The organism is Streptomyces sp. NPDC055099 (assembly GCF_053607685.1).
The window spans coordinates 164,159-220,770 of record NZ_JBSGUA010000011.1; the positions used below are offsets into that span (position 1 = coordinate 164,159).

Annotated in this window: 51 protein-coding genes and 1 tRNA gene (1 of these 52 cut by a window edge); 23 read left to right on the forward strand and 29 right to left on the reverse strand. The window is 70.9% G+C overall.

The annotated features are described in order from the left end of the window. The first annotated feature begins 146 nt into the window (after positions 1-146). From ACWFRU_RS26145 to ACWFRU_RS26175, 7 genes are all read left to right on the forward strand, one after another. Positions 147-2,015, forward strand: coding sequence for an alpha/beta fold hydrolase (locus ACWFRU_RS26145; protein ID WP_453690605.1), 1,869 nt, complete (start codon positions 147-149; stop codon positions 2,013-2,015). Continuing rightward, positions 2,012-2,593, forward strand: a complete 582-nt coding sequence (locus ACWFRU_RS26150) for a hypothetical protein (RefSeq protein ID WP_451213847.1) — start codon at positions 2,012-2,014, stop codon at positions 2,591-2,593. Before ACWFRU_RS26145 ends, ACWFRU_RS26150 begins: the two co-directional genes overlap by 4 nt. 50 nt (positions 2,594-2,643) lie before the next feature. Continuing rightward, positions 2,644-3,465 (forward strand): nuclear transport factor 2 family protein, encoded by an 822-nt coding sequence (locus tag ACWFRU_RS26155; protein WP_453690606.1) that lies wholly within the window; start codon positions 2,644-2,646, stop codon positions 3,463-3,465. Positions 3,466-3,530: 65 nt separating this feature from the next. Continuing rightward, the gene (locus tag ACWFRU_RS26160; protein ID WP_453690607.1) at positions 3,531-4,286 is read left to right on the forward strand and encodes a class I SAM-dependent DNA methyltransferase; all 756 of its coding nucleotides are present in this window, start codon (positions 3,531-3,533) and stop codon (positions 4,284-4,286) included. 38 nt (positions 4,287-4,324) lie between these two features. Further along, positions 4,325-4,504: a hypothetical protein gene (locus ACWFRU_RS26165; RefSeq protein WP_453690608.1), complete on the forward strand. Its 180-nt coding sequence runs from the start codon at positions 4,325-4,327 to the stop codon at positions 4,502-4,504. Then, positions 4,501-6,234, forward strand: a complete 1,734-nt coding sequence (locus ACWFRU_RS26170) for an ABC transporter ATP-binding protein (RefSeq protein ID WP_453690609.1) — start codon at positions 4,501-4,503, stop codon at positions 6,232-6,234. The genes ACWFRU_RS26165 and ACWFRU_RS26170 overlap by 4 nt, the downstream gene beginning before the upstream one ends. Positions 6,235-6,316: 82 nt before the next feature. Then, a complete protein-coding gene (locus ACWFRU_RS26175) occupies positions 6,317-7,204 on the forward strand; it encodes a M23 family metallopeptidase (protein ID WP_453690610.1) in 888 nt (295 codons plus the stop codon). 60 nt (positions 7,205-7,264) lie between these two features. On the opposite strand, the gene ACWFRU_RS26180 is transcribed toward ACWFRU_RS26175, so the two are convergent. Further along, positions 7,265-7,352, reverse strand: a tRNA-Leu gene (locus tag ACWFRU_RS26180). Between the two features lie 181 nt (positions 7,353-7,533). Here ACWFRU_RS26180 and ACWFRU_RS26185 point away from each other — a divergent pair. From ACWFRU_RS26185 to ACWFRU_RS26195, 3 genes are all read left to right on the forward strand, one after another. Next, complete coding sequence (locus ACWFRU_RS26185; protein ID WP_363210839.1) at positions 7,534-8,886, forward strand: M20/M25/M40 family metallo-hydrolase; 1,353 nt, start codon at positions 7,534-7,536, stop codon at positions 8,884-8,886. A 149-nt stretch (positions 8,887-9,035) separates the two neighbouring features. Further along, positions 9,036-9,269, forward strand: a complete 234-nt coding sequence (gene chpH / locus ACWFRU_RS26190) for a chaplin ChpH (protein ID WP_363210840.1) — start codon at positions 9,036-9,038, stop codon at positions 9,267-9,269. A gap of 140 nt (positions 9,270-9,409) precedes the next feature. Further along, positions 9,410-10,207 carry a chaplin family protein gene (locus ACWFRU_RS26195; RefSeq protein WP_453690611.1) on the forward strand — a complete coding sequence of 266 codons (798 nt, stop codon included), beginning with the start codon at positions 9,410-9,412 and terminating at the stop codon, positions 10,205-10,207. Between the two features lie 87 nt (positions 10,208-10,294). Here the strand turns inward: ACWFRU_RS26195 and ACWFRU_RS26200 are convergent, their stop codons facing one another. Beyond that, positions 10,295-10,483 carry a DUF5703 family protein gene (locus ACWFRU_RS26200; RefSeq protein WP_363210842.1) on the reverse strand — a complete coding sequence of 63 codons (189 nt, stop codon included), beginning with the start codon at positions 10,481-10,483 and terminating at the stop codon, positions 10,295-10,297. Positions 10,484-10,530: 47 nt separating this feature from the next. On the opposite strand from ACWFRU_RS26200, the gene ACWFRU_RS26205 reads away from it, so the two are divergent. Continuing rightward, on the forward strand, positions 10,531-11,280 hold the full coding sequence (locus ACWFRU_RS26205) for a hypothetical protein (RefSeq protein ID WP_453690612.1): 750 nt from the start codon (positions 10,531-10,533) through the stop codon (positions 11,278-11,280). Between the two features lie 70 nt (positions 11,281-11,350). Here ACWFRU_RS26205 and ACWFRU_RS26210 read toward each other — a convergent pair whose 3' ends face one another. After that, positions 11,351-13,579 (reverse strand): helix-hairpin-helix domain-containing protein, encoded by a 2,229-nt coding sequence (locus ACWFRU_RS26210; protein ID WP_453690613.1) that lies wholly within the window; start codon positions 13,577-13,579, stop codon positions 11,351-11,353. Next, the gene (locus ACWFRU_RS26215; protein WP_453690614.1) at positions 13,576-14,556 is read right to left on the reverse strand and encodes an aldo/keto reductase; all 981 of its coding nucleotides are present in this window, start codon (positions 14,554-14,556) and stop codon (positions 13,576-13,578) included. The genes ACWFRU_RS26210 and ACWFRU_RS26215 overlap by 4 nt, the downstream gene beginning before the upstream one ends. A gap of 187 nt (positions 14,557-14,743) precedes the next feature. Here ACWFRU_RS26215 and ACWFRU_RS26220 point away from each other — a divergent pair, with 187 nt between their 5' ends. Beyond that, positions 14,744-15,793 (forward strand): LLM class F420-dependent oxidoreductase, encoded by a 1,050-nt coding sequence (locus ACWFRU_RS26220; protein ID WP_453690615.1) that lies wholly within the window; start codon positions 14,744-14,746, stop codon positions 15,791-15,793. Positions 15,794-16,016: 223 nt separating this feature from the next. Further along, the gene (locus ACWFRU_RS26225; RefSeq protein WP_453690734.1) at positions 16,017-16,805 is read left to right on the forward strand and encodes a ferritin-like domain-containing protein; all 789 of its coding nucleotides are present in this window, start codon (positions 16,017-16,019) and stop codon (positions 16,803-16,805) included. A 27-nt stretch (positions 16,806-16,832) separates the two neighbouring features. Here ACWFRU_RS26225 and corA read toward each other — a convergent pair whose 3' ends face one another. Further along, on the reverse strand, positions 16,833-17,840 hold the full coding sequence (corA, locus tag ACWFRU_RS26230) for a magnesium/cobalt transporter CorA (RefSeq protein ID WP_453690616.1): 1,008 nt from the start codon (positions 17,838-17,840) through the stop codon (positions 16,833-16,835). A 53-nt stretch (positions 17,841-17,893) separates the two neighbouring features. On the opposite strand from corA, the gene ACWFRU_RS26235 reads away from it, so the two are divergent. The 4 genes from ACWFRU_RS26235 to mshC all read left to right on the forward strand — a co-directional run bounded on the left by ACWFRU_RS26235 (position 17,894) and on the right by mshC (position 21,467). Continuing rightward, the gene (locus ACWFRU_RS26235) at positions 17,894-18,580 is read left to right on the forward strand and encodes a histidine phosphatase family protein (protein WP_453690617.1); all 687 of its coding nucleotides are present in this window, start codon (positions 17,894-17,896) and stop codon (positions 18,578-18,580) included. An 81-nt stretch (positions 18,581-18,661) separates the two neighbouring features. Further along, positions 18,662-19,252 carry a DUF3090 domain-containing protein gene (locus ACWFRU_RS26240; RefSeq protein WP_363210848.1) on the forward strand — a complete coding sequence of 197 codons (591 nt, stop codon included), beginning with the start codon at positions 18,662-18,664 and terminating at the stop codon, positions 19,250-19,252. After that, positions 19,216-20,052 (forward strand): SCO1664 family protein, encoded by an 837-nt coding sequence (locus ACWFRU_RS26245; protein ID WP_453690618.1) that lies wholly within the window; start codon positions 19,216-19,218, stop codon positions 20,050-20,052. Before ACWFRU_RS26240 ends, ACWFRU_RS26245 begins: the two co-directional genes overlap by 37 nt. Before the next feature lie 185 nt (positions 20,053-20,237). After that, entirely contained in the window at positions 20,238-21,467 is a 1,230-nt protein-coding gene (gene mshC / locus ACWFRU_RS26250; protein WP_453690619.1) for a cysteine--1-D-myo-inosityl 2-amino-2-deoxy-alpha-D-glucopyranoside ligase, read from the forward strand. Between the two features lie 98 nt (positions 21,468-21,565). On the opposite strand, the gene ACWFRU_RS26255 is transcribed toward mshC, so the two are convergent. The 4 genes from ACWFRU_RS26255 to ACWFRU_RS26270 all read right to left on the reverse strand — a co-directional run bounded on the left by ACWFRU_RS26255 (position 21,566) and on the right by ACWFRU_RS26270 (position 26,136). Then, the gene (locus ACWFRU_RS26255) at positions 21,566-22,159 is read right to left on the reverse strand and encodes a hypothetical protein (RefSeq protein ID WP_453690620.1); all 594 of its coding nucleotides are present in this window, start codon (positions 22,157-22,159) and stop codon (positions 21,566-21,568) included. A 34-nt stretch (positions 22,160-22,193) separates the two neighbouring features. After that, on the reverse strand, positions 22,194-24,011 hold the full coding sequence (locus ACWFRU_RS26260) for a S8 family peptidase (protein ID WP_453690621.1): 1,818 nt from the start codon (positions 24,009-24,011) through the stop codon (positions 22,194-22,196). Between the two features lie 254 nt (positions 24,012-24,265). Further along, on the reverse strand, positions 24,266-25,324 hold the full coding sequence (locus ACWFRU_RS26265; protein WP_453690622.1) for a PAC2 family protein: 1,059 nt from the start codon (positions 25,322-25,324) through the stop codon (positions 24,266-24,268). 140 nt (positions 25,325-25,464) lie between these two features. Further along, positions 25,465-26,136 carry a FadR/GntR family transcriptional regulator gene (locus ACWFRU_RS26270; RefSeq protein ID WP_453690623.1) on the reverse strand — a complete coding sequence of 224 codons (672 nt, stop codon included), beginning with the start codon at positions 26,134-26,136 and terminating at the stop codon, positions 25,465-25,467. A 173-nt stretch (positions 26,137-26,309) separates the two neighbouring features. Between ACWFRU_RS26270 and ACWFRU_RS26275 the strand changes: the two genes are divergently transcribed. Next, positions 26,310-26,852 (forward strand): MarR family winged helix-turn-helix transcriptional regulator, encoded by a 543-nt coding sequence (locus ACWFRU_RS26275; RefSeq protein ID WP_453690624.1) that lies wholly within the window; start codon positions 26,310-26,312, stop codon positions 26,850-26,852. Here ACWFRU_RS26275 and ACWFRU_RS26280 read toward each other — a convergent pair. From ACWFRU_RS26280 to ACWFRU_RS26330, 11 genes are read right to left on the reverse strand one after another with little or no spacing between them, the layout of a single operon-like run. Further along, positions 26,834-27,853 carry a Rieske 2Fe-2S domain-containing protein gene (locus ACWFRU_RS26280; protein ID WP_453690625.1) on the reverse strand — a complete coding sequence of 340 codons (1,020 nt, stop codon included), beginning with the start codon at positions 27,851-27,853 and terminating at the stop codon, positions 26,834-26,836. The genes ACWFRU_RS26275 and ACWFRU_RS26280 overlap by 19 nt on opposite strands. A 5-nt stretch (positions 27,854-27,858) precedes the next feature. Then, a complete protein-coding gene (locus ACWFRU_RS26285; RefSeq protein ID WP_453690626.1) occupies positions 27,859-28,083 on the reverse strand; it encodes a recombinase-like helix-turn-helix domain-containing protein in 225 nt (74 codons plus the stop codon). Between the two features lie 19 nt (positions 28,084-28,102). Beyond that, on the reverse strand, positions 28,103-29,038 hold the full coding sequence (locus tag ACWFRU_RS26290; protein WP_453690627.1) for a PDR/VanB family oxidoreductase: 936 nt from the start codon (positions 29,036-29,038) through the stop codon (positions 28,103-28,105). A gap of 13 nt (positions 29,039-29,051) precedes the next feature. Continuing rightward, on the reverse strand, positions 29,052-30,704 hold the full coding sequence (locus tag ACWFRU_RS26295) for a thiamine pyrophosphate-binding protein (RefSeq protein ID WP_453690628.1): 1,653 nt from the start codon (positions 30,702-30,704) through the stop codon (positions 29,052-29,054). Positions 30,705-30,715: 11 nt separating this feature from the next. Further along, positions 30,716-31,501: an SDR family oxidoreductase gene (locus tag ACWFRU_RS26300; protein WP_453690629.1), complete on the reverse strand. Its 786-nt coding sequence runs from the start codon at positions 31,499-31,501 to the stop codon at positions 30,716-30,718. Positions 31,502-31,520: 19 nt separating this feature from the next. Continuing rightward, positions 31,521-32,276, reverse strand: coding sequence for an SDR family oxidoreductase (locus ACWFRU_RS26305; protein ID WP_453690630.1), 756 nt, complete (start codon positions 32,274-32,276; stop codon positions 31,521-31,523). After that, positions 32,269-32,790, reverse strand: coding sequence for a cupin domain-containing protein (locus ACWFRU_RS26310; protein WP_344529664.1), 522 nt, complete (start codon positions 32,788-32,790; stop codon positions 32,269-32,271). The genes ACWFRU_RS26305 and ACWFRU_RS26310 overlap by 8 nt, the downstream gene beginning before the upstream one ends. Before the next feature lie 14 nt (positions 32,791-32,804). Further along, a complete protein-coding gene (locus ACWFRU_RS26315; protein WP_453690631.1) occupies positions 32,805-33,614 on the reverse strand; it encodes an alpha/beta fold hydrolase in 810 nt (269 codons plus the stop codon). After that, positions 33,611-34,408, reverse strand: coding sequence for an aspartate dehydrogenase domain-containing protein (locus tag ACWFRU_RS26320; protein WP_453690632.1), 798 nt, complete (start codon positions 34,406-34,408; stop codon positions 33,611-33,613). The genes ACWFRU_RS26315 and ACWFRU_RS26320 overlap by 4 nt, the downstream gene beginning before the upstream one ends. Further along, the gene (locus tag ACWFRU_RS26325; protein WP_453690633.1) at positions 34,405-35,343 is read right to left on the reverse strand and encodes a VOC family protein; all 939 of its coding nucleotides are present in this window, start codon (positions 35,341-35,343) and stop codon (positions 34,405-34,407) included. The genes ACWFRU_RS26320 and ACWFRU_RS26325 overlap by 4 nt, the downstream gene beginning before the upstream one ends. Before the next feature lie 26 nt (positions 35,344-35,369). After that, a complete protein-coding gene (locus tag ACWFRU_RS26330) occupies positions 35,370-36,857 on the reverse strand; it encodes an aldehyde dehydrogenase (protein ID WP_453690634.1) in 1,488 nt (495 codons plus the stop codon). Positions 36,858-37,157: 300 nt separating this feature from the next. Here ACWFRU_RS26330 and ACWFRU_RS26335 point away from each other — a divergent pair, with 300 nt between their 5' ends. Beyond that, entirely contained in the window at positions 37,158-38,537 is a 1,380-nt protein-coding gene (locus ACWFRU_RS26335) for an MFS transporter (RefSeq protein ID WP_453690635.1), read from the forward strand. Positions 38,538-38,739: 202 nt separating this feature from the next. Here ACWFRU_RS26335 and ACWFRU_RS26340 read toward each other — a convergent pair whose 3' ends face one another. The 8 genes from ACWFRU_RS26340 to ACWFRU_RS26375 form a co-directional block, all read right to left on the reverse strand. Further along, positions 38,740-39,486: a ferredoxin reductase gene (locus ACWFRU_RS26340; protein ID WP_453690735.1), complete on the reverse strand. Its 747-nt coding sequence runs from the start codon at positions 39,484-39,486 to the stop codon at positions 38,740-38,742. A gap of 4 nt (positions 39,487-39,490) precedes the next feature. Further along, positions 39,491-40,108 carry a sulfite oxidase-like oxidoreductase gene (locus ACWFRU_RS26345; RefSeq protein WP_453690636.1) on the reverse strand — a complete coding sequence of 206 codons (618 nt, stop codon included), beginning with the start codon at positions 40,106-40,108 and terminating at the stop codon, positions 39,491-39,493. A gap of 31 nt (positions 40,109-40,139) precedes the next feature. Next, on the reverse strand, positions 40,140-41,534 hold the full coding sequence (locus ACWFRU_RS26350; protein WP_453690637.1) for an amidohydrolase: 1,395 nt from the start codon (positions 41,532-41,534) through the stop codon (positions 40,140-40,142). 64 nt (positions 41,535-41,598) lie between these two features. After that, positions 41,599-42,381 carry a phosphorylase family protein gene (locus tag ACWFRU_RS26355; RefSeq protein WP_453690638.1) on the reverse strand — a complete coding sequence of 261 codons (783 nt, stop codon included), beginning with the start codon at positions 42,379-42,381 and terminating at the stop codon, positions 41,599-41,601. A gap of 180 nt (positions 42,382-42,561) precedes the next feature. Then, positions 42,562-44,169, reverse strand: a complete 1,608-nt coding sequence (locus tag ACWFRU_RS26360) for an FAD-dependent oxidoreductase (protein ID WP_453690639.1) — start codon at positions 44,167-44,169, stop codon at positions 42,562-42,564. Positions 44,170-44,174: 5 nt separating this feature from the next. Beyond that, positions 44,175-45,722 carry a glycerol kinase GlpK gene (glpK, locus tag ACWFRU_RS26365; protein ID WP_453690640.1) on the reverse strand — a complete coding sequence of 516 codons (1,548 nt, stop codon included), beginning with the start codon at positions 45,720-45,722 and terminating at the stop codon, positions 44,175-44,177. Between the two features lie 63 nt (positions 45,723-45,785). Beyond that, positions 45,786-46,577, reverse strand: a complete 792-nt coding sequence (locus tag ACWFRU_RS26370; protein WP_453690641.1) for an MIP/aquaporin family protein — start codon at positions 46,575-46,577, stop codon at positions 45,786-45,788. 372 nt (positions 46,578-46,949) lie between these two features. After that, positions 46,950-47,720: an IclR family transcriptional regulator gene (locus ACWFRU_RS26375; RefSeq protein WP_453690642.1), complete on the reverse strand. Its 771-nt coding sequence runs from the start codon at positions 47,718-47,720 to the stop codon at positions 46,950-46,952. Positions 47,721-48,022: 302 nt separating this feature from the next. Between ACWFRU_RS26375 and metH the strand changes: the two genes are divergently transcribed. The 4 genes from metH (at position 48,023) to ACWFRU_RS26395 (ending at position 55,937) form a co-directional block, all read left to right on the forward strand. Further along, positions 48,023-51,550: a methionine synthase gene (metH, locus tag ACWFRU_RS26380; RefSeq protein WP_453690643.1), complete on the forward strand. Its 3,528-nt coding sequence runs from the start codon at positions 48,023-48,025 to the stop codon at positions 51,548-51,550. Between the two features lie 97 nt (positions 51,551-51,647). Continuing rightward, positions 51,648-52,349 (forward strand): HAD-IA family hydrolase, encoded by a 702-nt coding sequence (locus tag ACWFRU_RS26385; protein ID WP_453690644.1) that lies wholly within the window; start codon positions 51,648-51,650, stop codon positions 52,347-52,349. A 321-nt stretch (positions 52,350-52,670) separates the two neighbouring features. Then, positions 52,671-54,278: an ABC transporter substrate-binding protein gene (locus ACWFRU_RS26390; protein ID WP_453690645.1), complete on the forward strand. Its 1,608-nt coding sequence runs from the start codon at positions 52,671-52,673 to the stop codon at positions 54,276-54,278. Between the two features lie 72 nt (positions 54,279-54,350). Then, a complete protein-coding gene (locus ACWFRU_RS26395; RefSeq protein ID WP_453690646.1) occupies positions 54,351-55,937 on the forward strand; it encodes an ABC transporter substrate-binding protein in 1,587 nt (528 codons plus the stop codon). Between the two features lie 76 nt (positions 55,938-56,013). Here ACWFRU_RS26395 and ACWFRU_RS26400 read toward each other — a convergent pair whose 3' ends face one another. Then, positions 56,014-56,612, reverse strand: the 3' portion of a protein-coding gene (locus ACWFRU_RS26400) for a response regulator (protein WP_135332738.1). Its footprint extends 73 nt past the window's final position; the window shows 599 of its 672 coding nt (coding positions 74-672); the start codon falls outside the window, past its right edge; it ends in the stop codon at positions 56,014-56,016.

Below are 56,612 nucleotides of genomic sequence, written 5' to 3' on the forward strand. Positions count from 1 at the left end.
AGCGCCCGGCGGGGGCTTCTGACCCCGCCCGGAGCCCCGTCGGCGACCACCCGGCGTGTTGTCGGGCCGCGCCGAAATCGCGGCCCGACAACTTTCAGATATTAGCTCACCCATGGTTCAGTCGTGAGGAACATCTTGTGAGACGAATGAAGAAGCTTGTCTCGTCGCTTTTCTCTCCGGTGCCCATATCCCGGGACCGTGCCCTGGGTATATCTGAGCGGCTTTCCGCGCTCACCACTCTCTCCTCCTCCCTCGAATATCTTCACCAGCACAAGCAGCTGGACCCCGGTGGGCTGAACGACTGGGAAATCATGAAGGAGGCCCCGGAGACCAAGAACCTGGCCATTCGTAAACTCACCGAGGCCGTCAGCGGCAAAAAGGTGACGGTGGCGATACACGTCGCCCGAGCCGCCGTGAGCGCCGGGCTCCTTCTTCCGGGAAACAGCAGATGGCGCGGGGCCGGAAATCTGTTCCTCACCGCTTCCACCTCCGTCCTGCAGACACGCCACCGCTATGGCACGGACGGTTCGGACCAGGTGGCGAACCTGGTGCAGACCGCCAACGGCCTCGCCCGCCTCTCGAAGAGCTCACAGACCAAGGACGCGCTCCTGTGGTACGTGGCGATGCAGGCGAGCCTCTCGTACGCGGCCTCCGGCTGGGTCAAGCTCATCGGCGAGAAGTGGCGCGACGGCTCGGCACTGCCGGGAGTGATGCGCACCCGCACCTATGGGTTCGAGAGCGCCTACCGCCTCACCCAGCGCTATCCCCGGACCGCGAAGTACCTGCAGCACAGCGTGCTCGCGATGGAATGCCTCTTCCCGGTCGTGTATCTCGCCGGCGGCAAGCTGACCCGCCCGATGATCGCGGCAGCGGGAAGTTTCCACGTGGCCAACGGATTCGTCATGGGACTCGGCCGCTTCATGACGGCTTTCCCGGCCATGCACCCCATGGTCGCCTACACCACGGCCCCCAAGACGCACCCGCTGGTGGCGGGCCGTGACGACCGCGCGGTGAAGGCCGCGGGCCTGCTCCTCGCCGGAGGCGCCGCCGTCGCCGCCGCGGTCGCCGCCCAGCGCCGCGCCGTGGTCCTCGAAGGCTGGCCCACGTCACGGAAGTTCGTCACCCGGCACGGCAACGAGCTCATGTACGAGACGGGCGGCCGGGACGACGAGACCAACGCCCCGGTGCTCGTCTTCTGCGCGGGACTCACCTCGACGTCCGAGCACTTCGCCTGGATCACCGAGCGGTTCGTGAACGACTCGGACCACGCGGTCGTCGCCTACGCGCGCGCCGGATACGCGGGCAGCCTCCGCCGCACCAACGCGCCCTTCGTCCTGGACGAGTCGGTCGACGACCTCGAGGACCTGATCCGCGCCACCGTGCCCGCGCACCGCAAGGCCGTCCTGGTCGGCCACTCCCTGGGCGGAGAGCTGATCCGCCGGGTCTCGGCCCGTATCCCGGACCGGGTGGCGGGCCTCGTCTACCTCGACCCGTCCCACCCCGCCGAACTGCAGCGCTCCGAGCGCCAGAGCGACGGTGCGAAGGACCTCAACGACAACATCACGCACGCCGCCCGCTACCTCTCCCTGGGCACCGGCATCCTCATGAGCCGCCCCGCGTGGCTCGACAGGCTCCCGGCGAACTACCGGGACAAGGTGTTCGCCCAGTACACCGACGCCCGCCTCTGGAAGGCCGGCCGGCGTGAATGGGCCGCGGTCGAGAAGGACTTCAGGTCCTTCGACGGCGACCTGCCGCAGGTGGCCGCGCCCGCGCTGATCATCGCCGCCCAGCAGACCGTGGACCAGGACCCCGAGCAGCTTCTGATGTACAACGAACTCGTCCGCGTACACCAGGGCGGCGAGGTGAAGATCGTCGACGGGGCCGACCACGACTCCCTGCTGACCAACGCGCTGTACGCCCACAAGACGGTGCAGCACATGACCGACTTCCTGAAGCCCGGTGCGGACGAAGCGCCCGGCGAGCCCGCCGTCGAGGGACAAGGAGCACAGAGGTGAAGCCGACAGCCCTGCTCAAGGACACGTTCACCGGTCCCGGGTCCATGGCGCGCGTCGTGGGCGCGGGGATGCTGGTGGCGACCGTCGCCGCACAGCACCCGCACCCGGCGTTCGACCGGGTCCGCTCCAAGGACCTCTTCTCGTTCATCCCGAACTGGAAGTTCTTCGCCCCGAACCCGGCGACGCACGACTTCCACTACGTCTACCGCACCCTCGACCACACGGGCGGCACATCGGAGTGGAGCGAGATCGACATGATCGAACCCCGCAGGATGTACCAGGCGTTCTGGTTCGCCACCCGCCGCCCGGAGAAGTCGGTGTTCGACCTGTGCACCGCCATCCTCCAGCAGGCCACCAAGGCCGGGGCGACGGAGGTGCAGAAGACCTCCTCCTACCGTGTCCTTGCCGAGTTCATCCGCAAGACGATCCGCGAGCAGCAGGGCGAGGCGAACGTCAAGGGCTTCCAGTTCGCGGTCGTACGCGCCGCGGGGCACGACACCAGCGAGGAGCCGGAGCCGCTGTTCATCTCCCCGTACACCCCGATGCGCAGGGTCGGTCCGCACCTGGCCGCGGCCTGAGCACACCGAGAACCACCGCCACACCGAGCACCAGTGTTGGAGAACGCGCCATGACCACCGCTCCGATCCCCGCCGACGACTTCGTCGGCTACCTCCGCACCTACACCGCCGACGCCTTCGCCTCCGAGCGGAGCCTCGAAGACGTCTGGGACCGCTATCACGTCCCGGACGCCGTGCACGTGGTCAACCGGAAGCAGCGCGACCGCGACGGCGCCCTGAAGAACCTCGCGCAGTGGCGGGCGGACCAGACGCCGTACGAGCTGTGGATCCACGAGGCGGTGGTGGACGGCAACCGTGCCGCCGCCCGCTACACCATCAGCAAGCCCCTGGTGATGCAGGTACGGCACAACACCGAAGCGGTGATCTTCGCCGACCTCGCGGACGACGGACGCGTCGCGTCCACCGTCACCACCGCGCGGTCGACCTACGGATGGGGCGGCTCCGACACCGCGACCTGGGACAGCGACGCGGCATCCGCCGGCGAGCCGAGCGGTACGCCGACGGACCCCGCGGCCTACCTCACGACCTTCGCGGAACTGGCCAACGACCCGGCCGTGCCCCTCGAAGAGGCCTACGACCGGTTCCACACCCCGGACTCCGTCCAGTACATCAACGGCACGTCGATGCAGCGCCCCGCGGCCCTGCAGTCCCTCGCCGTAGCCCGCGACAAGGGACCCGACTACACCCTGGACGTCCACACGGCGCTCACCCAGGGCAACCGCTTCGCCGCGCGCTACTCCATGGTGCCCTCGCAAGGCGGGCGCAAGGCGGGCGAGATGGAGGTCTTCACCTTCGGCGAGTTCGCCGACGACGGCCGCGTCCGCCTCCTGCGCTCCGTCATGCAGACCAGGAGCGGCTACTGGCCCACCTGAGCCGCGCCCCACTTCGAGTCGCGCCCCAGCCCCCGGACACCGCCCATGGGAAGTGAAGTCCCGTCATGACCAGCACAGTTGCAGACATCGGCTACGGCGCGCAGTTCGCGAAGTGGTACGACCGGATCTTCCCCAAGGGCGCCGACGCGCAGGCCACCGCGGACGCCCTGGCCCGGCTCCACCCCGACCCCGAAGCCGGGACCATCGAGTTCGGGGTCGGCACCGGACGCGTCGCGATACCGCTCTCCCAGAAAACCGGACAGGTCACGGGGGTCGACTCGTCCCCGGAGATGCTGGCCCAACTCGCCGACGCCCCGGGGAGCGAACACGTCGTCCCCGTGCACGCGGACATCCGTACGTACACCGACACCCGTACCTACGGCCTGGTGTACGTGGTGTGCGGAACGCTGTCGATGCTGCTCAGCCCCGAGGACCAGCAGGAGACGGTGCGCCGGGCCGCCGAACTGCTGTGCCTTGGCGGCCGGTTGGTGGTGGAGACCGGCAACCGGCCCGCGGTGGAGGCACTCCACGAGGGTCAACTGCGCACCACCCTCTTCACGCCCTACCCGGAGCCGGGAACGGGCCTGCAGACCCACTCCACGCTCACGGCCGAACTCTGGCAGTGCTCCCACATCTGGTACGAGTCCGACGGCAGCACCCGTGTCGGCAGCGAAGTGGCGCGCCTCACGACCCCCGACGAGGTCGACGAATACGCCACGGCGGCCGGCCTCACCCCCGAGGGCCGCCACGCCGACTGGAACCTCTCCCCTTACACCGAGCAGTACCCGATGTTCTTGACCACGTACACGAAGAGCGCCTGAGCCACCGCCGGTGCAGCGAGCGGCACAAGGGAGGAACCATGATGACAACAAGCCGTGCGGTGTGGTTCGCGGTCACGTTCGCCTTCGCCGCGCCGGGCATGTCCGCGCTGTTCCGGGAGAACGGACGGCTCACCGGCCGGGCGATGGCCCTCGGCATCGTCTTCGCCGCGAGCATCGCCGTGATCATGGCCATCTCCTGCGGCCGGGACGCGTCGTGAACTTCTCCGCGATCGTCCGGCGCCACCGGGTACTCCTCGCCGTAGGCATCCTCCTCGGCCTCGGCGGCACCGCCGCGACCCTCGTGCAGCCGCTCCTCATCGGTGACCTGATCGAAGCCGTCTCCCTGGACAAGTCCACGACCTGGCCGATCCTGTCCATCGCCGGACTGTTCGTCGCCGACGCCGCGCTCGCCGCCACGCACTTCTACCTGATCGGCAGGGCGGGCGAGAACATAGTCCTCGACATGCGCTCCACCCTCACCGGACGACTGCTCCACTCCCGGATACGGGCCTTCAACAAGCTCGAACACGGTGATGTGTTCACCCGTACCGTCTCCGACACCTCGCTCGCCCGGATCGCCCTGTCCTCGTCCGTCGCCCAGATGATCACGGCCGGATTCACCACGGTCGGCTGCGTCGCCGTCATGGCCTGGATCGACTGGCGGCTGCTCCTGGTCACGGCCGGCTGCCTCGGCGCCGCGTCCACTCTCGCGCTGTTCCTGGCCAGGGCCGTCCGCAAGGCGGCGGTCCAGAACCGCGAGGACACCAGCGACTACGGGTCCGGGCTCCTACGGGTCCTCGGCGCGCTCACCACGGTCAAGGCCTCCGGCGCCGAGCAGCGCGAGGCCGAGCGGATCGACGCGCTCGCCGACGCCGCACGCGGCAGCGGAATCAGGGTGACCCGGCTGTCGGCGATGCTGATGCCCGCGATGAACGTGGGCACGCAGGTCTCGCTCGCGGTGGTGATCACCTGGGGCATGGCCCGCACCACCACGGGAGCCCTCCCGGCCGCGGACCTCACCTCCTTCATCATGTACCTGTTCTATCTCGTCTCGCCGCTGGTCACGCTCTTCATGTCGTTGGGGGAGTTCCAGCAGGGCCGGGCCGCCATCGACCGCGTCGACGACCTAGCCACCATCGACCAGGAGACCGTCGGGGCCCCGGCAGACCCCGTGGCGGCGCGGAACCGGGACCAGGCCGACGCCACCGCCGCCGTCGAGTTCCAGAGCGTCACCTTCAGCTACTCCGACACCGCGCCCCGAGCCCTCGACGACGTCTCGTTCACGCTCCCCGCCACCGGCGTCACCGCGATCGTCGGACCGTCGGGCGCGGGCAAGTCCACCCTGTTCCAGCTGATCGAACGCTTCTATGACCCCGACAAGGGAACGGTCCGGGTCTCGGGCGACGACGTCTCCCTCCTGCCGCTGCGTGAACTCCGCTCCCGTATCGGCCTGGTCGAGCAGGACTCCCCGCTCATGCGGGGCACGGTCCGCGAGAACCTCGTCTACGCCCGGCCCGACGCCACACCGCAGGAGATCGCGCAGGCCGTGGAGGCGGCCCACCTCACCGACGTCGTCGCCGCCCTGCCGGACGGCCTCGACACCCGCCTGGGGGAGGGCGGCGCAGGGCTGTCGGGCGGCCAGCGCCAGCGCCTGGCCATCGCCCGGGCGCTGCTGACCCGCCCCGCGGTCCTGCTCCTCGACGAGGCCACGTCGAACCTGGACTCGGATTCCGAGGGGGCGTTGCGCTCCGCCCTCACCACCATCGGAGCCACCTGCCAGGTGCTCACGATCGCCCACCGCATCTCGACCACGGCAGGCGCCGACGAGATCCTGGTCATCGAACAAGGCCGACTGAGGGCCCGCGGCAGCCACCTGCGGCTGATGGCGGAGGACGCCACCTACCGGCGCCTGGCCGGCCAGCAGTTGGCCCCCGTCGGAGCCTCGTAGAAAGCCGTCCCCACCGTCCCGTCACTTCACCGTGACAGGATGCGGGCGCCGCCCGAACCGACACACCTGCGAAGAGGTGCACATGCTCGTGATGCTGTGGAAGCGCTATGGCCTGGTGTTCGCCGCCGGTGCCTTGTGCATCGTGGTGAACGCCCAAGGGCTCGGCCCGCTCTGGTTCACCGGCGTGGCGCTGCTGATCGTCGGTCAGACCATGCGCGTGACACTGATCCGCACCCAGCGTCCGCCCCTGGACCGCGAGCCGTTGCTCCTGCGCATGCCCGTCGCCGGGCGCTGGACGGCGCTCAACGGCCCGGCCACGAAGGTTCCCAGCCACACCCACAGCCATGCGCAGACCTACGCCATCGACCTGATGCACGTCCCCGAAGCGAGCGGCGACGGCGTCACGCCGCAGGCTCCGCCCTTCCGCTGGCTCTGGCCGCTCGCCCGGCGCCCCCGCCTCTACCCCACCTACGGCATGCCCGTGCTCGCCCCGGCCGACGGAGTCGTCGTCGCGACGGGGCGACGTCAGCGCGACCACCTGTCGCGCATGTCGCTGCCGGCCTTCCTCTACCTCTACCTGGAGGGCTTCATCCGCAGCCTCGGCTGGCCGAGCCACCTCATGGGAAACCACATCATCCTGGACATCGGCGACGGCGTGTACGCGGCCTTCGCGCACCTACGGCGCGGCTCGCTGCGCGTGGCCGTGGGAGACCGGGTGGCGGCGGGCCAGGAAATCGCCGAATGCGGCAACTCCGGCAACTCCTCCGAGCCCCACCTGCACTTCCAGCTCATGGACGGCCCCGACGTGATGACGGCACGCGGTGTCCCGTTCGCCTGGCACTACCGCGACGACGAGGGCGTGGAGCACACCGGCGTACCCGAGGACAGCACGCACTGTGTCCCCGCCGGACCGCTCCCCGTGACGGCCGGGACGGATTCGGCCGAGGACCCGGATTCCCGCCGCCGGTGACCGGCAACGCGAAAGCGCTGGTCGGGATCGCTCCCGACCAGCGCTTCCGTGGTCAATCTCTGGTGTCCGAGGGGGGACTTGAACCCCCACGCCCGATAAAGGGCACTAGCACCTCAAGCTAGCGCGTCTGCCATTCCGCCACCCGGACCGGTGGTCTCTCGCGGTTTCCCGCGGCGACGTGGAAAACCATAGCAAACATTCGGGGGCCTCCGATCACACAGGTCAGGTGCGTGAACGGGGCGTGACGACGGGTGCCCGGTCTTGGGTGTCGGAGGGGGAACGCGGGAGGATGAGGGGGACCACCAGCAGCGATAGCGGGAGGAACCATCGTGAGCGAGCCGAGCAGGGCCGACAGGGCGGGCGACGCGGACCGGTCGCGGACCGTCACCGGTGAGGACGAGGTCGTCGACCTCTGCCGCGATCTCATCCGCATCGACACGAGCAACTACGGCGACCACTCGGGTCCGGGCGAGCGCAAGGCCGCCGAGTACGTCGCGGAGAAGCTCGCCGAGGTGGGTCTGGAGCCGCAGATCTTCGAGTCGCACCCCGGCCGCGCCTCCACGGTGGCCCGCATCGAGGGCGAGGACCGCTCCCGGCCCGCGCTGCTCATCCACGGCCACACCGACGTCGTACCGGCCAACGCACAGGACTGGCGGCACCACCCCTTCTCCGGGGAGATCGCGGACGGCTGTGTGTGGGGCCGCGGCGCGGTCGACATGAAGGACATGGACGCGATGACCCTCGCGGTCGTCCGGGAACGCATGCGCACCGGCCGCAAGCCCCCGCGCGACATCGTGCTGTCCTTCATGGCCGACGAGGAGGCCGGCGGCACGTACGGCGCGCGCTATCTCGTCGACAACCACCCGGAGCTCTTCGAGGGCGTCACGGAGGCCATCAGCGAGGTCGGCGGCTTCTCCTTCCAGGTGAACGAGGACCTGCGGCTCTACCTCATCGAGACTGCCCAGAAGGGCATGCACTGGATGAAGCTGACCGTGGACGGCACCGCGGGCCACGGTTCGATGATCCACAAGGACAACGCCATCACGGAACTCTCCGAGGCCGTGGGCCGGTTGGGGCGCCACAAGTTCCCGGTGCGGGTGACCAAGACGCTGCGGCACTTCCTGGACGAGCTCGGCGACGCGCTCGGCACCGAGCTCGACCCCGAGAACATGGACGAGACGCTCGCCAAGCTCGGCGGCATCGCCAAGCTCATCGGCGCCTCCCTGCAGAACACCGCCAACCCGACCCAGCTGGGCGCGGGTTACAAGGTCAACGTCATCCCGGGCCAGGCGACGGCGCACGTCGACGGCCGCTTCCTGCCGGGTTACGAGGAGGAGTTCCTCGCCGACCTGGACCGGCTCCTCGGCCCGAACGTCAAGCGCACGGACGTGCACGCGGACAAGGCCCTGGAGACCACCTTCGACGGCGCGCTCGTCGACGCCATGCAGACGGCGCTCCAGGCCGAGGACCCGATCGCCCGCGCCGTGCCGTACATGCTCTCGGCGGGCACCGACGCCAAGTCCTTCGACGACCTCGGCATCCGCGGCTTCGGCTTCGCGCCGCTGAAGCTGCCCCCGGAGCTGGACTTCGCGGGCATGTTCCACGGCGTGGACGAGCGGGTGCCGGTGGACGGCCTGAAGTTCGGGGTGCGCGTGCTCGACCGGTTCATCGACGCGTCCTGAGCGCCGGCGAGTTTCTCCAATAATCGTCAGCGCGTGCGTACTTGACTGAAAAGAGTGAAAGCAACCATAGGCTCGTAGCCCCATTACCTCCTGCTCGTTACAGGTGGTGCGGTCCGCGGCTGGGATCGCATTGCCAACAAGGAGGAATAATGCTGAAGAAGATCGTCGCTGCTGCGGCTGCCACTGGTGGTCTCGTGCTCGCTGGTGCGGGTATCGCTGCTGCCGACGCCGGCGCCCAGGGTGCCGCCGTGGGTTCTCCCGGTGTGCTCTCGGGCAACGTCGTCCAGGCGCCCATCCACGTTCCGGTGAACGTCTGTGGCAACACGGTCTCCGTGATCGGGCTCCTGAACCCCGCCTTCGGCAACACCTGCGCCAACGTCTGACGTTGTTGTGCCTCACCCCATGAGGGTCTGAGTCTGTCGGCCCCGGAGTGCGAGCCATGCACTCCGGGGCCTTCCGGCATTCGGTGTGCGCGCCCCGAGGCGCGCACGCATTCCTGAAGGTCATAAGGCAGGGAAAACCTATGCGACAGGTCACTCGTAAAGGCCTGATCACGGTGGCGGCCGCGACGGGCGTGCTCGCCATCAGCGGTGGATACGCGCAAGCCGACTCGGGCGCCCGCGGGGGAGCATCGGATTCTCCGGGCGTCGCGTCCGGCAACTCGGTCCAGCTCCCGGTCCACGTGCCGCTGAACGTCTGCGGCAACAGTGTCAACGTCGTCGGGGTGCTCAACCCCGCGGCGGGCAACAACTGCGTCAACACCTCCGACGAGGGTGGCAGCGGCCACGACAAGCCCTCGGGCGGCGGCTCGTCGGCGGACGGGCACGCCAGTGACTCGCCCGGCGTGGCCTCGGGCAACGACGTCCAGCTGCCGGTCGACGTGCCGGTGAACGTCTGCGGCAACAGCGTCACCATCGTCGGCCTCGGCAACGCGACCGGCGGCAACGACTGCGCCAACGACTCGGGCGAGGGCACCCCGCCGGGCGGCGAGAAGCCGCCCACGAAGCCCGAGCAGCCGCCGGGCGGCCCGGAGAAGCCGGAGACGCCGGGGGAGCCGGGGACGCCGGGGTCGCCGGGAACTCCGGAGAATCCGGGCGGCGGGCAGGAAGAGCCGGGGGGCCCGGGTGGGCCGGGCGAGAAGCCGGTGGACGACCGGGCGATGCCGAACCAGCCGGGGGCGCAGACCATCGCGCAGCCCAAGGGCTCGGAGTCGCTCGCTCAGACGGGCAGCGAGCTGCCGATCGGCGTCGTCCTCCCGGTCGGTGCGGGCATGCTGCTCGCGGGCACGGTGCTGTACCGCAGGACGCGGACGAACGCCTGATCAGGGTGCGCTTCGCCCCCTGATCCGGTGCGCGCGACGGAGGGTGTCCCGCCTGGTCGGGGCACCCTCTCCGCGCGTTCGCTCACCTCACCAGGTGGCCCGCAGCTGGCGGATGATCCGCCGCTTCAGCCGCACCCTGCGGCTGCCGTCCGTACGCAGGCTCAGGCGGTCCAACTCCCAGTGCCCGTACTCCGCGTGGTCCGTCAGCAGGCGCGTCGCTTCCTTGCGGGTGACCCCGCGCGGCACATACACGTCGACAAATTCGTATTCCGGCATCGCATCTATTGTGCAAGTACAGGCCCGGTACGGATAGCGTCTGCACTATGTCTGATGCTGCGCAGCCCACCGCTGCCGAGGTACGCGCCGCCGCCGAGGCGGTCAAGACCGCGCTTGACCGTCACCTTGCCGCGGTCGAACGCAGGTCGGGCGATGACGACCCGGCCGTCTACGAAGCGTTCAACGAGCTGGCCGCCGCGGCCGAGGAGTACGACGAGCTTCTCTACGACCGCCATGACGAGGTCACCCCCTTCGAGATCCCCGGTTCGGACAGCGGAGTGCTGCCGCCGTACCAGGGCCCTGAGGAGGCGAACGCGCTCAGCGTGCTGATCCGCAGGGACTACGCCGTGGCGGAGCCGCAGCGGCTCCTCGCGCAGGCCCAGCGGATCGCGGACCTCGACGAGGGCACCTCGGGCGAGAGCTCCGCGGCCGCCGCGGCCGGCAGCAGTGTGCACGCCGCGCTCGGCATTCTCTTCGGTGAGTTCGAACCGGACGAAATCGCCTCCCGGCACAAGGAGTTCGGCCTGGAGGAGGGCGATTCCACGCTCTGGGTCACCGCGGCGGACGAACCCCCCGAGCCGGGGGAGTGGCTCGACACCCCCTTCGACCAGGCGGACCCGCACCGGGTCCTGTGCCGGTTCGACGTCAGCGCGGTCTTCGACGACGAGCCGGACGACGACGGGCCCGAGGTCGACGCCGTGGCGGTGCTCGAGGAGCTCGACGGGGTCGATGAGGTCGACGAGGTGGACGTGCTCGACATCGACGACGACAGAAGACCCCTGGACGCGGATCGCTGACCCTCGCGCCTGCGGGTGCCGCTGGTCCTGGCGGCCACCGGCACCCGCAGGCGAGGGCAGGGCCCTCGTCTCAGGGCGCGGCGGGTGCTGCGGGCGGCGTGGCGGGCACCTGGGGGCGCAGGAGGGTCTGGAGGCGCGTCGTGCGGGCCTTGGCGGGGATCTCCGCCACCGCGCGCGGCAGTGCCTGCTCGGCGCCCTGGACGACCGACAGGTGACGCTCACCGCGGCTGAAGGCGGTGTAGACCCAGGGCCTGCTCAGGGCCGCGGTCGCGTCGCCGGGCAGCACCACGACCGCCGCGGGCCAGCTCAGGCCCACGGCCTGGTGCGCGGTGAGGGCCCAGGCGTGCCGCACCGTCTGCTCCACCTGCTCCTTCGCCACGACGACGGGCGCGCCGTCACACTCCAGGTGCAGCCCCTCCGCGTCGGCCCGCAGGACCCGGCCAAGGGTCGTGCGGCCGGGCGCCGGGACGTGGGCCACGCGGTCGCCGGGGTCGAACCCGCCGAACTGGCCGGGGCCGGGGTTCAGCCGCTCCTTGAGCGCGGTGTTCAACGCCCGCGTGCCGGCGGCGCCGCCGTGCCCGGGAGTGATCACCTGGGTGTCCTCCGGGGGCACCCCGATCGCCCGCGGCACCGAGTCCGCCACGAGCTGCACCGTGCGGTGGACCGCCTCGCCCGCGTCGCGCACGGGGACGATCACGACTTCCTTGCCCGGCGCCTCGACCTGGTTCAGCTCGCCGATGCCGATGCCGGACACCAGCTCCCCGATGGGGCCCGGGTCCGGGACGCGTGAGACGACCTGCGGGCAGCAGCGCGCCGCGAGGAGGTCCGCGAAGACGCGGCCCGGACCCGCCGACCAGAGCACCCCCGGGTCGCCGCTCAGCAGCAGGCGGGCACCGTCCGGCAGGGACTCCACCAGCATCGCGGCACACTCCACGTCCAGCTGCGGCGCGTCGAGGACCACCAGGAGGTCGAGGGCGAGCGCGCCGTCCCTGTCCCGTCCCGGACCCTCCGCTCCCGACAGGAGCCCGGCCACGGTCGCGGTGCCGCTCTCCCGCGGGCCCGCCTCGTCCTGGCCCGCCTCGTCCGTGCCCGCGAGCCCGGCGACGCGGCGCCGGCCCGCGGAGCTGTGCGTGGCCGCCCAGGCGCGCAGGCCGAGGCCCGCGGCCACCTTCAGCACCGCGGCGGGCTCGGCGCGTGCCGCCTCGCCGCCGGTGTGCAGGACGAGTCCGTGACCGGCCACCGCGCGGATCAGCTCGGCGGTGGAACCCGACGCCTCGCCCGCCGCGGACTCCCAGTCGGCGGCCAGCGGACCCGAACCCTCTTCCTTGGACAAAGAGTTGATCACCCGGGCGAGCCCGTCGGCGAGGCTCTCCTCCGCGAGGGCGTACTGCTCGAGGCCGACCAGGACGCGGACCGGCTGCTCCGCCTCCTCGCCCTCGCCGTCGGCTTCCTCCCGCGCCGGGGCCGGCGCCCCCGGTGTCTCGATCGCGTCCTGGAAGACCAGGATGTCGCCCTCCGCGATGGCGCTCTGCACCGCCGCGTCCGGGTCGGGCACGGCACGCCGGCCCAGCGCCGTGGTGAGCGCCGCCGCGTCCAGGGCCGTGTGACCCGCGACGGCCGCCTGCTCCAGGAGCCAGGCGGTGATCGCGCGTCCCCTGCGCTCGTCGTCGGGCCCGCACTCCGCGCCGAGCAGCGCACGCGCGAACCCGTCGGCCTGCTCCGTGCGCACGCCGCTGACCCGCAGCAACTGCCAGGGATCGGCGCGCAGTTGTTCATCGGCGCCCTCGCCGAGCACCGCCGCCGTCCGTGCCGCGAGGGCGGCGGGCGCCCCTCCGTCGGCGAGGACGGCACGGACCGCTTCCACGGCCTCGTCGCCGGGACCCGAGGGGGCCGAAACGACGGGCTGGGGCCGCCGCACGGGCTCCGGCGCGGTCCTGCGGGGCGCGGGCGCGGGCTCGCTGAAGGCGCTGGCGACCGGCTTCTCGCCGCTCTCCACCGCGCGTACGGCGGCCAGCAGATCGGCGGCCTTGCCGCTGAGCTTGGCCCCGGCGTCGACCGGCCCCTGCTTGGCGGCCTTCCGCTCGGCGATCCGCTCCTGGAGCTCCCGCTGGGCGGCGATCTCCGCCTCGGTCTCGGAGAGTTCCTTGCTCTCCGCGGCGGCTTCGCCCTCCGCGGCGGCTGTGTCGGCGGTGGCCTCCGAAGCCTGTGCCGCGTCCTCCTCCGGTGCCTCGACCCCGGTCTCCTCGGGGGCAGCGGCCTCCGCTTCCTCCGCGGCAGCGGTCTCCGGCTCCGTACTCACAGCGTGCTCCAGTCGTGATCGGGGTAGCGGTGCACGGGCGCCGACACGTCGTCGAGAGCCCGGCAGATCTCGTCAGGAAGACTAAGGGTCTCCACTGACAATGCGGCCGTGAGCTGCTGCGCGTTGCGCGCGCCGACGATCGGCGCGGTCACTCCGGGGCGGTCGCGCACCCACGCGAGGGCGACCTGCAGGGGCGTCGCCGCGAGGCCGTCCGCGGCCGTGGCGAGCGCGTCGACGATGCGGCCCGCGTCCTCGTCCAGATAGGGCGCGACGAACGGCGCGAGGTGCTCGGAGGCGCCGCGCGAGTCGGCCGGGGTGGAGTGGCGGTACTTCCCGGTGAGCACGCCGCGGCCGAGCGGCGACGAGGGCAGCAGGCCCACGCCGAGGTCCATCGCGGCGGGCAGCAGCTCCCGCTCGACGCCGCGCTGCAGCAGGGAGTACTCCATCTGCGCGCCGGCGAGACGGGTCCGTGTGCCCGGGGCCGCGAGCTGCCACGTCGCCGCCTTGGCGAGCTGCCAGCCCGAGAAGTTCGAGATGCCCGCATAGCGCGCCCGGCCGCTGCTGACGGCGATGTCCAGGGCCTGGAGCGTCTCGTCCAGGGGCGTGCAGGGGTCGAAGGCGTGCAGCTGCCACAGGTCCACGTAGTCCGTGCCCAGGCGGGCCAGGGAGGCGTCGAGCGCGGAGAGGAGGTGGCCCCGGGAGCCGTCGAAGCGGCGGTCGGGGTCCGGCACGCTGCCCGCCTTGGTCGCGATGACCAGATCGCGCCGCGGCACGAGCCGTTCTATGAGTCGGCCGAGCAGGTACTCGGCCTCCCCGTCGCCGTACACATCCGCCGTGTCGACGAGGCTGCCACCGGCTTCCCAGAACACCTTCAGCAGATCGGCGGCGTCGCTCTCCTGGGTATGGCCCCAGGTGAGGGTGCCGAGTCCGATCCGGGACACGCGAAGGCCGGTACGGCCGAGATGCCTCTGCTCCATGGGCGCTGAGATTACTGGCCGTGCTCCAGCGGCGTGAGGGGCTGTGGACAAACCCGCGCCTGTGGAAAACCCGCGAACCCCCGGCCGTCCCCCGGGCACACCCCCGCGCCCGACCCTGACGGGCCCCGCGCCCGCGCGCTACAGTCCCCGGCACAGGTACGTTACTGCTCAGTAAGGGGATTCGGCCATGCAGCTCGGGATCAACCTCGGCTACTGGGGCGCGGGGATGGACGCGGACAACCTCGCCGTCGCCAAGGAGGCCGACAAGCTCGGCTACGCGGTCTGCTGGGCCGCCGAGGCCTACGGCTCGGACGCCGCGACGGTGCTGTCCTTTGTGGCCGCGCAGACCGAACGCATCGACATCGGCTCCGCGATCTTCCAGATCCCGGCCCGGCAGCCCGCGATGACCGCCATGACGGCGGCGACGCTCGACTCGCTCTCCGGTGGCCGCTTCCGCCTGGGCCTCGGCGTCTCCGGACCGCAGGTCTCCGAGGGCTGGTACGGCGTCAAGTTCGACAAGCCGCTGGCCCGCACCCGCGAGTACGTCGAGATCGTCCGCAAGGCGATGACGCGCGAACGCCTCAGCCACGAGGGCGAGCACTGGACGCTCCCGCTGCCGGGAGGACCGGGCAAGCCCCTCAAGCTGACCGTGCACCCGCAGCGCGAGCACATCCCGCTGTACGTCGCCGCGATCGGCCCCAAGAACCTGGAGCAGACCGGCGAGATCGCCGACGGCGCCCTGCTGATCTTCCCCGCCGCCGAGCACCTGGAGGAGACCGCGATCCGGCACCTGCGGGCGGGGCGCGAGAAGGCGGGCAAGACGATGGACGGCTTCGACGTCGTCCCGACGGTGCCGCTCGCCGTGGGCGACGACGTCAACGGCCTCGCGGACATGTTCCGCCCGTACACCGCGCTCTACGTGGGCGGCATGGGCAGCCGCAAGCAGAACTTCTACAACCAGCTCGCCCAGCGCATGGGTTACGAGAAGGAAGCCGCCGAGATCCAGGACAAGTACCTGTCCGGCGACAAGGAGGGCGCGGCGGCAGCTGTGCCGCACCAGCTGATCGACTCGACCACGCTGCTCGGCTCCGTGGACCGCATCGCCGACCGGATGCAGGCCTACGCGGCCGCCGGGGTCACCACGCTGACACTGGCGCCGGCCGGCTTCACGCTGGACGAGCGGATCGCGGCCCTGCGCGCGGGTACGCAGGCGCTGGAGCGCGCCGGCCTGGCGTAACCGAGGGGGAAAGTTCTGCGGCCGTGGTGGGGGCTCGGGGGTCTTCCCCGCCACGGCCGTCACGGGGCACAACGCGTCATGGAGCCCGTCGGTTACGGCCCCGTCCGTGGGCAACCGTCCTTCGTTTGGCGGAGCTGTCCGTGACACCTGTTGCCACACCCGCGCCATCGCCTTTGACTTGTTCTTTGCGGAGGTCCGCGCGGAGGGCATGGAGGTGCCACTGATGCTGTCGGCCAGGAGTGTCTTCGAGGAGATCCTCGACAACGACGAGTCGTTCCAGCTCTTCTGTTCCATCGCCGCCAGCGGGGAGTCGCAGGGCGGCTGGGAGAACGGGCGCATCGCGGCGCTGCTTCCCGAGAGCGCGCGGGCTCTCACCGCCAAGGTCACCCGGCACGGCGCCGACGAGGAGAAGCACGGGCGGATCTTCAACGCCCTGCTGAAGAAGCGCGGCCTCGAGCCCGTCCCCGTCCCGCCCGAGACCGACTACACCATGCTCCTGGAGCAGCGGGGCATCGGTCTCGCGCACGAGAAGCTGCGCCGTGAGGAGCCGCTGACCGAGCGGGACGTCGTCGTCTACCTCGCGCACAGCCGCGTCACCGAACAGCGGGCCGCCGACCAGATGGACATGCTCGTCAAGTACTTCGGCGACCACCCCGAGGTCGGCAAGGCCATCCGGATGATCTGCCACGACGAGGACAACCACCTGGCGTACTGCCACGAGGAGCTGCTGGGCCTGGCGGCTGCCGGTCACGGGCGGACGATCCTGGACACCCTGCAGGAGTGCGCCCGCGCCGAGACGCGCGTGTACCGCGACGTGAGCATCGCCGTGATGGGCCACATGGGACGCATCCTGGGCTGGCCGAAGCCCAAGGCGGCGGCGCTCGCCGCGGGCGTCAACGCCCTCTACGCGGTCGAACGGCTCGGCGGCTGGCGGCGGATGGTGTCCCTGAAGATGCCCGAACGGCGCGACGCCCTGGGCGGGCCCGCCACCTCGGCCGCCGGATTCGCGTGACCCGAACGCCCCATGGCGCGAAGGACCCTAGAGCCAGCCGCGGTGCTTGAACAGCCGGTAGAGGAAGAACTCGATCCCGGCCATCAGCAGGATCACCGCCGGATAGGACCACAGCCAGCGCAGCTCGGGCATGTGGTCGAAGTTCATGCCGTAGATCCCGGCGATCATCGTCGGCACCGCGGCCATGGCCGCCCACGCCGAGATCTTCCGCATGTCGTCGTTCTGCCGCACGCTCATCTGCGCCAGGTGCGCGGAGAGGATGTCGGACACCAGGCGGTCGAGGCTGTCCACCCAGTCGTTAACGCGCGTCAGATGGTCGCTGACGTCCCGGAAGAACGGCTGGGCCGTCTCCTTCACGAACGGCACGTCGGGCGCGAAGGGCCCCGACCCGGACAGACGCATCATGGGCATCGCCAACGGCCCCGTGGCCCGGCGGAACTCGACGATCTGCCGCTTGAAACGGTAGATCCGGGACGCCGTGTTGCGGCTACCCCCGCTGTCGGGCGAGAAGACCTCCGCCTCCAGCTCCTCCAGGTCGGTCTGCAGCTCGCCCGCGACCTCCAGGTAGTGGTCGACCGTGGCGTCGGCGACCGCGTACAGGACCGATGTGGGGCCGTGCCTGAGCATCTCCGGCTCGGCTTCCATGCGATGGCGTACGGCACCGAGGGGCGAGCCCTCGCCGTGCCGGACCGTCACCACGAAGCCCTCGCCGATGAAGACCATGACCTCGCCCGACGACACGGCGTCGCTGTCCGGCTCGTACACGACCGGCTTCAGGACCACGAAGAGAGAGTCGTCGAACACCTCCAGCTTGGGCCGCTGATGCGCCTTCAAGGCGTCCTCCACCGCCAGCGGATGCAGCCCGAACTCCCTGCTGACCTCGTCGAACTCGTCCTCGGTCGGTTCGTGCAGGCCCACCCAGACGAAGGCGTCCCCCGCGGCACGTGCCTCGCCCAGGGCCACCGAGAAGTCCGCCTCGCACTCGGTGCGGCGCCCGTCCTGGTACATCGCGCAGTCCACGATCACGGAGGGCATTCTTCCGAACCTCTGCCCGAGCCGCACCCCCGCGTCGGCTTAGGCTGGCCCGCATGCCCACGCTGATCCTCGTCCGGCACGGACGATCCACCGCCAACACCGCGGGCCTGCTCGCCGGGTGGACCCCCGGCGTGGCCCTGGACGAGCGCGGCGCCGCACAGGCCGCCGCGCTCCCCGGGCGCCTCGCGGACCTGCCGCTCGCCGAAGTCGTCGCGAGTCCGCTGCAGCGCTGCCAGGAGACCGTCGCGCCGCTGCTCGCCGCCCGGCCGGACCTGCGGGCGCACACCGACGACCGCATCGGGGAGTGCCACTACGGCGACTGGTCGGGCCGCAAGCTGGCCGAGCTGTCCGACGAGCCGCTGATGGAGGTCGTACAGCAGCATCCGTCGGCCGCCGCCTTCCCGGGCGGCGAGTCCATGCGCGCCATGCAGACGCGGGCCGCCGAGGCCGTACGCGAGTGGAACGCGCGCGTGGAGCGCGATCACGGCCCCGACGCCGTCTATCTGATGTGCTCGCACGGCGACATCATCAAGTCCCTGGTCGCGGACGCCATCGGCCTCCACCTGGACCTCTTCCAGCGCATCTCCGTGGAGCCCTGCTCCGTCACCGCCATCCGCTTCACGCGCCTGCGCCCCTTCCTCGTACGCCTGGGGGACACCGGTGACTTCGGGTCGCTCGCGCCCCGCGCGGAGCCGTCGGGCAGCGACGCGGCGGTGGGAGGCGATGCGGGAGCACCGTGATCGTCACCCGCAGTAGGGTGCAGTCGTCGCGCCGAACGAGCGCCAATGATCAACCGCAGTCGATCCCAATGGAGACAGGACGTGTCGCGTCAGGTGTTCCTCTACGACCCGCCGGAACGCTTCGTGGCCGGAACGGTCGGACTCCCCGGCCGGCGTACCTTCTTCCTCCAGGCCTCCGCGGGAGTCCGGGTGACCAGTGTCGCCCTGGAGAAGACGCAGGTGGCCGCCCTGGCCGAACGCATGGAAGAGCTGCTGGACGAGGTGGTGCGCCGCAGTGGCGGCAACACCCCCGTGCCCGCGGTGGCCCCCTCGGAGGTCAGTGACAGCGCGCCCCTCGACTCACCCGTCGAGGAGGAGTTCCGGGTCGGCACGATGGCGCTGGCCTGGGACGGCGACGAGGAGCGGATGATCGTCGAGGCGCAGGCCCTGGTCGAGCTGGACGCCGAGTCCGACGAGGATCTCGCGGAAGCCGAGGAAAGGCTTCTGCAGGACGAGGAGAACGGGCCGCCGATGCTGCGCGTGCGGCTCACCGGGGCGCAGGCGCGCGCGTTCGCCAAGCGCGCCCTCGACGTCGTGAACGCGGGGCGGCCGCCGTGCCCGCTGTGCAGCCTCCCGCTCGACCCGGAAGGACACGTATGCCCGCGCCAGAACGGATACCGGCGGGGCGCGTGAGCGTGGCCTCCGGCACCGACACCATGGAGTTGCTCGCCCGGGGCGAGCTGACCGTGCGGGGGCGCATCCGCGAGGCCTCGAACGCGGTGCTCTACTGCTCCGTCTCGTACGAGGGCCGGGAAGCCGCCTGCGTCTACAAGCCGGTCGCCGGGGAGCGTCCCCTGTGGGATTTCCCCGACGGGACGCTCGCGCAGCGGGAGGTGGCCGCGTACGAGGTCTCCGAGGCGACGGGGTGGGGCCTGGTCCCGCCGACCGTCCTGCGGGACGGGCCGCACGGCGAGGGCATGTGCCAGCTGTGGATCGAGGGCTCGCCCGATGCCGAGCTGCTCGCCCTGGTCGAGGGCGACGAACCCGGCGCGGGGTGGAAGGCGATCGGCTTCGTCGACGTGGGGGAGGGGCGGACGGCGCTCCTCGTGCACGCGGACGACGAGCGGCTGCGGCGGCTCGCGGTCCTCGACGCGGTGATCAACAACGCGGACCGCAAGGGCGGGCATCTGCTGCCGGGTTCCGGCGGGCGGTTGTACGGCATCGACCACGGGGTCACGTTCAACGCCGACGACAAGCTGCGGACGCTGTTGTGGGGGTGGGCGGGGGAGCCGCTTTCCGCCGAGGCGGTGGGGGTTCTGGAGTCGCTGCGGGACGGGCTTGGCGGCGGGGAGCCGCTGGCCCTGCGGCTGGGGAAGCTGATCACCGGGGCTGAGGTGGACGCGCTCCGCGCGAGGGTGGACGCCCTGCTGGCGTCCGGGAAGCATCCCGTGCCCGGCGGGGAGTGGCCCGCCATTCCGTGGCCGCCGGTTTAACAGGGACCCCGCAGCTTCGGCGTTCCGCCTGCGGAACGCCTGCCCACAGCCGGGAGGCTGCCGGGTGATCGGGTGGGTGGGCGGGAAAGATCCGCCGCGCAGCGGCGGCTTGATCGCACCGCTCAAGGCGTCCCCGCCAGGCCCCCCACTCGTATGCGGACGCTCCGTCCGGTTAGGCTCATGGAATGCATGCCTGGCCCGCTTCTGAGGTCCCCGCCCTTCCTGGCAAGGGCCGCGACCTCCGGATCCACGACACCGCGACCGGCGGTCTTGTCACCCTTGACCCCGGTCCCGTCGCCCGTATCTACGTCTGCGGCATCACTCCGTACGACGCCACCCACATGGGTCACGCGGCGACCTACAACGCGTTCGACCTCGTGCAGCGCGTGTGGCTCGACACCAAGCGGCAGGTTCATTACGTCCAAAACGTGACCGACGTGGACGACCCGCTCCTGGAACGCGCCACCCGCGACGGCAAGGACTGGGTCGAGCTCGCCGAGGGTGAGACCGCCCTGTTCCGTGAGGACATGACCGCCCTGCGGCTGCTCCCTCCGCAGCACTACATCGGAGCCGTCGAGGCGATACCCGGCATCGTGCCGCTCGTCGAACGGCTCCGGGACATGGGCGCCGCCTACGAGCTGGAGGGCGACGTCTACTTCTCGGTCGAGTCCGACCCGCACTTCGGCGAGGTGTCGGGTCTCGACGCCGCCGCGATGAAGCTGCTCTCCGCCGAGCGCGGCGGCGACCCGGACCGCCCGGGCAAGAAGGACCCGCTCGACCCGATGCTCTGGATGGCGGCCCGTGAGGGCGAGCCGAGCTGGGACGGCGCCTCGCTCGGCCGGGGCCGCCCCGGCTGGCACATCGAGTGCGTGGCCATCGCCCTCGACCACCTGGGCATGGGCTTCGACGTGCAGGGCGGCGGCTCCGACCTCGCCTTCCCGCACCACGAGATGGGTGCCTCGCACGCCCAGGCGCTCACCGGTGAGTACCCCTTCGCCAAGGCGTACGTGCACGCCGGCATGGTCGCCCTGGACGGCGCGAAGATGTCCAAGTCCAAGGGCAACCTGGTCTTCGTGTCGAAGCTGCGGCGGGACGGGACCGACCCGGCCGCCATCCGCCTCGCACTCCTGGCGCACCACTACCGCGCCGACTGGGAGTGGACCGACGCGGTCCTGACCGAGGCCGTGGAGCGCCTCGGCCGGTGGCGTGCCGCCGTCTCGCGCCCCGACGGACCCTCCGCCGACGCCCTCGTAGAGGAGATGCGCGAAGCCCTGGCCGACGACCTGGACGCTCCGGCCGCGCTCGCCGCGGTCGACGCGTGGGCCGCCCGCCAGGAGGCGGAGGGCGGCACGGACGAGGGCGCCCCCGGCGTCGTGTCCCGCGCGGTCGACGCGCTGCTCGGCGTGGCCCTGTAGTCGGTCGCCGACCGCTGAGGTCATCCGGAGCGAAGAGCGGCGCCGGGCGGGAAGGACTCCGCCCGGCGCCGCGGTCCGTCACGCGACGGCGCTGACCGTCACTTCGTGACCACGATGGCCACCAGATACGCCGGGTTGGTGGTGTCGTAGTAGCCGTACACCCGCTGCCCGAACGCGAACGCCTCCTGCACCTCGTCGCGGGTCTGCGGGTTGGGGTTGATGTACACCCGCCACGCGTCGTCGACCCACAGGTAGAGGGCCGACGCCTGGCCGGGGAGGGGCTGGACGACGTCCCAGAACGACGTCGCGACGTTCGACGCGACCGCCTGGGTGGAGATCTCGGGCGCCTGCGCCTGCGGGATCTCCTCCTGGCCGAGCTGCTGGAGCAGTTGCTGGTAGGGCTGCTGCTGGCCGAGCTGCTGGAGCTGTTGCTGAAGGTGCGGCGGGGCCTGCTGCTGCGCACCCTGCATGCCCTGCGTCCCCTGGGGGCCCTGCATTCCCTGCATGCCGCGCATGCCCTGCTGGCCGAACTGGCGCTGCCCGTAGGACTGCTGGCCGAACGGCTGCTGCTGTGGCTGTTGCTGGCCGAACTGCTGGCCGAACTGCTGGGGCGGCGCGGTGCTCGGGCCCTGCTGGCCCTGTTGCTGCTGGCCTTGCTGCTGCATGGGACTCATTTGCGGGGTGGTGCTCATGCGTGTGCCACCTTCCCTCAATGGTTGTGGTGCTTCAGCCCGTGACGACCAGGCCGACGACCTCGTCGTCCGAGAACCAGACGCGTACGTCGGGGTGTCCTCCGGCGAAGGCGGCGCGCACCGCCTGGCGGATGTCGGGGGACGGGTCGTTCAGGTTGCGCCACTCTCCTGCGACGAACAGGCGCAGGCGCGGCGGGAGTTCGGGGGGATACGGGATCAGTTCGTCCCAGTAGCGCTCGGCCCGGCCCGAGCCCACCGCCGACGGCAGCAGGTTCGTGACCGCCGACTTGATGTCCGGGCGGTTGCCGATCCGCTGCGAGGCCGGGCGGCCCGGCGCGTCCTGCTGCGGCGAGCCCGTCGAGCGGAGCACCGCACGCGCCCGGTCCGGGGTCATCAGCTGCTGGCCCGCGGCCTTCAGCATGCCCTGCAGACAGGCCAGGGCGCCGACGACGACCGGGGACGCGGACGAGGTGCCGGAGAACGTGTCCGTGTACCAGGCGATCTCGTCGGGGCCGCCCTGCAGATCGCCCGGCTGGTTCCAGGAGCCGCCGGTCGTGGTCGTCTCGCGGCCCCAGCCCTGGGCGTCCACGCGGGCCCCGTAGTTGGAGAACCCCAGACGCGAGCGGTCGGGTCCGTGATCGCGGCCGTGGGTGCCGGGCGGCGGTGCGCCCGCGCCGACCAGGACGGCGCGCGAGGGCCGGTTGGAGGGGTTGAAGGGGTTGCGCCACCACTCGGGGAACTCGTCGGGCCTGCGCTCGTACACCGCGTCGTCCAGGGACTCGGCGCCGTTGCCCGCCGCGCCCACGACGATGACGCCCTTCGCGGTGGCGTACCGGATCGCCGCGTAGTCGTCGGGCCACCACTCCAGGGCGATGTAGCCCCGCTGGTCGTCGCGCGGTTCGAAGTCGAACCGCGGCCCCGGGCGGTGCAGTTCGATCAGCACGATGTCGCCGGGGCCCAGCCGCTGTGCCGCCGCGTGGATCGTCGCCGCGGTGCCCAGGGGCTGGAAGGAGGCCGTGGCGGTCATCGCCTCGGGCGCGATGCCCGTGATGCCGACGTGGTTGCGGTCGCCGCCGATCACGCCGATCACCGCGGTGCCGTGGTTGCGCCAGGCCACGTCCTGAATGGGCGTCCCGATGACCACGCCGGCGAGCTTGCCCGTGAGGTCCTCGTGGCTCAGCTGCCAGGCGCCCTCGATGTCGATCACCGTGATGCCCTCGCCCGAACCGCCGAGCCGCTGCCATGCCCAGTGCGCGTCGACGCCTTCGGGCGCCGGGCGCAGATAGCCCTGGCGGCCGGTGAAGTCGGGGGTGACGGGGGCGCCTTCCTTGCGGCGCGCGGACTCGCCGACGTCGGGCGCGCCGTGCTCTTCCGGGCGGTGCTGGGGCTGGGTCTGGGCCTGGGTCTGCGGCTTGTCGGTCGAGCCGAGCGACGCCGGTACGGCACCCGGCTTCACGTACGCCGTGTCGATCCCCGGCAGCGCGGCGAGCCGCGAGCGCAGTTCCTGGGCCCGGCTCTCGCCGCCGCGTACGCGGTAGAAGAGCGCCAGGTCGGGGACGTCGCCGCTGTCACCGCCGCCCGGTGCGTCGAACTGCCCGGCCGCGGCGCGCAGCCGCTCCTCGTTGCCGAACAGCGGTTCAAGGGCGAGCTGTTCGTCGCCGAGGAACATGTTCAGGGCCGACACGTCGGAGCCCGCCGCCGAGCGGACGCCCTCGGCCCCGGCCCGCAGCCGGGCCTCCGGCCGTGCGACGACGATCAGCTCCTGCTCGGACGCGCGGTAGGTGAATCCCGCCCCGTCGGGTCCGGGGCCGCTGGCTCCCGGGCCCCCTGCCGGCTCTACCTGGTCGGTCATCGCTTCACCGCTCCCTTCGGTCCTGCGGGGTGCCGTGCTGCGCGCTGTGGGCCGCGCATTCCGGGGCACACCTTGCTACCGCCGGGCGCGGTCGTCCACCCCCTTTGCCCCAACTGGGTTTGAAATCAAGGGGATCGGGGAAGTCCGTGCAATTCGTCCGGAAGGCGATGTCACGCCCCAATCCGGCCAGACGCCGAACGCGAGGGGCGGCACCCTCACGGGTGCCGCCCCAGATGACTCGCTCTGTTCCGGTGTCAGTCCTCGGAGGAATCAGCGGGTCCGGATTCGTCGCTGCTCCCGCTGCTCCCGCTGCCCTCTCCGTCCGGTCCCGCCGTCGCTCCGGGCCCCGGTTCCGTGTCCGGACGCGTCTGCGGCTTTGGCGGCCGCGTACGGTCGCCGCCGGAGCTGTCGCGCAGATACGGGGCCGTGTCGCCGCCCTCCGTGGCGTGGCCGCCGGGCTGCGGCGGACCGCCGCCGTCGCGTCGCCGCAGATAGCGCTCGAACTCGCGGGCGATGGCCTCGCCGGTCGCCTCGGGCAGCTCGGCCGTGTCCCGTGCCTCTTCGAGCGACTGGACGTACTCGGCGACCTCGCTGTCCTCGGCCGCGAGCTGGTCCACGCCCACCTGCCAGGCCCGCGCGTCCTCGGCCAGGTCGCCCAGCGGGATGCGCAGGCCGATGAGGTCTTCCAGGCGGTTCAGGAGGGCCAGCGTCGCCTTCGGGTTCGGCGGCTGCGAGACGTAGTGCGGGACGGCGGCCCACAGGCTGACCGCCGGGACACCCGCGTGCGTGCACGCCTCCTGGAGGATGCCGACGATGCCCGTCGGACCCTCGTACTTCGTCTCCTCCAGGTCCATGGTGCGGGCCAGGTCCGGGTCGGACGTGACGCCGCTCACCGGGACGGGGCGGGTGTGCGGGGTGTCACCGAGCAGCGCGCCCATGATGACCACCAGCTCGACGCCCAGCTCATGGGCGAACCCCAGGATCTCGTTGCAAAACGACCGCCAGCGCATCGACGGCTCGATCCCGCGCACCAGCACGAGGTCGCGCGGCTTGTCGCCGCCCACGCGGACCACCGAGAGCCGGGTCGTCGGCCAGGTGATCTTGCGGACGCCGCCCTCCAGGAAGACCGTGGGGCGGTTGACCTGGAAGTCGTAGTAGTCCTCGGCGTCAAGCGCCGCGAAGACCTCGCCCTTCCACTCCTTGTCGAGATGCGCGACCGCGGTGGAGGCGGCGTCGCCGGCGTCGTTCCAGCCCTCGAACGCGGCCACCATGACCGGGTCGACCAGCTCGGGTACCCCCTCGAGCTCGATCACCCAGGCCTCCTTCCGACGTCCTTTACGTACGCCCCAACCTTACGGCGTCCGGCGGGGCCCTCCGCAGCCCCCTTGCGCGGGCCGCGATGGATGGATCATTGCCCCGCGGGAGGCCCGCGCACTCCCTCGCAACCCTTGCTTCACAGCGTCGAGCGCAGCCACTGCTCCACGCTCGCGATGTGCACCGTCGCCCATGACCTGGCCGCCTCGGCGTCGCGGGCGCGCAGCGCGGCGAGGATCGCGCGGTGCTCGTGCAGGGTCCGGCTGACGGCGTCCTCCTGGGTGAGGCCGCGCCAGACGCGGGCCCGGGTGGTGGGTCCGGAGAGGCCGTCCAGGAGCGAGCAGAGCACCGAGTTGCCGGACGTCTGCACGATGCCGCGGTGGAACTCCAGGTCGCAGGCGACCAGCTCCTCCACCGAGGGGGCCGGGCCGAGCGCGTCCAACTGCGCGCTCAGCGCGTCCAGTTCGGCCTCGGTGATGTGGGCGGTGGCCATCGCGGTGGCGGCCGGTTCCAGGATGCGGCGCACCGCGAGGAACTCCAGGACCGTGTCGTCGCGGTGGAAGTCGACGACGAAGCTGAGGGCTTCGAGGAGGAGCTGCGGGTCCAGGCTCGTGACGTACGTGCCGTCGCCCTGGCGTACGTCGAGGATGCGGATCAACGAGAGGGCGCGCACCGCCTCGCGCAGTGAGTTGCGTGAAAGGCCCAGGTCGGCGGCGAGTTCACTCTCCTTGGGCAACCGGTCGCCGGGGCGCAGCGCGCCGGAGACGATCATGCCCTTGATCTTTTCGATGGCTTCGTCGGTGACAGCCATGGGGACCTCGCCTCGCAAGACAGAAGACATCCGATGTGTCGGACGAGTATGGCGTGTCCCCGCGCCGCCGTGCACGAGGTCCCGCGCATACGTAACTTCTCTCAGGGCTAAGATTTCCGTACTGACCGCGGCAGGACACCGGCCGCGGGACGGCGAGAGGGAGGCTACGGCAGATGGCCGGGAAGAAGTCGGCGGGGCCCCAGCGGGACGCGGTCGCGTCGATCATCGAGGACTGGGCGAGGGAACGGCCGGATCTCGACACCGCGCCCCTGGAGGTCCTCGCGCGGCTGCACCGGACCTTCCTGCGTTACAACACCAGGCTCACGGCGGCGATCGAGCGGCACGGCCTCGCGGTCGCCGGGTTCGACGTGCTGACCGCGCTGCGCAGGGCCGGGGCGCCCTACCGGCTCACGGCGGGCCAGCTCGCCGACTCCGGTCTCGTGTCGTCGGCCGGCGTGACGCTGCGCATCGACCGCCTGGAGAAGGACGGCCTCATCGTGCGCGAGCGCGACGCCGAGGACCGCCGCGTCGTCTACTCACGGCTCACCGAGGCGGGCCTCGCCAAGATCGACGAGGTGTTCGCCGAGCACCTCGACAACGAACGCCGGATGCTCGACGGACTCTCCCCGGCCGAGTGCCGTCAGCTGGCCCGCCTGATGTCCAAGCTGGAGCGGTCCATCACCGACTCCGACGCACCTCACGAAGCGGAGGCCTGAGCCTCCGCCTCCGCGCGGTACATGCGGCGCAGCCGGACGACGCCCAGGTCGTGCTGGTAGAGGTTCTCGCGCTGGTCGGCGTCGGCGGGCATCGCCTCCAGCATCACGCGGTCCTGTTCGAGGACCTGCCAGTGGCGCTCCTCGATGAGCGTCTTGTAGAGGAAGCGCCAGGTGTCGCGCTGCCAGCCCTGCACGCGGCGGTAGCGCCAGAAGAAGACACCGGTGCGGTTCTCGTCGACCGGGCAGACCATGCCGACGATCCCGAACGGGCCGCCGGGGCCTGCCGACGGGGGGTAGGGAATGGTGAGGTCCACCCAGTCCACGCCGGTGCGGCACAGCTCCACCCAGTCGAAGTTGACGCCCCGCTGGTCGGTCTTCTCGAAGAAGTAGCCGCGGTCCGTCTCCCGGATGCGGAACTTGGCGGTGGTGTCGCCGTCGTACATCGTGTGCGACTCGTGGTGCAGGAACGCGCCGTGCATCGGGTCGAGGAGGTTCTCCACCGCGAACCGCCAGGGGCCGTTCCACTCCGCGTAGCAGAGGATCGCGTCGACGTCGGGGTCGGTGAGCGGTTCGGGCAGGGTCAGTTCGGCGGGCTCCGGGTGTTTCTCGTCGCCGAAGTACGCCAGGATCGCGCCGCCGATCTCGCGCACGGGCAGCGACGTGACGAGTTTCTTGCCCTCCAGGTTGCAGCCGGGCAGACCCGGCACGGAGGAGACGGTGCCGTCGGTCTCGACCTCCACGCCGTGGTACCAGCAGGCCACCCGGTCACCGAGGTGTTTGCCCAGGGAGAGGGGCGCCCCGCGGTGCGGGCAGCGGTCGGCGAGCATCGATAGGGCGCCGTCGGAGCGGCGGAAGAGCAGCCACTGCTCGCCGAGCGCGGTGACCTTGCGCAGGGCACCGGGGGCGACGAAGTCCGAGGGGACGACCGGGTGCCACTGGTTGCGCAGGCCGGTGGCGTAGATGTGGTCGGCGGAAGCGGTCGGGCCTGCAAGGGTGGTCATCGGGGTCACGCTCCCAGTCGGTTCATCTCGGCACGGAAGGATTCTTCGGTCCACGGGGCGCCGTCGGGCGCGTGCACCTGACGGGCGTTCAGCCCGGCGATGACGTCGGAGAGTTCATGGCCCTCCTTGGTGAAGACCTCTTCGAGGGTGGCGGCGAGCTTGTACTCGTAAGGGGTCGGCTCGTGCGTACGGGACTGGTGGATTTCCAGGTACGGCCAGGCGGTGGTCACTGTTGCCTCCGGTGGGGAATTACAGGTCGAGGACGAGACGGCCGGACGCGCAGCGCGAAACGCAGATCATCATCGAGGTGTTCGCGGCGTGCTCGGCCTCGCTGAGCAGGAAGTCCCGGTGGTCGGGCGTGCCGTCGAGCACCCGCGTCTCGCAGCTTCCGCAGATGCCCTCCTGGCAGGAGCTGCTGACGCTCAGGCCCGCGTCCTCGGCGGCCCGCAGGATGGACGTGCCGGCGCCGACGGAGAGCGTGAGGCCAGACGTCCGGCACTCCACCTCGAACGCGGAGTCGTCCCCGGCCTGCTCCACGACGGGCGCGGCGAACCGCTCCACGCGCAGCCGGTCCGCCGGGCAGAGCGCCTCCACGGCGGCGAGCAGCGGTTCCGGCCCGCAGCAGTACACGAGCGTGCCCTCGGGCAGTCCGTCGAGCGCCGACGCGAGGTCGATGTGCCCGTGCTCGTCCTGCGGTACGACGGTCAAGTCGCCGTCCAAGGCGGCCAGTTCATCGGTGAACGCCATCGAAGCCCGGTTGCGTCCGCCGTACACCATGCGCCAGTCGGTCCCACGCCGCGCCGCCTCGCGGGCCATGGCGAGGAGCGGGGTGACGCCGATGCCGCCCGCGACGAAGAGGTAGCCGGGGGCGTCCTCCAGGGCGAAGTGGTTGCGCGGCTCGGAGGCGGTGACCGTCTGACCCGGGCGCAGCTTGGTGTGCACGTGCCGTGAACCGCCGCGCGAAGAGGCCTCGTTGAGGACGCCGATGCGGTACGCGGTCGTGTCGCGCGGGTCGCCGCACAGGCTGTACTGGCGTACGTGGCCGCCGGTGTGGAGGTCGAGGTGTGCTCCGGGGCCCCAGGCGGGCAGTGGCTTGCCGTCCGGATGGACGAGCTCGACGGAGAGCACGCCGTCCGCCTCCCAGGTCATGCGGCGTACAAGCAGCGTGAGTTCGCTCTCGTTCATGGTGCGGGCCTCCTCACTGGCCGGGGATCTTGACGGGCGGGGTGAACGGGTTCTTCATCGGCCCCAGGCGGGCCAGGTCGACCTCGACGAGGGTCGGCCCGTCGGACGCGACGGCGTGGCTGATCACGGGCAGCGCGTGATCCTCGGCGGCGATCCTGGCGTAGGGCAATCCGCAGGCCTGGGCGAGGAGTTCGAAGTCAGGAGTGGCGAGGTCGACTCCGGAGCGGCGCTCGCTGTAGCGGTCCTGCATGTTGCGCAGCACGCCGTACCCGCCGTCGTTGAAGACGATCAGCGTCAGGCGTGGCCGCTCCTGGGCGAGCGTGAGCAGTTCGCCCAGGTGGACGGCGAGGCCGCCGTCGCCGGCCAGGACGACGGTGGGCGCGTCGGGTCGCGCGAGGGCCGCGCCGATGCCCATGCCGAGCCCCTGGCCGATGCCGCCGCCGCGCGGGAAGACGTTGTCGCGGGGGTCGTACATCTCCAGGAGCCGGTTGCCCCAGCTGCTGGACGGGATGGTCACGTCGCGGGCCACGACCGCCTCGCGGGGCAGCGCGGCACGGATGGCGTCGCAGATCGCGGCCTGCGGTCCGATGGTGTCGTGCAGGGTGGCGCGGACGTCCTCGCGGACGGCGGCGACCCGCCGCGTCCAGCTCTCGTCGGCCCGGCGCGGGTGCGGGAGCAGGGCCGCGAGCACCTCGGGCGCGTGCCCGTGCAGCGTGTGCCGCGCCGGGTACACGCGCCCGAGGGCGGCGGCGTCGACGTCGATCTGGATGTGCGCCTCGGGCAGCGTGAGCCCGTAGTCGGCGGTCTCGTTCGACCGGAAGTGCGTGCCGACGGTCAGCAGCAGGTCCGCGTCCGCGAGAAGGGACCGGGCCGCGGGGGTGGTGGCGAAGTTCCCGATGACCTGCGGGTGGTCCTCGGGCACGGCGCCCCGCCCGGAGTTGGACGTGAGCAGCCCGGCGCCGGTCACGTGCAGCAGCTCGGCCAGCTCGGCGCGCGCACGGGTGCCTCCGCCGCCGGCCCAGACGAGGGGGCGCTCGGCGGAGGCCAGCAGGGCGCGCGCCGCGTCCAGTTCAGCAGCGGCGGGGTGGGGGAAGGCCGGTGCGGCCACCGGTTCGGCCGCGTCCGTCTGGGCCGCGTACTGCAGGTCCACCGGCCACTCCACGCTTGCCGGGCCGCCGGGGTCTGTCAGGGCGGTCTGTGCCGCCTCGCGGAGGGTCCGGGCCGCCGTTTCGGTGGACGTGATGGTCGCCGCGTACTTGGATACCGCGCCGAGCATGCCCAGCTGGTCCTTGGTCTCGTGGATGAAACCGCGGCCGCTGCCCAGGAACTCGCTCTCCACCTGTCCGGTGACGTGCAGGACGGAGGTGCCCGCGCTCAGCGCCTCGACCAGGGAACCGGCCGCGTTGCCCGCGCCCGTCCCGGTCGAGGTGAGGGCGCAGCCGATTGAACCGCGCGCACGGCCGTAGGCGTCGGCCGCGTTCACGGCGGTCGCCTCGTGGCGCACCGGCACGAAGCGCAGCTCCCGGTCGACCGCCTCGACCAGCGGCAGGTTGTGCACGCTGACGATCCCGAAGACCGTGTCGATGCCGAGTTCCCGGAGCACGGCGACGAGGAGGTCGCCGCCGGTGGCGTGGTGCGCGGCCGGTGTGGATGGGGTGGGTGGCATGGGGGAGCTCCTCAGAGGATGCCGCGGCCGACGCCGCCGCAGACGTCGATGCTGGTGCCGGTGGTGTACGAGGCGCGGGGCGAGAGCAGCGCGACGATCGCGTACGCGACCTCCTCCGCGCGGCCGAGGCGGCCGAGGGCGATCCCGCGGTCCGCCGCGAGCTCCGCCTGCCAGTCCTCGTACGACAGACCCGACTCGGCCGCCGCGTGGCGGCGGGTCCACTGGCCGGTGTCGATCAGGCCCAGGCAGACCGAGTTGACGCGGATGCCCTCGGGGGCGAGTTCCGTGGCCAGGGACTTGGAGAGGTTGAGGATGCCCGCGCGGGCGGCGCTGGTGGTGATGAGGCGGGGCTCGGGCTGCTTGGCGAGGACCGCGTTCACGTTGACGACGCTCGCCGCGTCGGACGCCGCCAGGTGCGGGCGGGCCGCGTGCAGGGGGTTGAGGACCCCGGCGAACTTCAGCTCCAGCTCGTCGCGCCAGTCGTCGGCGGTCGACTCGTCGAAGCCCTTCATGCGGGACTGCCCCGCGTTGTTGACGAGCCCGTCGAGCGAGCCGAAGGTGTCCGCCGCGCGCTCGGTGAACTCCCGTACGGCGTCCGCGTCGCGTACGTCGCACACGCCCGTCAGGAGGCGGTCACCGCCGCCGAGGCTGGCCGCGGCCTTGGCGAGGCGGTCGGCGTCACGCCCGCAGGTCGCGACGCGCGCGCCCTCGTCGAGCAGGGCGCGGACCGTGGCCAGACCGACGCCCGAGCTGCCGCCGGTGACCAGGACGGTCCGGTCGGAGAGGCCCAGATCCATAACTCAGTGCTCCGTTACGTCAGTTCATGGTGAAGCCGCCGTTGACGGCGATCACCTGTCCGGTCAGATAGCGGGACTCCTCGGAGAGGAGGAAGGAGACGAGCCCGACGAGGTCGTCCGGCTGCTGCGGGCGGGAGATCGCCCGGTTGCCCCGGTAGAGCGCGTGCCGCTCGGCGGGCACCGTCGCGGTGGCCTCCACCTCGGTCAGGCCAGGCGCCACCGCGTTCACGGTGATTCCCTTGTCGCCCAGCTCGCGCGCCATCGCCCGGGTCAGGGCGATGACCGCGCCCTTGGAGGCGATGTAGTGGGCCAGGCGCGGCGAACCGTAGAGGGCCGCGTCCGACGCGATGTTGACGATCCGGCCGGGGGAGCGGAACTGCGGGTGCAGGGCCTTGGCGACCAGCCACGGGCTGCGGGCGTTGACCGCCATCAGGCGGTCCCACACCTCGACGTCGATGTCCTGGAACTCCTTGCCGCCGACGCCGTTGGCGAGCGCGGCATTGTTGACCAGGCCGTACAGCGTCCCCAAGTCACCAACAGCGAGCGCGAGTTCGGTCACCGAATCCGGGTCCGCGACATCGCACCGCACGAAATGCGCGTCCAGGCCGTCGGCGCGCAGCCCGGCGACGGCCTCGCCGCCGAGCCCCGCTTCCACCTCGGCGACGACGACCCGGAAGCCGTCCTCGCCCACCCGGCGGGCCATGGCGAGACCGAGGCCACGGCCCGCGCCGGTGATGACGACGGTGCGGTCGTCGGTCGAGCGGTCCTCAGTCACGGGTGACGCCGTGCATCGGCGAGTGCTCGGGGTACGTCGGCACCTGCGGCTTCTGCGTGCCGATGACGACGCAGAACAGCGCGTCGGTGTCGCCCTCGTTCTTCAGGGAGCGCGCCACGCCCGCCGGGACGACGATCATGTCGCGGTAGCCGAGGGTGCGGTACTCGACCTCGTCGGCGCCCCGGTGGATGCCCACCTTGACCTGCCCCTCCAGGACGAAGAAGGCCTCCTCGACGTCGTGGTGGGTGTGCTCGGGGCCCTCGGCGCCGGGCGGCAGCAGCATGTTGGAGAAGGTGAAGCCGCCGGACGGCAGGATGCGGCTGTCGTTCTCGTGGTTGCCGGTCGCGCCGGAGCCGACGTAACGGATCTGGCCGCGGCGGTACTGCGGGCCCGCCTTCTCCTGGAAGGACAGCGTGCTGAAGTCCGCGACTCGGGACTCCTTGGTGGCGATCAGTGAGTCGGTGTACTTGCCGAGGTCGCCGCCGTTGTCGTACTCGGTGGTGGTCAGAGGCATGGAGAGGCTCCTTCTCAGAGGTGTTCGGGGATGCGGGCGGTGATGCGGAGGTGGGAGAGGACCCAGGCGTTGAAGGCCTCGGGCTGCTCCTGGTTGGCCAGGTGACCGGCGTCCTTGACGATCACGTAGGCGGTCTTGTGCAGGGCTCCGGCGATGGCCTGGGAGGCATCGACGCCGGTGACCCGGTCCTGGTCGCCGCAGAGGACGAGGGCGGGGGCCGCGATCGTGGGGATCTCGGGGCGCAGGTCGGCGCCGGCCATGGACTCGGCGGCGTACGCGTATCCGGGCAGGCGCACGGAGGCGGCCATGGTGTCGACGACCCGGCGGACGAGCTGAGGGGGCGCGTCCGGCGAGACGAGCCGGGGGCCGCGCCGCTCGGCGAACTCCCGCGGCCCGCGTTCCGCGAGCTCGGTGGCCCGCTGCCGCATGGCGTCGGCCTTAGCGGGGTCGGTGCCGGAACCGGCGCTGGAGTCCGCCACGATCAGCGAGTCGACCAGCCCGGGGTGGCGGGCCGCGAGCCGCAGCGCGATCACCCCGCCCCACGAGACGCCGAGGACATGGGCGCTCGCGCCGCGTTCCCGGATGAGGGCGGCAGCCGCGTCCGCATAGCCGTCCAGGTCCATCGGACCCTCCGGGTCAGCGGACTTGGCGTATCCGGGAGCGTCCCAGGCCACCACCCGCACATACGCGGCCAGCTCGGCGAGCTGCGGTGCGAAGGCGGCCGACGAGGAGCCGATGCCGTGCAGGCAGAGCAGGAGAGGGCCCTGCTCACCCGCCTCCTCCACATGGACGCCGGTCGCCACCTGCGTGCGGACGCCGGTCACAGGATCTGCCCCGTCCGGCCCGCGAGCGCCGCGAGGCTGCGCAGGACCGCGTACGGCACGACCTGGCTGGTCGCCGGGTTGCCCGGGTCCGGCAGATGCGCGACCTCGAAGCGGTACGAGCCGTGCGCGCCGGACGCCTCGACGACATGCCGCGTGTGGTGGGCGCCGGGGTCGGCGACGACCTGGACCCGCACAGCGTCCAGGTCGCCGACGGCGAGAGCGACCGAAGCCGCGACGTTCGTCGACTTGGGGAACTTCACGGGGACATCGCGCGCGGTCCCCGACATGACCTCGACCGGGCCGGTGGCCGCCCGCATCCGTGACAGCAACTCGGCATCCATCCACGGCTGTTCGAGGGTGGCGGGCAGTTTCGTCGTGGTGAGCCGCACCTCGTCGAGCGGACCGAGCGAACGCACCGCCTGGAGCAGGTCGAGCCCGCCGACCGCGCCCCCGGTGAAGTACACCCGGCCGGGACCGGCGGCCAGGAGCCGCTTGGAGAGCTCCTCGTCGGTGAGCGCGCCCGTCGAGGCGATCAGCAGATCGGTCCCGGAGGTGAGGACCCGCTCGCCCCACTCCCGTACGACACCCTGGCCCGCCGCCTCGACGATGAGATCGCAGCGCTCCATGGCCTCGTCGAAGGAGACCTGCGGGGCGGGGGCGCTCTCGCCGAGCGGACGGTTGTCGACCAGGCACGTCAACTCCGCCCCGGTGACCCGGTGTTCGGCCAGTGCGGTGCCGACGACGCGCCCGATGGCACCCCAGCCGACGATGCCGACCTTGCGTACGGCGCTCATGCGTGAACCTCCGGTTCGTTCCGGGCGGACAGCGGGCCGGGGTCGGGCGCCCCCGCCATGTGGCAGCGGATCTCCTTCGACGGCGGGCCGGCCGTCCCCCAGAGGTCGGAGAGCTCGGGCACCCGCCGCCAGACCCTGGCGATCCACGCGTCCTCGACGATCTGCGCGACCTCGGAGGTGTACTCGCAGACGAGCCCGGAGGGATCGGTGAAGTAGGAGAAGGTGTTGTTGCCGGGACCGTGCCGGCCGGGGCCCCACTGCGGGTCGATCCCGTGGTGCCGCAGCCGTCCCAGGCCCCGCATGAAGTGGTCGACCGAACTCATCTCGTACGCCACGTGGTTGAGCGAGGCCCACTCGGCCCGGTTGAAGGCGATGCAGTGGTGGTCGGCGTTGCAGCGCAGGAACGCCATCTGGTGCTCGGACCAGTCGGAGACGCGCAGGCCGAGGACGTCGCGGTAGAAGGCGACGGAGGCGTCGATGTCCGCCGTGTTGAGCACGGCGTGCGTGACACCCACCGGCACGGCGCCGTCCCGGCCGCGCGGCGGCACCGCGTGGACCTCCGCGCTGATCTCGATCAGGCGGTGCTCGGGGTCGGTGAAGCGCAGGCCGTAGCCGCCGCCGACCTGGTCGAGCGGGCCGGGCCCGGCGACCGGCGTGATGCCGCGGGCGAGGAGCCTGCGGGCGGCCTCGTCGACCTCGGCGGGCGTGCCCACGGCGAAGGAGATCTTGCCGAGGCCGACGCGGTCGGCACGGGTGAGCTGGAGGGCGTGGTGCTCGGCGCCGGTGCCGCGCAGCCAGGCGGCGGCACCGCGCTCGGACTCCACGGTCTCCAGGCCCCAGACCTCCTGATAGAAGTCGGCGGCCTCGGTGAAGGACGGCGTGAGCAGTTCGACGGAGCGCAGGGCGCGCAGCCGTGCGACGGGGGGTTGAGGCATGACCTTGCTCCAGAGATACGGGGGGTTCAGTTGGCCCAGGGGAGAGGCGCGTCGGAGAGGCCCCAGTACAGGGACTTCTGGCGCTGGTAGGCGCGGATGCCGTCGCGGCCCTTCTCGCGGCCGAGACCGCTCTCCTTCATGCCGCCGAAGGGCGTGGCGATGCTGAACTGCTTGTACGTGTTGATCCAGACCGTGCCCGCCTCCACGCGGCGCGCGATCCGCCAGGCGGCCCGGTGGTCGCGGGTCCAGATGCCGCAGGCGAGGCCGTAGACGCTGGAGTTGGCCTGCCGCACGAGGTCGTCCTCGTCGTCGAAGGACAGCGCGACCAGGACGGGTCCGAAGATCTCCTCCTGGCAGGTCCGCGAGGAAGGGGGGAGCCCGTCCAGGACGGTGGGCAGGTAGTACGCCCCGTCCTGGTACTCCGCGCCCTCCGGCACGCCCCCACCGCACAGCACACGTGCGCCTTCCTCGCGGGCGAGATCGACGTACGAGGCGACGGAGTCCCGGTGCTTGTGGTGCACGAGGGGCGCGACCTGGGTGTCGGGGGAGGTGCCGGGTCCGACGCGCAACTTCCTTACCCGCGCGACCAGTTCGCCGACGAACTCCTCATAGAGGGCGCGGGCGACGAAGAGCCGCGACCCCGCGATGCAGGACTGCCCGCTGGAGGAGAAGATCCCGAACATCACGCCGGCCAGCGCCTGCTCGATGTCGGCGTCGGCGAGGACGACCGTGGGCGACTTGCCGCCCAGTTCGAGCGAGAGAGGCATCAGCTTCTCGGCCGCCGCGTGGGCGAGCGTCCGGCCCGTGCTCGTGCCGCCGGTGAAGGTGACCTTGCCGACGCGCGGATCGCGGACGATCGCGTCCCCGACGACGCTGCCGCGCCCGGTGAGGACGGAGAGCAGACCGGCCGGAAGCCCGAATTCCGCCAGGGCGCCGCTGATGAGACGGCCCAGGGCCAGCGAGACCAGCGGGGTCCACTCGGCGGGCTTGAGCAGGACCGCGTTGCCGCCCGCGAGCGCCGGGGCGAGCTTCTGGGCGTCGCTGGCGACGGGGGAGTTCCAGGGGTTGATGGCGCCGACGACGCCGATCGGCTCGTACACGCTCATCGTCACGTAGTCGCCGCGCGCAGGGGTGATGGCCTCCTCGGCGGTCTCCAGGGCCGCGGCGGTGTAGCGGAAAGTGGCCGCCGCGCTCGCCACCAGGGCGCGCGTCTCGGTGAGCGCCTTGCCGGTGTCGGCGGTCTGCAGGGCCGCGAGGTCCTCCGCGGACGCCTCGATCAGCTCGGCGACGCGGTGCAGGAGCAGGGCGCGGCGGTGGGGCAGCAGGTCACGCCAGCGCGGGTCGGCCGCGGCCTCGGCCGCCGCCTGGGCCGCTTCGGCGACCTCGTCGAGGGAGACGGCGTGGACGGTGGCGAGCACGCGACCCGTCGCGGGGTCGACGGTGTCGGCCGGGGCGCCCGCGCCGCGTCGCCACTCGCCCGCGATGAGGGCCTCGTCGGCTGGGATGCAGGGCATGGGGGCCTCCTTGCGTGCGGTGTCCGGGGTGAACCGCCGCGTGCTTCAGGCGAGTTCCGGATGCTCTTCGGTAAGCGCTAGAAATCTAAGGGCTTAAATATCTGCAGCGCAAGACCTGTCCGTCGACGGTCTTCATGGATTTCCCCTGCGGAGACTCTTGACGCGCTCCGGTGGCGGGACGGTACAACTTAAGCGCTTAGAAACTTTGCGCTTACTCGCTTCTTGGCTTGAGTTTCCCCAGACTCCGTGGCCGTCGCGTTCCTCCCCTCGTCCCCGCCCCCTCAGCAGCGGAGTGCCCGCATGACGATCGACGCCTCCCCGGACCCATCGGTCCGGGCCGCCATAGCCGCCCGCTTCGAACGGCTACCCCTGTGCCGCTGGCACGTCACCGTCCGGCTCATCGTGGGCGCGGTCACCTTCTTCGAGGCCTTCGACCAGCTCCTGATCGCCTACGCCCTGCCGGAACTGCGCCACGAGTGGGACCTCAGCACGTCCGCCGCGACGCTGCTGCTCACCGTCGGCTCGATCGGCATGCTGATCGGCGCGCTGCTCTCCGGGCGCCTCGCGGACCGCATCGGCCGCGTGAAGGTCATCGCGCTGTGTATCGCGCTGTCCAGCGTCGCCAACCTGGCCCTGTCCGTGTCCACCTCGCCCGACGCCTTCATGGCCCTGCGGTTCGTCCAGGGCCTGGCGATCGGGGGCGAGGTGCCGGTGGCGGCGACCTTCATCGCCGAGATCACCCGAAGCCACCAGCGCGGCCGCTTCGTCCTCCTGTACGAGCTGGTGTTCCCGGCGGGCCTGACCGTGGGCGCGCTGGTCGCGGCCTGGGTGGTGCCGATGCTCGGCTGGCGCTGGATGTACGCCATCGCCGCGCTGCCCGGCCTGCTCTGCATCCTCGTACAGCGCAAGGTCCCCGAGTCACCGCGGTGGCTGGCGGACCACGGAAGGCTGGAGGAGGCGGACGCGGTGATGTCCGGCATCGAGGCGGACGTCGAGCGGATCACGAGGAAACCCCTGCCGCCCGTTCCCGAGGCGCTTCCCGTCGTTGCCCCCGGCGAGGCGGCCTCCGGTCTGCGCGGCCTGTTCACCGGCCGCTACCGCCGCCGGACCCTGATCATCGGCGTGCTCTGGTTCACCGGCTACTTCGTCAACTACGGCATCACGTCCTGGCTCCCGACGATCTACCAGAACCGCTACGACCTGACCCTCTCCGACGCGCTCCTCTACTCGACGGTCACGTCCTGCGCGGGCCTCCTCGGCTGCCTCGTGGCGGCGCTCACCGTCGACCGCATTGGCCGGCGGAAGGTCATCACCGGCTGTCTGGGCGGGGCGGCGGTGATGCTGGTGGCGCTCGCGGCGGCCGGCGCGGACACGCCGGTACAGGTCCTGGTGTGGACCTCGCTCGCCGCGGTCTTCTTCTTCGGCTCCAACATCTGCCTGTACCTCTACACGCCGGAGCTCTTCCCGACGCGGATGCGGGCGCTCGGCAGCAGTGTCGGCGGGGCGATGAACCGGCTCGGGGTCATCCTCGGCCCGATCGTGGTGGGAGTCGTCTACGCGGGCGGCAATGTGTCCACGGTGTTCGTGATGCTGGGGGCGGTGGCGCTGGTGGGGTCTGTGGTGGCTGCGGTGGGGGCCGAGGAGACGGCGGGGCGGAGGCTGGAGGAGGTCTCGCCTTAGAGTTCCCCAACCCCGCCCCTTCCCGAAAACCCGCTCTGGCGCGGGGGCCTTGGGTGCCGCTATCACCGGCTTCGCCGAGTTCGTCCTCAATCTCCAGCCCGGCCGGCGTTTGAGGCCATCTTTTCGGGGGTCCAGGGGGCGGAGCCCCTTGGTTTCGGGAAGGGGTGGGATTGGGGAAAGCCCCGCAGGGAACGCCGTACCCCTACCCGAACCGCTCGATCCGGATGCGATCGACCGGCTGGCCCCCGGCCACCAGCAGCCGCGACGCATGCTCGGCGAAACCATTCGACCCGCAGACGTACGCCTCCCAGCCCCCCTCAGGCTGACCGGCGCCGAGGAACGGCGCCAAGTGCTCGGCACGAAGCCGCCCCTCCGCCCGCGTCAACACCACCGTGGTCTCGTCGCCGTACTCATCCGCGTAGATCAGATCCTCGCGCGTCCGCGCGGAGACCAGAAGCCGCAACGGCACCGGCCGCCCCGCCCCCCGCCAGTGCCGCAGCATCGACATCAGCGGAACCACACCGGAACCCGCCCCCAGCAGCAGCGCGGGACGGTCCCCGGGCCAGGCGAAGAACCCGGACAGCGGCCCCCGCACCTCCACCACGTCACCGACGTGGGCGACCGTGTGCAGATGCCCCGACACCTCGCCGCCCGGCACATGGTCCAAGGTCAGCTCGATCTCACCGCCCTCCTCGGAAGGAGAGGCGATCGAGTAATGCCGCTGGGCCACGTACCCGTCCGGAGCGGTCAGCCGCAGCATTAGATGCTGGCCCGGCAGATGCCCCTGCCAGCCAGGCACCTTCAGCCGGAAGGTCGACACCGTCCCGGCGGCGTTGTCACGGCGGACCTCCACCACGGTCGCCCGCTGCCAGACGGAAGCCGCGCGTCCGCTCACCTCGATCCGCCCCGGCACGGCGAACCGCGTCGGCGGCACAAAAGGGTCGGTCACAGACTCAGTCACCGGCGTAACGCTCCTCGCGCCAGGGATTTCCCCGGTGGTGATAGCCGTTCTGCTCCCAGAAGCCGGGCTCGTCGTGGTCCAGGAGCCGCAGCCCCGCGACCCACTTCACGCTCTTCCAGAAGTACAGGTGGGGGACGATCAGCCGCGCCGGACCACCGTGCTCGGGAGGCAGCGGGCCGTCCCCGTACTCCCACACGATCCACGCCTTGCCGCCCGTCATGTCGGACAGGGGGAGGTTCGCCGTGTACCCCGTGTGGGAGTACGCCACGACGTGCGTGGCCTCCGGGCGCGGCTCCGCGGCGGCCAGGAAAGCGTCAAGACTCACCCCGCCGAAACGCACCCCGAACTTGGACCAGCTGGTCACGCAGTGGATGTCGCCGCGGTACTCGGACGCGGGCAGCGCGTGCGCCTCGTCCCACGTCCAGGTGCGCGGGGCGGTGACGAGGCCGTCCACGCGGAACGTCCAGTCCGCGGGCGCGAGCTCGGGCGTCACCTCGGCGGACAGGACGGGCCAGCCGTCGGCCGCGTCGTACTGCCCGGGAGGCAGCCGCGGATCGCGGTCGGCGGCGCGGGCGCGGCCGGTGAAGCCACGGGTGGGTTCGCTGGTCATACGTGCTCGCTGGTCATGCCGTGCTCGATGGTCATACGGTGCTTGCCACTTCGGAGGTGCTTGTCGTGCTCGCGGGGACGGGCGCAGCAGAAGCAGAGGCCGCCGCATCCCGCAGGGCTCGCAGCGCTCGCTGCTCGTCCATCGTCACCAGCGTACGGTCCCGCATCAGGACCCGGCCGTCGACCACGGTGTCCCGCACGTCACCGGACGTGGCGGCATACGCCAGCATCGACCACGGGTCGTGCCGCGGGGCGAGGTGCGGCCGCGAGAGGTCGAAGACGATCAGGTCGGCGCGCTTGCCCGCCTCCAGGGAGCCCAGCTGGTCACCGAGGCCGAGCGCCCGCGCCGATTCGACGGTCGCCATCCGCACGGCCTGCTCGGCGCCGACCGCCGTCGGATCACCGCCCGCCTTGTGCACGAGGGCGGCCAGCTTCACCGCGCCGAGGACGTCCAGCGTGTTGGAACTCACCGCGCCGTCCGTGCCGAGCCCCACCGTGACACCCGCGTCGAGCAGGTCGGGGACGCGCGCGATGCCGCAGCCAAGCTTCAGGTTCGACACCGGGCAGTGCGCGACGGCCGTGCCCGTGCGGGCGATGGTCCCGATCTCCGCGTCCGTGAGGTCGACGGCGTGCGCGAGCAGCGTGTCCGGGCCGAGCAGGCCCAGTGAGTCGAGCAGCTCCACGGGACGCATGCCGTGCCGCTCGGCGACCATCTCCACCTCGCCCGCGTTCTCGGCGGCGTGCAGGTGCAGCAGCGCGCCGTGCTCGCGGGCGAGCGCGCCGATCGCCGTCAGCTGCTCGGGCACCAGGGTGTACGCGGAGTGCGCGAAGACCACCGGGCGGGTGCCCGGCGCCGGGGTGCGCGCGGCCAGGTCCGCCGCTGCCCAGCCGAGCCGGTCGGCGTAGGGGCGGCCGTCCGGCGGGCCCGGCACGTCCATGAAGGTGGGGCCGGTCAGCAGGCGCCACCCGGCGTCGCGGGCCACGGCATCGGCCGCCTCGTGGAACCAGTACATGTCGAGCGCGGTGGTGACCCCGCCCCGTACGGATTCCGCGATCGCGCCCCGGATGCCCGCCGTCACCGTCTCCGGCGAGAGCCGCTCCGCCTCGGCCGGGATGACGCGGGCCAGGAAGCCCTGGAGGGTGACGTCGTCGGCGATGCCCCGGAACAGGGTCATCGCGAGGTGGGTGTGCGTGTTGATCAGGCCCGGCATGACGAGACAGCCGCGGGTGTCCAGCTCTTCGGCGGCCTCGTAGGCGGCGCGCAGCCGCTCGGCCGGGCCCACCTCGACGATCCGGCCGTCGCGCACGGCGACGGCGCCGTCCCGCACGACCGTGCCCGACGCGTCGACGGTGAGGACGTCGCCGCCGTGGACCAGAAGATCTATGGCGCCGCCCCGGTCCTGGGCCGGCAGGTCAGTGAGGTGCATCGGTTCCGTTCTCCACGACGTCGTCCAGGTGTCTGCTCAGTGCTCAGTGCTCAGTGCTCGGTGCTCAGTGCTCCGTGGCGGCGAGGAGACGAAGCGCGTCCAAGGCTATCCGCGCGCCCCGGTCGACTCCCTCGGCCACCACGTTCCGGTGCGGGTCGTAGCCACCGGTCGAGAAAGGTGTGTCCTCGTCGACGAGTTCGTCCGCGTTGGCGCCGTCGATCACGAGCGCGCCGCCCGCGACGAGGCCGTGCGTGGACGCGAAGACCAGCAGCGCCGAGAGCTCCATCTCGATGGCCGCGATCCCGGCGGCCGCGTACGCCTCACCGGGCAGCGGCAGGAAGCCCGGCTGGAACGCGGCCCGTGTCCACACCACGCCACGGTGGTGCGGGGCGTCGGCCGCGCGGGCCGCCCGCTGCAGCGCGATGACCGCCTCCGGCGCCGCGAACGCCGGGTACTCGGCGGGGATCAGCTGCTGGGTCACGCCGTCGTCGCGTACCGCCGCGTCCGCGATGACCAGGTCGCCGTCGCGGATGCCGGGGCGGATCGCACCGGCCGTGCCGAGCCGCAAAAACGTGGTGACGCCCGCGTCCGCGAGCTCCTGGAAGAGGAGCAGCGCGCCGGGGGCGCCGACGCCGTGCGAGGCGACGACGACCGGGGTGCCCTGCCAACTCCCGGTGAAGGTGCGGTACTCGCGGTGGTACGACACCTCCTTCGCGTCCTGGAGGAGGTCCGCGACGGCGGTGGCGCGCGCCGGGTCGCCGACGACGACCGCGCGGGTGGGCAGGCCGGTGCGGGGGACGCGGGTGATGGGCAGTGCGTCGGTGGGCGCATGGGCGTCGATCGTCATGAAGCTGCTCCTAGGCCGCTCGCGGCGGCGCCTGCCGTGGCGCGCCGGGCCCCGGAGACGGTAGCCGACGGCGGGGGAGCGAGGCGCACGCCGCCCGGCACACGCCGAAGGGCGGCTCCCCGCGGGGAACCGCCCTTCAGTAAGTACTGACCAGATGTACCTGGTTGTTGCCGGATGTGCCTACTTGTTGTCGAGCACGTCCTGGACCTTGGCGCGTACGTCGTCCGTGGCGAGGCCGCGGATCGTCAGCGTCGTGCGGCGGCGCAGGACGTCGTCCGCCGTCTCGGCCCACTCGTGGTCACGGGCGTAGACGACCTGGGCCCAGATCTCCGGGGCGTCCGGCGAGACGCGCTCGGCGAGCTCCGGGTTTTCGTTCGCCAGACGGGCGATGTCGAAGGAGAGCGAGCCGTAGTGCGTCGCCAGGTGCTTGGCCGTGTCGGCCGCCATGCGCGGGCCGGGCGCCGGGCCGTCGACCAGGAGACGGTGCGCGACCGCGCGCGGGTTGGCGATGCCGGGCAGCGGAAGGCGCTTCTGGAGCTGCGAGATCGGCTCGTAGTCGTCGCCGAGGGGGTGGCCCGGCAGCGACTCCAGCTTCTTCATGACCGTACGGCCGATGTGGCGGAAGGTCGTCCACTTGCCGCCCGCGACGGAGAGCATGCCGCGCGCGCCCTCGGTGACGACGGTCTCGCGCTTGGCCTTCGACGTGTCGCCGGGGCCGCCGGGCAGCACGCGCAGACCCGCGAAGGAGTACGTGATCAGGTCACGGGACAGCTGCTGGTCGCGGATGGAGAACGCGGCCTCGTCCAGGATCTGCGCGGTGTCGGCCTCGGTGACGCTCACGTCGGCCGGGTCGCCCTCGAACTCCTCGTCCGTCGTGCCGAGGAGGAGCATGTCCTCCCACGGCAGGGCGAACGTGATGCGGTACTTGTCGATCGGCGTGGCCAGCGCGGCCTTCCAGGGGGCGGTGCGCTTGAGGACCAGGTGCGCGCCCTTGGAGAGGCGGATGGAGGGGGCCGCGTCGGGGTTCTCCATCTTGCGCAGGTGGTCGACCCAGGGGCCGGTCGCGTTCAGCACGAGGCGGGCGTTGACGCCGAACTCGGTGCCGTCCATGCGGTCCTTGAGCTCCGCGCCCGTGACCCGGCCCTTGGTGAAGCGCAGGCCCGTGACCTCGGCGTGGTTGAGGACGGCGGCACCGGCCTCGACGGCCGCGCGGACCGTCATCAGGGCCATGCGGGAGTCGTTCATCTGGTCGTCGCCGTAGACGGCGACGGCCTTCAGGTTGTCCGTGCGCAGCTCCGGCACGTCCTGCGCGGCCTTCGAGGGGCTGAGCAGGTGGCCGACGCCGTCACCGAACGCGGACAGCGCGCTGTACGCGAAGACGCCCGCGCCCAGCTTGGCGGCGCCGTGCGGGCCGCCCTTGTAGACGGGCAGGTAGAAGGTGAGCGGGTTCGCCAGGTGGGGGGCCACCTGGCGGGACACCGCGCGACGCTCGAAGTGGTTCTCCGCCACCAGCTTCACCGCGCCGGTCTGCAGGTAGCGCAGACCGCCGTGGAGGAGCTTGGAGGAGGCGGAGGAGGTGGCGCCGGCGAAGTCACCGGCGTCCACCAGGGCCACCCGCAGTCCCGACTGCGCGGCATGCCAGGCGGTGGAGATGCCCAGGATTCCGCCGCCGATCACCAGGAGGTCGTACGTCGCCTTGGAAAGCTGCTCCCGGGTCTCGGCGCGGCTCGGGTGGGAACCGGCAGCCGGATGCGTCCCGAGGGCAGGGACGCTCTGCAGGGTGGTCATGTTGTTTACTCCTCGCCACTTTCGTCGAGCCAGCCCATGGAACGCTCCACGGCCTTGAGCCAGCTCTTGTACTCACGGGCGCGGGTGTCCGCGTCCATGCGGGGGGTCCATTCCGCCGCCCGGCGCCAGTTGGCGCGCAGCTCGTCGGTGCCGGACCAGAAGCCGACGGCGAGACCGGCGGCGTAGGCGGCGCCGAGGCAGGTCGTCTCGGCCACCATCGGGCGCACCACGGGTGCGTCGAGGAAGTTCGAGAGCGTCTGCATCAGCAGGTTGTTGGAGGTCATGCCGCCGTCGACCTTGAGGGCCGTGAGCTCGACGCCGGAGTCCTTCGTCATGGCGTCGGTGATCTCACGGGTCTGCCAGGCCGTGGCCTCCAGGACGGCGCGCGCGATGTGCGCCTTGGTGACGTACCGGGTGAGACCGGCGATCACACCGCGGGCGTCGGAGCGCCAGTACGGGGCGAAGAGGCCGGAGAAGGCCGGTACGAAGTAGGCGCCGCCGTTGTCCTCGACCGACGACGCGAGCGTCTCGATCTCGGCGGCGGAGTTGATCAGGCCCATCTGGTCGCGCATCCACTGCACGAGCGAACCGGTGACGGCGATGGAACCCTCGAGGGCGTAGACCGGCTTCTGGTCGCCGATCTGGTAGCCGACGGTGGTCAGCAGCCCCGAGTAGGAGTTGATGGCCGACTCACCGGTGTTCATCAGCATGAAGGTGCCGGTGCCGTACGTGGACTTGGCCTCGCCCTTGGCGAAACAGGTCTGCCCGAAGAGGGCCGCCTGCTGGTCGCCGAGCGCGGAGGCGACGGGGATGCCGGGCAGGACGTCGCCGAGCTTGCCGCCGCTGACCTCGCCGTAGACCTCGGCGGAGGAGCGGATCTCGGGGAGCATCGCCATCGGGACACCGATGGACTCGGCGATCTTCTCGTCCCACTGCATCTTGTGCAGGTTCATCAGCATGGTGCGCGAGGCGTTGGTGACGTCGGTGACGTGCTTGCCGCCGTTGACACCACCCGTCAGGTTCCAGATGACCCAGGAGTCCATGGTGCCGAAGAGGATGTCGCCCGCCTCGGCGCGCTCGCGAAGGCCCTCGACGTTGTCGAGCAGCCAGCGGGCCTTGGGACCCGCGAAGTAGCTGGCCAGCGGCAGGCCCGTCTCGCGGCGGAAGCGGTCCTGGCCGACGTTGCGGCCGAGCTCCTTGCACAGGGCGTCGGTACGGGTGTCCTGCCAGACGATGGCGTTGTGCACCGGCTCGCCGGTGTTCTTGTCCCAGAGCAGCGTGGTCTCACGCTGGTTGGTGATGCCGATCGCCTTGATGTCCTCGTGGGTGATGCCCGCCTTGGAGATGGCGCTCGCGACGACTTCCTGGACGTTGGTCCAGATCTCGTTCGCGTCGTGCTCGACCCAGCCCGGCTTCGGGAAGATCTGCTCGTGCTCCTTCTGGTCGACCGAGACGATCCGGCCGTCCTTGTCGAAGACGATGCAGCGGCTGGAGGTGGTGCCCTGGTCGATGGCGGCGATGAAGGGGCCGGCGGTGTGTGCGTCGGTGGTCACGGTGTGCTCCTGAATTCTTGCTCGGCGGTCGGTCTCAGGCGGTCATCGGTGGCTGTCGCGGTCCTACTTGAACGCGATGTTGTAGATACCGCCCGCGATGGCGCCGCCGATCAGCGGGCCGACGATCGGCACCCATGCGTACGTCCAGTCCGAGCCGCCCTTGTTGGGCAGCGGGAGCAGGGAGTGCACGATGCGCGGACCCAGGTCACGGACCGGGTTGATCGCGTAGCCGGTGGGGCCACCGAGCGAGAGGCCGATGCCGACCACGACGAGCGCGGTGATCAGCGCACCGAGGACGCCGATGCCGTTGCCGTTGTCGTTCAGGCCCTGGGTGAGGATCGCGAGGACCAGCACGACGGTGGCGATGATCTCGGTCAGCACGTTCTGCGCGTAGTTCCGGATCTCCGGACCGGTCGAGAAGACGCCGAGCACGGGGCCGGCCTTGGGCGCGGCCTTCTGGTCGACGAGGCCCTCGTCCACCGGCTGCGCGGCGAGGATCGCCGGGTCGGTGAGGTGCGCCTTGAACTGGCCCAGGTACGTGAGCCAGACCAGGATCGCGCCGATGATCGCGCCGAGGAGCTGCGAGCCGAGGTAGAGCGGAACGTCGCCCCACTTGGTGCCGCCCTCGATGGCGAGACCGACGGTGACCGCCGGGTTGAGGTGGGCGCCTGACACGCCACCCGCCAGGTAGGCGCCGGTGAGCACCGCGAAGCCCCACCCGAAGGTGATCGCGAGCCAGCCGGCGTCCTTGGCCTTGGAGGCCTTGAGCGTGACGGCGGCGCAGACGCCACCGCCGAGCAGGATGAGTATGGCGGTACCGATGGTCTCGCCGATGAAGATGTCGGAGCTGGACACCCGCGACTCCTTTGTCCTTCGTCCAGGGGAAGGCGAACCCCGGGTCCCTCCGGTGGTCCGCGACCTCAGGTGAGGTCGTTGCCGGCCCTTGGCCTTGTCACACTCTAGCGCGTAATGCCGGTAGGTGTTCGACAATGCCGACCGATGGACGCGAGTCTCACCCCGGCGTTACTTGCCCGTCAAGAGTTCTGTTATTGAAAACACGATCGTTATTGATCGTTTCGGGTTATCGGTGCTGACAGGGGTCGCCACCGGGTGAAACGTCGTTCAACGATGTTCGCGCAGAAGAGTGCCCCCTGCATGTTGAGCAGGGGGCACGGCAGGGCGTGAAGCAACGGGCGGGAACCCTTGGGAAACCCTCGGCGGGCAGGCCTAGAAGCGGCCGGCGCCCAGATCGCGCGACACGGCGCGGGCACAGTCCCGTACGGCCGCGATCAGATCGGGGCGCAGCTCCCCGTCCTTCTGGACCCGCTCCACCGCGCCGGTGATGCCGACCGCGCCCACCGGCATGCGGCGCCGGTCGTGAATGGGGGCGGCCACGGAGGCGATGCCCTCCCACGTCTCCTCGACGTCGGCGGCATAGCCCCGCGCGCGGGTCAGGTCGAGGGCGCTCTCAAAGGCCTCGGGGTCCACGACGGTGCGCGTGGTGAAGGTCTGCCGGTCGGCCTCGGCCTCGGCTGCCTCGCTGTGCGCCACCGGGTCGTAGGCGGCGAGCACCTTGCCCAGGGCCGTGGAGTGCAGCGGCTGCATCGCGCCGACCTCCAGGACCTGGCGGCTGTCGTCGGGCCGGAAGACGTGGTGCACGATCAGCACGCCCTGCTGGTGCAGGACGCCGAGGTAGACGCTCTCGCCGCTGGACCGGGCCAGGTCGTCCGTCCACACCAGGGCGCGGGCCCGCAGCTCGTGCACGTCGAGATAGCTGTTGCCCAGGCGCAGGAGCTCGGCGCCGAGCTGATAGCGGCCCGATGCCGACTCCTGCTCGACGAAGCCCTCTGCCTGGAGGGTGCGCAGAATGCCGTGGGCCGTGCCCTTGGCAAGGCCCAGGGCGGACGCGATCTCCGAGAGGCCGAGCCGTCGCTCTCCGCCCGCGAGCAGCCGCAGCATCGCGGCCGCCCGCTCGAGCGACTGGATGTTCCGTGCCATCGCAGCCCCTTCCTCCGTCCCCTGTGACTCCAACGTTCGACAATGCTGAACACTATCGGTCGTTGTCGACCTCCCGCGACAGAGCGGCAGGCTGTGTTTCCGGCCGGTTCTCGTCGGCTCTCCGCAGGATTCTCGCGGTTCCCCGCCGTGCGCCGCGCCACACCCCCGAGAAGGGCGGACCCGCCGGGGCGTCCGCCTCGTGAACACTCGCACGCTGTGGACCTTCGTCCCGTTACCCTGACCGAGTGCGCCTTCCTCCGAAGCGCAAAGCCGACAGCCGTCGCACCTCAGGGAGCTCTTTCATGGCCTCGTTGCCGACCCCCTCGTCCGGTTCCTCGAATCTCTCGAACCGAGCCCGAGTCGATGCCTTCCGCGAAGCCCTCGCCACCCGTGTGGTGGTGGCCGATGGCGCGATGGGCACGATGCTGCAGGCGCAGGACCCCACCCTCGACGACTTCCAGCAGCTCGAGGGCTGCAACGAGATCTTGAACGTGACCCGCCCGGACATCGTCCGCTCGGTGCACGAGGAGTACTTCGCGGTCGGTGTCGACTGTGTGGAGACGAACACGTTCGGCACGAACTTCGCGGCTCTGAGCGAGTACGACATCACCGAGCGGAACTTCGAGCTGTCCGAGGCCGGCGCGCGCATCGCCCGCGAGGTCGCCGACGAGTTCACCGCCTCGACCGGCCAGCAGCGCTGGGTGCTCGGCTCGATGGGTCCGGGCACCAAGCTGCCGACCCTGGGCCACGCCCCGTACACGGTGCTGCGGGACGCCTACCAGACCAACGCCGAGGGCATGATCGCGGGCGGTGCGGACGCGCTGCTGGTGGAGACCACGCAGGACCTGCTGCAGACCAAGGCGGCGATCCTGGGTGCCCGCCGCGCCCTGGAGGCCACCGGCGCGAACCTCCCGCTGATCTGTTCGGTCACCGTGGAGACGACCGGCACGATGCTGCTGGGCTCGGAGATCGGCGCGGCGCTGACCGCCCTTGAGCCGCTGGGCATCGACATGATCGGCCTGAACTGTGCGACGGGCCCGGCGGAGATGAGCGAGCACCTGCGCTATCTCGCCCGCCACTCGCGGGTGCCGATCTCCTGCATGCCCAACGCGGGCCTGCCGGTCCTGGGCAAGGACGGCGCGCACTACCCGCTGAGCGCGGGGGAGCTGGCAGATGCGCAGGAGAACTTCGTGCGCGAGTACGGCCTGTCCCTGGTGGGCGGCTGCTGCGGCACCACGCCCGAGCATCTGCGTCAGGTCGTGGAGCGGGTGCGCGGGGTGGAGACGGTCCGCCGTGAGCCGCGCCCCGAGCCGGGCGCCGCCTCGCTCTACCAGACGGTGCCCTTCCGCCAGGACACCTCCTACCTGGCCATCGGCGAGCGCACGAATGCCAACGGGTCGAAGAAGTTCCGTGAGGCCATGCTGGAGGGCCGCTGGGACGACTGCGTGGAGATGGCGCGCGACCAGATCCGCGAGGGCGCGCACATGCTCGACCTGTGCGTCGACTACGTCGGCCGTGACGGTGTCGCGGACATGGAGGAGCTGGCGGGGCGTTTCGCGACCGCCTCCACGCTGCCCATCGTGCTGGACTCCACCGAACTGCCGGTCATCCAGGCGGGGTTGGAGAAGCTGGGTGGCCGCGCGGTCATCAACTCGGTGAACTACGAGGACGGGGACGGCCCCGAGTCCCGCTTCGCGAAGGTCACCGCGCTGGCCAAGGAGCACGGCGCGGCGCTGATCGCGCTGACCATCGACGAGGAGGGCCAGGCCCGCACCGCCGAGCACAAGGTCGCCATCGCCGAACGCCTGATCGAGGATCTGACGGGGAACTGGGGCATTCACGAGTCGGACATCCTCATCGACTGCCTGACGTTCACCATCTGCACCGGTCAGGAGGAGTCGCGCAAGGACGGCATCGCGACCATCGAGGCGATCCGTGAGCTCAAGCGCCGCCACCCGGACGTGCAGACCACCCTGGGCCTGTCCAACATCTCCTTCGGTCTGAACCCGGCCGCCCGTGTCGTCCTGAACTCCGTCTTCCTGGACGAGTGCGTCAAGGCGGGCCTGGACTCGGCGATCGTGCACGCCTCCAAGATCCTGCCCATCGCGCGCCTTGAGGAGGAGCAGGTCAAGGTCGCCCACGACCTGATCTACGACCGCCGCGAAGAGGGCTACGACCCCCTGCAGAAGCTCATGGAGCTCTTCGAGGGCGTCAACATGAAGTCCATGAAGGCGGGCAAGGCCGAGGAGCTCATGGCCCTGCCGCTGGACGAGCGCCTGCAGCGGCGCATCATCGACGGCGAGAAGAACGGCCTGGACGCCGACCTGGACGAGGCCCTGCAGACGCGTCCCGCCCTGGACATCGTCAACGACACCCTGCTGGAGGGCATGAAGGTCGTCGGCGAGCTGTTTGGCTCCGGCCAGATGCAGCTGCCGTTCGTGCTGCAGTCCGCCGAGGTGATGAAGACCGCGGTCGCGCACCTGGAGCCGCACATGGAGAAGTCGGACTCCGAGGGCAAGGGCACCATCGTCCTGGCCACCGTCCGCGGCGACGTCCACGACATCGGCAAGAACCTCGTGGACATCATCTTGTCCAACAACGGCTACAACGTGGTCAACCTCGGCATCAAGCAGCCGGTGGCCGCGATCCTGGACGCCGCGGCCGAGCACCGCGCGGACGTCATCGGCATGTCCGGTCTCCTGGTCAAGTCCACCGTGATCATGAAGGAGAACCTGGAGGAGCTCAACCAGCGCAAGATGGCCGCCGACTTCCCGGTCATCCTGGGCGGCGCCGCCCTCACCCGCGCCTACGTCGAACAGGACCTGCACGAGATCTACGAGGGCGAGGTCCGCTACGCCCGCGACGCCTTCGAGGGCCTGCGCCTGATGGACGCCCTCATCGCGGTCAAGCGCGGTGTCCCCGGCGCCACCCTGCCGGAACTGAAGCAGCGCCGGGTGGCCAAGAAGGACACGCCCGTCCTGGAGACCACCGAGGACGAGGGCCCCGCCCGCTCGGACGTCTCCACCGACAACCCCGTCCCGACCCCGCCGTTCTGGGGCACCCGCGTCATCAAGGGCATCCAGCTCAAGGAGTACGCCTCCTGGCTCGACGAGGGCGCCCTGTTCAAGGGGCAGTGGGGCCTCAAGCAGGCCAGGACCGGCGACGGACCCTCGTACGAGGAGCTGGTGGAGAGCGAGGGGCGGCCCCGGCTGCGCGGCTGGCTGGACGAGCTGCACACCAAGAACATGCTGGAGGCGGCTGTCGTGCACGGCTACTTCCCGTGCGTCTCCAAGGGCGACGACCTGATCATCCTGGACGACCAGGGCAACGAGCGCACCCGCTTCACCTTCCCGCGCCAGCGCCGTGGCCGGCGCCTGTGCCTGGCGGACTTCTTCCGCCCCGAGGAGTCCGGCGAGATCGACGTGGTCGGCCTCCAGGTCGTCACCGTCGGCTCCAGGATCGGCGAGGCGACGGCCGAGCTCTTCGCCGCCGACTCCTACCGCGACTACCTCGAACTGCACGGCCTGTCCGTGCAGTTGGCCGAGGCGCTCGCCGAGTACTGGCACGCGCGGGTGCGCGCCGAGCTCGGCTTCGGCGGCGAGGACCCCGCCGACGTGGAGGACATGTTCGACCTGAAGTACCGCGGCGCGCGCTTCTCGCTCGGCTACGGGGCCTGCCCCGACCTGGAGGACCGCGCCAAGATCGCCGAGCTCCTGGAGCCGGAGCGGATCGGCGTGCAGCTCTCCGAGGAGTTCCAGCTCCACCCGGAGCAGTCCACGGACGCGATCGTCATCCACCACCCCGAGGCGAAATACTTCAACGCGCGCTGAGCGGACAAGTCGTACACTTGTCGGTCCAGTGCAGGCCGGTTGCCCTCCCGTCAGAGGGGGCAGCCGGCCTCTTCGTCCCTCATGGAGGTGTGCCCGGATGACCAGTACGGTTCCCGCGCTCGGTACCCGAACGGCCGAAGGCTCCGCCCTGCAGGCGGTGCTCCTCGACATGGACGGAACACTCGTGGACACCGAGGGGTTCTGGTGGGACGCGGAGGTCGAGGTGTTCGCCGCACTCGGACACACACTCGACGAAGCCTGGCGGGACGTCGTCGTCGGCGGCCCCATGACGCGCAGCGCCGCCTTCCTCATCGCCTCCACGGGCGCCGACATCACCGTCCCCGAGCTGACCGTGCTGCTCAACGACGGCTTCGAGGACCGCATCGGCCGCGCCCTGCCGCTGATGCCGGGCGCCGCCAGACTCCTGGCCGAGCTCGCCGCGCACGAGGTGCCCATGGCGCTGGTCTCCGCGTCGCACCGGCGCATCATCGACCGCGTACTCGACTCGATCGGCGCCCACCACTTCACGCTCACCGTCGCGGGCGACGAGGTGACCCGGACCAAGCCGCACCCGGACCCGTACCTCCTCGCGGCGGCGGGGGTTGGGGCGGAACCGGCCAGATGTGCCGTCATCGAGGACACCGCGACCGGCGTGGCGGCGGCCGAGGCCGCGGGCTGCCGAGTGGTGGCCGTACCTTCGGTCGCGCCCATCGCACCGGCCTCGGGCAGGACCATCGTGCCGTCACTCGAACACGTCGACCTGCCTTTCCTGCAAGGATTGATGGCCGAAAAGCGCTGAACGGTTGAAGATGTGACCTTTCCCACTCTCCGGGTGGTCGACAGCTGGTCAGAGCTGTGCCGGACCTCCGATTTGGGCGAGTTGTCGAGTGGCGTTGTGTCCTGATTGAGGGGAACCTCACGAAACCTTCCCGTGTTGGGTTATCGGTGTGTCCGCGCCCGGTTTCGCTGCGTGATTGAGGGTCAACTCCGGTCCCTTCCAGCCCTCCTGGCGGCGCGGACTAATGTCATCGCGAGAACATCGCCCTGCCCCCACGGACCGGCTGACCCCACCCCTCGCTGTCGGTCCGGACGGGACCAACAGCTCTGGAGAACGTCGAGCATGAACCGTAAGACTTTGGTGCTGCCGGCCGTCATAGGTCTGCTCGCTCTCGCGCTCGCGGCCTGTGGTGGGGCGGGCGACGGTGGGGGAGACGACGCGATCGCCGTCGGCACCACGGACCGGTTCTCCACCTCACCCGAGATCCCGGCCCCCTTCGACCCCGCGTACGCCTACGACGCGGGTTCCTGGAACGTCGTGCGCCAGACGGTCCAGACGCTGATGGCCGCCCCGCGCGGCGGCGGAGACCCCGAGCCCGACGCGGCCGAGAAGTGCGGCTTCACCGACACCGGCAACGAGCGCTACGAGTGCACTCTGCGCAAGGGCCTGAAGTTCTCCGACGGCAAGCCGCTGACCGCCACCGATGTGAAGTTCTCCATCGAGCGGGTGCGGGACATCAAGATCAAGGACCCCAGCGGTTCGGCCGGCATGGTGTCCAACATCGACGCGATCGAGACCGAGGGCGACCGGGGCGTCGTCTTCCACCTCAAGAGCCCCGACGCGACGTTCCCGTACAAGCTGGCCACGCCCATCGCGGGCATCGTCAGCTCGGAGCACTACGCCAAGAACAAGCTGCGCGACGGCTTCGACCTGGACGGCTCCGGCCCCTACACCGCCAAGCAAGAGGTCGACGGCAACGACCTCGTCAAGACGGTGTTCTCCAAGAACCCCCACTACAAGGGTGCGTACAAGCCCAAGAGCGACAAGATCGAGATGCGCACCTACGAGTCCACCGACTCCATGGGCGAGGCGCTCAAGAGCGGCGACATCGACATGATGACGCGCACCATGTCGCCCGAGCAGATCAAGCAGCTCGACGAGGACCCGGGCAACGACATCGAGCTGGTCGAGACGCCCGGCCTGGAGATCCGCTACCTCGGCTTCAACACGGACGCCACGACCGTCAAGTCCAAGGCGGTCCGCCAGGCCATGGCGCAGGTCGTCGACCGCGGCGCCCTCGCGACCGGCGTCTACGGCGACGCCGCCGAGCCGCTCTACTCCCTGGTGCCCGCCACGATCACGGGCCACACCAACTCGTTCTTCAACCAGTACGGCGACCCGAGCCCCTCCAAGGCCCGCTCCCTGCTGCAGAAGGCCGACATCAGCACGCCGGTGAAGCTCACCCTGCACTACACGACGGACCACTACGGCCCGGGCACCAAGAAGGAGTTCGAGCTCCTGCGCAAGCAGCTCAACGAGAGCGGCCTGTTCGACGTGTCGATCAAGGGCACGGCCTGGAACACCTTCCGCCCCGCCGAGCAGAAGGGCGCGTACGACGTCTACGGGATGGGCTGGTTCCCGGACTTCCCCGACGCCGACAACTTCCTCACGCCGTTCCTCGACAAGGACAACATCCTCGGCTCGCCGTACGTGAACAGGACCATCAACGACGAGCTGCTCCCGCACTCGCGCCGTGAGGCGGACCGGCTCACCGCCTCCAAGAGCATCAAGAAGATCCAGGACATCGTCGCCGAGGACGTGCCGGTGCTGCCGCTCTGGCAGGGCAAGCAGTACATCGCTGCCCGCGACGACATCACGGGCGTCGAGTGGGCCCTCAACTCGTCCTCGAACCTGCAGCTGTGGGAGCTCGGCCGCGGTGTGAGCGGCTGACCTCCGCGCACGCCGGCACACAAGACCGCCGGGCTTCGCTCCACCGAATGACATCAACGACAAGGCACGTTCGTGAATTTGCGTAACCAGTGGCTGGCCCTTCCCCTCTCGGGAGGGCTGGCCGCGGCTCTGCTGACCGGCTGCGGCACGGAAACGGGTGGAGCGGGGGAAGACGGCGAATCCGTGGTGATGGGGATGTCGGACGACGTCCTGGCCACCGACCCGGCGTCCGGCTACGACCCCGGGTCGTGGCTCCTGTTCAACAACGTCTTCCAGTCCCTGATGAGCTTCCCCAACGGGGGCACGGAGCCGGAGCCCGAGGCCGCCAAGGAGTGCGGCTTCACCGACACGGAGACCAGAGTCTTCGAGTGCACGCTGCGGGACGGTCTGAAGTTCAGCAACGGCAACGCGCTGACCTCGAAGGACGTCAAGTTCTCCTTCGACCGCATGATGAAGATCAACGACGACGACGGCCCCGCGATCATGTTCCCGATGCTTGACCGCGTCGAGACCCCCAGCGCCAAGAAGGTCGTCTTCAAGCTCAAGTACGCCGACGCGACCTTCCCCAGCAAGATCGCTTCCGGCGCCGGTTCCATCGTCGACCACGCGTCGTACGACATGAACTCCCTGCGCGGCGGTGACGAGGCCACGGGTTCGGGACCGTACAAGCTCGACTCCTTCAACAAGGAGCAGGCGGTGTTCTCGGTCAACCCCGACTACAAGGGCACCGCCAAGGTGAAGAACAAGGGCGTCACGCTCAAGTTCTTCCACGACGACCAGAAGGGCCTGAAGAAGGCGCTCCTGGACGACAAGATCGACATCGCGTACCGAGGCCTCGCCGCCTCCGACATCGCCGACATCGAGGCCGACACCTCCGACGCGAGCCAGAACATCGACGTCGTCGAGGGCACCAGCGCCGAGGTGCAGCACCTGGTCTTCAACATGAAGGACCCGGTCGCGGGCAAGCTGGGCGTGCGCAAGGCCATGGCCTACCTGCTCGACCGCGACGCCCTGGTCAAGGACGTCTACCGGGACACGGCGACGCCGCTGTACTCGATCGTCCCGGCCGGGATCGGCGGCCACAACACCGCCTTCTTCGACACCTACGGCGCCCGCCCGCAGCGCTCCAAGGCCGCGGCGGCCCTGCGCGAGGAGGGCGTCAGCGGCAAGGTCAAGCTCACGCTCTGGTCCACGCCCTCGCGCTACGGCCCCTCGACCGACCAGGAGCTGAAGGCGATCGCCAAGCAGCTCAACGCGAGCGGCCTCTTCGACGCCGACGTGAAGTCGGTCGAATTCGGCCAGTACGAGCGGGACATCAAGTCCGGCAAGTACGGCGTGTACGTCAAGGGCTGGGTGCCGGACTACCCGGACCCGGACAACTTCACCCAGCCGTTCTTCGGCAAGGGCAACGTCCTGGGCAACGGCTACGAGAACAGCGACATCACCGGGAAGATCATCCCCGGCACCGCCGCCGAGACCGACCGCACCAAGACCGACGAGGACTACGCCGAGCTCCAGGAGACCGTCGCCGACGAGCTGCCGATCCTGCCGGTCTGGCAGGCCAAGCAGTACGCGGTCATCCGTGACGACGTGTACGGCGTGGAGTCGTGCCTCGACGCGTCGACGGTGTTCCGCTTCTGGGAACTCAGCAAGGCCTGATCCCACGGACACACAAGCGTGAAGGCGGCCGCCCCTCTCGGGGGCGGCCGCCTTCACGCGTCTGTCCGCGTCGCCGTCACTGGGCGCCGGGGCGCACCAGACCGCTCTCGTACGCGTACACGGCGGCCTGCACGCGGTCGCGCAGGCCGAGCTTCGTGAGCACATGGCCCACATGCGTCTTGACCGTCGTCTCGCTCACGAACAGATCGGCGGCGATCTCCGCGTTCGACAGGCCGCGCGCCACCAGCTTGAGGACCTCGACCTCCCGCTCGGTGAGCGTGTGCAAGGTGTCCGGCACCGGCTCGTCGCCCGACGGGAGATGCCCGGCGTACTTGTCGAGGAGCCTGCGGGTGATGCTCGGCGCGAGCATCGCCTCACCCGACGCGACCACGCGGATCGCCTGCACCAGCTCGTTCGCCGGGGCGTCCTTGAGCAGGAAACCACTGGCCCCCGCGCGCAGCGCCTCCACCACGTACTCGTCGAGGTCGAAGGTGGTCAGGACCAGGACCTTCGCGGGACCGTCCCGGCCAGGACCGGTGATCTGCCGGGTCGCCTCGACGCCGTCCATCCGCGGCATACGGATGTCCATCAGGACCACATCGGGCTGCAGCGCCCGCACCTGGTCGAGAGCCTGCAGGCCGTCCCCGGCCTCGCCGACGACCGCGACGTCCTGCT

Excerpts from the sequence above, each read along its gene's own strand:
- ACWFRU_RS26165 (WP_453690608.1), top strand. The coding sequence starts at position 4,325 with ATGATGACAACAAGCCGTGCGGTGTGGTTCGCGGTCACGTTCGCCTTC.
- ACWFRU_RS26260 (WP_453690621.1), bottom strand. The coding sequence starts at position 24,011 with ATGACCGACCAGGTAGAGCCGGCAGGGGGCCCGGGAGCCAGCGGCCCC.
- ACWFRU_RS26270 (WP_453690623.1), bottom strand. The coding sequence starts at position 26,136 with ATGGCTGTCACCGACGAAGCCATCGAAAAGATCAAGGGCATGATCGTC.
- ACWFRU_RS26335 (WP_453690635.1), top strand. The coding sequence starts at position 37,158 with ATGACGATCGACGCCTCCCCGGACCCATCGGTCCGGGCCGCCATAGCC.
- ACWFRU_RS26245 (WP_453690618.1), top strand. The coding sequence starts at position 19,216 with ATGCCCGCGCCAGAACGGATACCGGCGGGGCGCGTGAGCGTGGCCTCC.
- chpH (WP_363210840.1), top strand. The coding sequence starts at position 9,036 with ATGCTGAAGAAGATCGTCGCTGCTGCGGCTGCCACTGGTGGTCTCGTG.
- ACWFRU_RS26215 (WP_453690614.1), bottom strand. The coding sequence starts at position 14,556 with ATGGAGCAGAGGCATCTCGGCCGTACCGGCCTTCGCGTGTCCCGGATC.
- ACWFRU_RS26385 (WP_453690644.1), top strand. The coding sequence starts at position 51,648 with ATGACCAGTACGGTTCCCGCGCTCGGTACCCGAACGGCCGAAGGCTCC.
- ACWFRU_RS26195 (WP_453690611.1), top strand. The coding sequence starts at position 9,410 with ATGCGACAGGTCACTCGTAAAGGCCTGATCACGGTGGCGGCCGCGACG.
- ACWFRU_RS26225 (WP_453690734.1), top strand. The coding sequence starts at position 16,017 with ATGCTGTCGGCCAGGAGTGTCTTCGAGGAGATCCTCGACAACGACGAG.
- ACWFRU_RS26275 (WP_453690624.1), top strand. The coding sequence starts at position 26,310 with ATGGCCGGGAAGAAGTCGGCGGGGCCCCAGCGGGACGCGGTCGCGTCG.
- ACWFRU_RS26205 (WP_453690612.1), top strand. The coding sequence starts at position 10,531 with ATGTCTGATGCTGCGCAGCCCACCGCTGCCGAGGTACGCGCCGCCGCC.
- ACWFRU_RS26280 (WP_453690625.1), bottom strand. The coding sequence starts at position 27,853 with ATGACCACCCTTGCAGGCCCGACCGCTTCCGCCGACCACATCTACGCC.
- ACWFRU_RS26355 (WP_453690638.1), bottom strand. The coding sequence starts at position 42,381 with ATGACGATCGACGCCCATGCGCCCACCGACGCACTGCCCATCACCCGC.
- ACWFRU_RS26320 (WP_453690632.1), bottom strand. The coding sequence starts at position 34,408 with ATGAGCGCCGTACGCAAGGTCGGCATCGTCGGCTGGGGTGCCATCGGG.
- ACWFRU_RS26325 (WP_453690633.1), bottom strand. The coding sequence starts at position 35,343 with ATGCCTCAACCCCCCGTCGCACGGCTGCGCGCCCTGCGCTCCGTCGAA.
- ACWFRU_RS26155 (WP_453690606.1), top strand. The coding sequence starts at position 2,644 with ATGACCACCGCTCCGATCCCCGCCGACGACTTCGTCGGCTACCTCCGC.
- ACWFRU_RS26160 (WP_453690607.1), top strand. The coding sequence starts at position 3,531 with ATGACCAGCACAGTTGCAGACATCGGCTACGGCGCGCAGTTCGCGAAG.
- ACWFRU_RS26375 (WP_453690642.1), bottom strand. The coding sequence starts at position 47,720 with ATGGCACGGAACATCCAGTCGCTCGAGCGGGCGGCCGCGATGCTGCGG.
- ACWFRU_RS26200 (WP_363210842.1), bottom strand. The coding sequence starts at position 10,483 with ATGCCGGAATACGAATTTGTCGACGTGTATGTGCCGCGCGGGGTCACC.
- ACWFRU_RS26145 (WP_453690605.1), top strand. The coding sequence starts at position 147 with ATGAAGAAGCTTGTCTCGTCGCTTTTCTCTCCGGTGCCCATATCCCGG.
- ACWFRU_RS26360 (WP_453690639.1), bottom strand. The coding sequence starts at position 44,169 with ATGACCACCCTGCAGAGCGTCCCTGCCCTCGGGACGCATCCGGCTGCC.
- ACWFRU_RS26220 (WP_453690615.1), top strand. The coding sequence starts at position 14,744 with ATGCAGCTCGGGATCAACCTCGGCTACTGGGGCGCGGGGATGGACGCG.
- ACWFRU_RS26350 (WP_453690637.1), bottom strand. The coding sequence starts at position 41,534 with ATGCACCTCACTGACCTGCCGGCCCAGGACCGGGGCGGCGCCATAGAT.
- ACWFRU_RS26300 (WP_453690629.1), bottom strand. The coding sequence starts at position 31,501 with ATGGATCTGGGCCTCTCCGACCGGACCGTCCTGGTCACCGGCGGCAGC.
- ACWFRU_RS26330 (WP_453690634.1), bottom strand. The coding sequence starts at position 36,857 with ATGCCCTGCATCCCAGCCGACGAGGCCCTCATCGCGGGCGAGTGGCGA.
- ACWFRU_RS26345 (WP_453690636.1), bottom strand. The coding sequence starts at position 40,108 with ATGACCAGCGAACCCACCCGTGGCTTCACCGGCCGCGCCCGCGCCGCC.
- ACWFRU_RS26295 (WP_453690628.1), bottom strand. The coding sequence starts at position 30,704 with ATGCCACCCACCCCATCCACACCGGCCGCGCACCACGCCACCGGCGGC.
- ACWFRU_RS26255 (WP_453690620.1), bottom strand. The coding sequence starts at position 22,159 with ATGAGCACCACCCCGCAAATGAGTCCCATGCAGCAGCAAGGCCAGCAG.
- mshC (WP_453690619.1), top strand. The coding sequence starts at position 20,238 with ATGCATGCCTGGCCCGCTTCTGAGGTCCCCGCCCTTCCTGGCAAGGGC.
- ACWFRU_RS26235 (WP_453690617.1), top strand. The coding sequence starts at position 17,894 with ATGCCCACGCTGATCCTCGTCCGGCACGGACGATCCACCGCCAACACC.
- ACWFRU_RS26390 (WP_453690645.1), top strand. The coding sequence starts at position 52,671 with ATGAACCGTAAGACTTTGGTGCTGCCGGCCGTCATAGGTCTGCTCGCT.
- corA (WP_453690616.1), bottom strand. The coding sequence starts at position 17,840 with ATGCCCTCCGTGATCGTGGACTGCGCGATGTACCAGGACGGGCGCCGC.
- metH (WP_453690643.1), top strand. The coding sequence starts at position 48,023 with ATGGCCTCGTTGCCGACCCCCTCGTCCGGTTCCTCGAATCTCTCGAAC.
- ACWFRU_RS26290 (WP_453690627.1), bottom strand. The coding sequence starts at position 29,038 with ATGAACGAGAGCGAACTCACGCTGCTTGTACGCCGCATGACCTGGGAG.
- ACWFRU_RS26310 (WP_344529664.1), bottom strand. The coding sequence starts at position 32,790 with ATGCCTCTGACCACCACCGAGTACGACAACGGCGGCGACCTCGGCAAG.
- ACWFRU_RS26175 (WP_453690610.1), top strand. The coding sequence starts at position 6,317 with ATGCTCGTGATGCTGTGGAAGCGCTATGGCCTGGTGTTCGCCGCCGGT.